Consider the following 57,671-nt stretch of genomic DNA (forward strand, 5'->3'; position numbering starts at 1 on the left):
TCGGGATGGAGGAGGTCGGCCGAGTCGAGCATGAGCGGCCCGTACGGTGTCGCCGTGTACTGCACGTACAAGTGGTTGGGAACGGCTTCGCGCAACGACTTGATCGACTCGTAGGTGCGGCTCTCGGCGGCGCTGCCCAAGGTGTTGAGCGACGCCTGGTCAGCCTCGTCGTCGACCACGATCGTCGGGACGTCGAGAGCGAGGGACTTCAAGGCGTCGGCGAGCGCCGCGATCCGGCCGGCGTGCTTCAGCACGGGGACGATGACGACCCGGCCCCGGTCGAGGTGCGTGGCGAGGCGTTTGGCACCGGCTGGGCCCGAGAGGTTGGGCTCGCTCACCCAGACGTAGTCCTGTCGGCGCCCGATCCCCAGCGCCTCTTCCACGCGGCCACGGTTCTGGTCCAGCAGCAGGTTGGTCGAGCCGAGGACCGCGATCGCGATGCGGTAGCCGGCGTCCGCGGCCGCCGCCAGCAGCGCGATGATCGAGGTCGTCTTCCCCGACTGGACGAGGCCCAGGGCGAGGCACGTGGAACCGGGTGTTCCCGCAGCCAGCGGGCCGGCCTCGAGGACCTCGCGCGCGGATTCCCAGATGCTCGTCCGCGTCGCGTCGTCGATCTTGCTGGCCAGCGCCTGGTCGACACGTACCGCCTCAGCACCTAGCTCGGCCACGCTCTGCCCCGTCTCCCTCATGTACAAGAACGTTGTCTGCTTGACGGCGCTCCAGGCGCCGTACCGGTTGCGGAGCGTCCCGCCCGACGGCGCGTCGCTGCCGTGGACCGCACGCCACGCTTCGTACCCGCTGAACGACCCGCTCGAGCCGGGGGCCCGCAGGTAGTCCGCCACCCAGTCCAAGAGCTCCGTGTCCGTCCACCGGGACTGGTAGTCGTCCCGGGGTGCTCTGACCGGTTCGACGCCGGCCGCCTCGCAGGCCGCAGAGAACGACCCGTAGACCTGCCCGATCCGCACGGCCGACGGGCCCTGGACCTCCCCGACTCTCAGCAGGTCGTCGTAGGCCGTCGAGCTCAAGGGCCACTCGAACGTCGCCGCATCGACGAGTGCCTGCATGGTCTGGTCATGGCTCCAACGTGGAGAGACCCAGGGTTGGGGACGGACCAGGAGCCGGCGGACGTCGTCAGGCAGGAGTCGCCGGACCTCGTCGACGGGCAGGGCGACCCGATCGGCGACCTCCTCCACCGTAGTGCCGGGGTGCGCGAGGACGTCTGCACGAAGGTCTCGCACTGCTCGAGCGTCGCGGCGCTGCGCCTCGGCCGCTCGCGCCTGGCGCGCCTCCGACGACGAGACGCCGCCACGCTTCGTCAAGATCTGGCGCACGGCTTCGCGCGTCAGGCCGAAACCGTCGCCGATCTCCTGGAGCGTGCTGCCCGACGCGCGCATGGCGACGATCTGCGCGTCGCGGTCGCCCGTCAAGTGCCTAGCCATGGTGCAACGCACCATAGCGGCGGGACGAATCTGCGGAGGCGCATTCACTGTCTGTGCTCGACACTTCACCCGCATGCAGGCGGCCAACCGCGAAGTCTCCCTCGAGGAGGCCAACAACCGCCTACTTGAGGTGCTGCGAACCATCTGGCGTCAGGCCCAACCACCGCCAGACAACGCTCCTCGGCTGTCGGAGCAGGCGGCGCGGTAGGCATGTTCGCCGCAGTCATGCTCCGCGGCGCCCGATACGACATGCCGCCGCTCGCTCGATGCCGAAGCGCGAGTCAATTTCGTTAACGGACTTTCCGACACCGACGACCTATCCGCGACGGCTCACTACTCGGCTAGCAGTTCCTTTGCGGCTTGCAGCACGTCGTCCCAAAGTGCCGGTGCGACCGTGCTGCGGAGATCCGCAACGACCTGCTCTGCTGCGAACCGGACCATCTGACCCCGCCGGTCCGTCGACAGGAGGTGCGACGACGCGGCTCCCGCGGGAAGGACCGCGGGCGCGACCATCTCGACGTCCTCGGGTTGCGCGCCAGCGGTTGCCGCCGCAGCGCCGGGGCCTCCCTCCTCGACCACCGTCGTAGCCCGGGCGGCCGGCAGCCCGAGCTCGGGCGGCAACGAACCTTCGACGTGCACGAGGTCCAGGGAGCGCGTGGCGCGGGTGAGAGCGATGTAGAGCATGCGCAGCCCCTCGGGGCCGGACTCGACGATGGTCCTCGGCTCGACGACGACCACCGAGTCGAACTCCAAGCCCTTCGCCACGACGGGTGAGACCAGGTTGATCCCGTTGCTCAGGCCGCCGCCGTCGGCGTCTGCCCACCGGATGTCGTGCGCTCTTAATGCCGACGTGAGCGCGTCACGGCACTGGTCCGGGCAGACGACCCCGACGAAGCGGCCACGACCGGCGTGGTCACGCACCAGCGCGGCGACGCGCTCGGCGAGGTCGCCGAGGTCCTGCGCCGGGTGCACGCCGACGGCGTCCGGGACGTCCCGCAGGACCTTGGGCGCGCCTAGCCCCGGCGCGATGAACGGCAGCAGGCGCGCAGCCACCTCCATCACCGAGGACGGGACGCGGTAGCCGAATTCGAGCTCGACCACCTCGCGCGGCAGAGGCGAGCTCAGGAGGTCGAGCACGTCGTCCCAGGACGCCCTCGCCCAGACGCCTGTGGACTGCGCCACGTCCCCGACCAGCGTCATCGCGCCATCTCTCGACCGGCGGCGAAGGGCGTCGAGCTGCATCGGCGACAGGTCCTGCGCCTCGTCGACCACGACGTGCGAGAAGGTCTTGGTCGTGCCACCGCCCATGGCATCGGCCAGGTGGTCGAGGAGCACGAGGTCCTCTTTCGTCCATGCGACGTCAGCCAGCTTTGTGCCTGGCGCGCGACGAAGCATCTCCACCTCCGCGGCGCCGAGCAGACCGTTCGCCGCCTGGCGCAACCGCTCCGTCGAGGCGTAGAGCTCACGAAGGAAGGCGTGGGTCGTCGTCTGGGGCCAGATCTTGTCGGTGAGGGCTTCGACCTCGACCTGGTCGAGGAGCTGCCCGGCGTCCCCTCGGCTGCCGACGCCGCGTGCCTTCAGCTCGGCAGCGGTGAGCACCGACAGCCTCTGCTGCAACGCGGTGCGGAAACGTGCTCGCCCTACGAGGTACGGGGCGGAGACGTGGGGACGCACCACCTCCTCGAGGAGCGCGCGCTCCACGACGAGCGGCCACCTCTGGTTGCGTACACGCAGCCGCTGCTGACCGGTCGGTACGCGCACGCGCTGCTCGAGCGCACGTGCGAGCACGTCCATCATGCGTGCGTCGCCTTTGAGCCTCGCGCTCTCGGACGCCTCTCTCCCGGACGCGCGCACGGACACGTCGAGCATGCCGATCACGTCGGTCTGCACCACATCGGCGTCACCGAGCTCGGGCAGCACCTGGCGGACGTAGCGCGTGAAGGTCCGCGTCGGTCCGACCACCAGCACGTCGTCGGGCCGCACCTCGCGGTGGTTGTGGAGCAGCCACGACACCCGGTGCAGCGCCACGGCCGTCTTGCCGGTACCGGGACCGCCCTGGACGACCGTGAGGGAGCGTGCCGGCCTCCGGATGACCTTGCTCTGCGTCGCCTGGAGCGTCTGGACGATCTGCTGCATCTCAGGCGTCCGAGAGCGGGACAGGGTGTCCTCGAGCAGCACGTCCGAGCGCGTCGCCTCCCACTCCGGGTCCTCGAGCTCGGCGACCTTCCTGGCGATCTCTGCCAGGACCAGGTCGTCGAACCGTCGGATGCGGGTGCCGTCGCACGTGAAGGTGCGTCGCCGCACGACCGTCCCCGGTTCGGTCGCCGTCGCCTCTCGGAGCTGCATGACGTAGGGCGTCTGCCAGGAGTAGACGAGCATGTCCTGCTGCTCGTCGAGAAGCGCATGGAGACCGGCGTACACGGCCTCGCCGCCCTGCACGTCGATGCGGACCAGCGCAGGTGCGTCGTCCGGGCTGCCGAGGGTCGTGTCTCTGCGCGCGTTGGCCGCCATGCTCGAGCGGGCTTTGGCGTCGCCGACCGCCGCAAATCCCGCCGCGCGGTCAGCCCGCTTGCGCTCGCGGACGTCGACCGCTCGGTCGAAGTACGACTGCTCGACCCGTCGCTCGGCCGCTGTGTCGGTCCCGACGCCCACGTGTTCTCCAACTCCGATGCCGGCCACGGCTACGCTGCGCCACCGACGCGCTCCCGAGGCTCCAGCGGCTCCTCCTCCGACCACCGCCGATGCTGCCTGTTCCCGGGGCGCGGCCACGAGGGCATGACGAGCAATTCACCCGCACGCCGGCAGGACGAGGGAGAGCCGTGCCTCACCAGATCTCATGGGTGCGCGAGGAGATCGTCCTCGCCACGGACCTGCTCCGGCAGAACGACTGGCTCGACATGCGCGCCTCCGACCCGCGCATCGCGACGCTGTCGCTCCTCCTACGTTCCGACTGGGTCCACCCGAGCACCGACCGCCCCGCCAGCTTTCGCAACACGAACAGCGTCTCGCGCAAGGTGTCGGACATCTTCACGCAGCTGCCGCACTACGCGGGCAGGTCGACCAAAGGCAACCGCCTCGACAAGGTGGTCCTCGACGAGTTCCTCGCGGCACCGCACGAGATGACTCGGTACGCCGCCCGGCTGCGCGCAGCGGCGGGACAACGCGTCGACGACGCCGCCCAGGCAGCGGCCGGTGCGCCGTCACCGCTCCGCGCACCTCAGCCCGCGCCGGTCGGTGCTGTCGGAGCGCGCACCGCCCGGACGCCCGTCTCGCTGCCCGACATCTCCGTTCCGACGCGCGAACGGGTCACGGCGTTCATGGCGTCACCCCGGTACGCGGAGCAGAGGCAGAGGTCCGGGCGGCGCCCCCTCCCCGACCAGGTCGTCCGATCCGCTCTCGAGGTGCTGGTCGAAGCGGGGGGACGCGCGTCGGGGCGGCAGCTGTCCGCCGCGGCGGGGTTCGGCGAGGTGTCCTTCGCCCCGACCTTCGCCGCGCTGCGACGTCTCCTCAACGTCGACGGCTCACAGGTCGTCGCGGTCGCGCCCGACGGTCTGACCGTCCGGCTGGACGTGCCGCTGCTCGTCGAGCCGATGCTGGGGGGGCCTGCAGGCCGCCTCTGACCTCAGCCGTGCAGGCGAGGAGGATCACCCGGAAACGACGACGACGGCGCCTCGCGTGACGACGTGCGCCTGCCACGAGCCAGCCGCCATCCGGCTCCACGACTCCACGTACAGGTGGTTCTCACGAGCGCGCAGCAGGAAGCCGCCGTACATCCCGCTGACGGGCATCCAGACGCCGTCGCTGCCGCTCTCGGCGAGCACCGCCACCGGGGGCAGCCGCATCGTCACCCCAGGGTCGAGCCCGCCGTCGCGCCGACGCCCGTCGACGAGCTCGCGCAACCTGGCCTCGATGCCACGGACATCCTCGCTCACGAAGGGGTCGAGCGCCGGCGGGCAGAGCACCTCGGCGAGCCGGTGGTGCCCGCGCTCCCGTGCGACGTCGGCCGGTGTCCTCCCGTCGGCCGCCGGCAGGCTCAGCCAGGCCCCGCGGCGACGGAGGTCATCGACGACCTCGACAGGCGCGCCGTGCCATGCGGCCTGGTGCAGCGGCGCGAACCAGCTGGTCCCACCGATGCGGTACCCGTTGACGTCGACGCCCTTCGCGTCGTCGAGCACCCGGGTCACCTCGGCCCACCGGGCGTCCCGCGCGGCATCGGCCAACGCGTCGTGCTCGGCGAGCAACCAGCCGCTGCACCGGTCACGCGAGGTCTCCGCCCGCCACTCCCGAACCATGCGCCCGGGTCTAGCACGACGACGATGCTCGAAGCGCGACACAGACCCACGGTTCACCCGCTCCCTGGTCGGCGACCTCGCCCGACGCCCTTCGCCGAGGTGGCAAGATCGTCGATGAGGCCGTCACCAGCACGTCCGCACCACCAGCTCGTCGGCACCACAGGGGGGACCGCCGTTGTCGCAGTGGTTCTCCCTCGCCGAGTCGCAGGAGCCGCACGAGCGGCGTGCGCTCAACAAGCTCCGGGAGATCATCACCGAGGACCCGCACGCGTGGGGCTGGTCCAACCTCAGCTTCCTGGACCGCCAGGGCCGCACCCACGAGCTGGACGCGGTGGTGGTGACCCGTGCCGGAGTCTTCGTGGTGGAGCTGAAGCACTTCGCCGGCCGGATCACCGGCACGCAGCAGAATTGGCGCGTGACGTCACCGCGCGGCACCACCCGCAGCGAGAAGAACCCGTTCTGGTTGACGGAGCTCAAGGGCAAGCGCCTGAAGTCGCTGCTGCAGGAGAACTCGAAGGTCGACCGCCGCCTGGTGCCCTTCGTCGACGCCCTGGTGGTGCTGCACGGTGAGCCCAGCGTGGTCGCCCTGCCCGACGACGCGGCGCACCACGTGGTGGCCCTCGACGGCTTCGACGTGACGTGGAAGGACCACGGGCTGCGGGCGTTCCTGCGGCGCACGGCCGACAACAAGCAGCAGCGCGACCAGCACCTGGACCCGCATCACATGCGCGCGGTGGCGGCCATGATCAAGGACGCCGGGTTCGTCCCGACCCCCAAGACGCGGACCGTGGGCCAGTACGTCCTGGACAAGGTGGACCCGCTGGGCAGCGGCCCGACGTGGCAGGACCTGCTGGCGCAGCACCCGATGGTCGCCGGCGAGAAGGTCCGGATTCGCCTGTTCGACGTCCCGCCGGGGGCCAGCGAGCAGCAGCGCCGGGAGATCAGCGACGCCGCGCGCCGCGAGTACCACCTGACGAGCACCATGCTCCACCCGGGGATCGTGCGCCCGCGCGACATCGTCCAGACGGAGTCCGGCGCGGCGCTCCTGTTCCAGCACGACCCCGCCGAGCTCCCGCTCGACGAGTGGCTGACCACCCACGCCGAGCAGCTCGACCTCGACGCCCGCCTCGCCGTCGTCCGTGAGGTCGGCGAGACGCTGGCGTGGGCGCACCAGCAGCGACTCACCCACCGGGCGCTGACGCCGGCGCAGGTCACGGTGCGCGGCGAGCCGGGGCGCGGGGCTCAAGTCGGCATCCGCGACTGGATGACGGGCGCCCGCGAGGCCGGCACGACGACGACCACGCAGACCTACTTGTCCGCGGGCGTCGACGACGTCGTCGGGCTCGTGGACCAGGCGCGGTACGTGTACCTGGCCCCCGAGCAGTGGCACCGCGGAGAGGAGGCCGACGTCCCGCCGATCCCGCTGGACGTGTACGGCTTCGGGGCCGTGGCGCACCTGGTGCTCACCGGGCGGCCGCCGGCGGCGACCATGGCCGAGGTCATGCGGCTTCGCGAGTCCGGCGCGATGGGCCTCGACCCGGCGGTCGCGGCGCCAACGCTCCCCGAGTCGTTCGCGTCCGCGGTGCTGCACGCCACCGCGTTCGACGAGGAGCTGCGCACCGCGACGGTCGCCGACGTCCTGGCCGAGCTCGAGAAGGCCTACGAGGACGCCACGGCCCCCTCTCCGACGTCGCGGCCGTCGATCGACCCGGCGGACGCCACCAAGGGCGACGTCCTGCACGTCGACGGGCAGGAGCGGTTCGAGGTGGTCCGCCGCCGCGGGACCGGCGGGACGGGCGTGGCGCTGGAGGTCGTGGACTACGTGCGCGGCCAGGAGGGCCTGGTCCTGAAGGTCGCGCGCGACGAGCGGGCCGAGGCCCGGCTGCGCGCCGAGGCCGAGCTCCTGGCCCGGGTGGGCAGCCGCCGGCGCCACGTGGTCGAGCTGCTCGACGGCCCGCTGGAGGTCAACGGCCGCATCGCCCTGCTCATGTCCGACGCGGGCGACCAGACGCTCGCCGCGTGGCTGGCAGCCGAGGGGCGCCTGTCTCTGGAGTACCTGGAGCGCTGGGGCACCCAGCTGCTGGACGCCGTGGCGCACCTGGACGGGCTCGGGGTGTTCCACCGCGACGTGAAGCCCGCAAACCTGGCGATCGCCCCCGACCCGGGGTCGCGCCGGCAGTCCCTCACGCTGTTCGACCTGTCGTTGGCCGCGGAGCCGCTGACCGATAAGGGGTCAGGCACCCGGGACTACATGGACCCGTTCCTGGCGGACCGGTCGCAGTTCGACGGCGCCGCCGAGCGCTGGTCGGTCGCGGTGACGCTGTTCCAGATGGCCACCAACGTGCTGCCGTGGTGGACCAAGGGCAACGACCACCCGCTGGACGCGAAGGACACCCTCGCCTTCGCGGAGGCCACGTTCGTCGACGAGCTCGTGGCCCCGCGTCTCGACGCCTTCTTCCGCCACGCGCTCGCCTCGCGCCCCGCGGACCGGCCGGGCTCGACCGGCGCCCTCGCCGAGGCGTGGCGGGCCGTCTTCGCCGACCTGGACGTGCAGGAGGACGAGGACCAGCTGGCGACGCTGGCCGCGGAGGCGGCCGCGGCGTCCCTGGACACCCCACTGGACCGGGCCGGTCTGACCGCCCGTGCGCTGTCGGGCCTGCGCTCGCTGCGTGCCGGCACGGTGCGAGATCTGCTGGCGCGCCCGACCATGGAGATCAACCAGCTCAAGGGCCTGGGCGAGCGGTACCGCAAGGAGATCCAGGCCCGCGTCCGCGAGTGGCGCAGCCTGCTCACGGACCCCGAGACCACGCTCGACGGCGACGGCGGGGGCACGCAGTTCGGCACTGGGTCGGTCGAGCACCTGGTGGGTCGGTTCCTCAAGACCGCCAAGGGCGCTGGGGACACCCCGGTGGCGCGGCTCCTGCTGGGCGCCGACGACCACGACGACGTCCTGTGGCCGACGCTGCCCGAGGTCGCCGCGCTCACGGGCACGGAGCGGGCCGACGTCACCGCCGAGCTCGCGGTGCGCGTGCAGGGCTGGCGCCGCACCAAGGTCCAGCGCGAGCTGCGCGACCAGCTGCTGGCGTCGATCGACGCGCTGGAGGGCGTGGCGACGCTCGACGAGGTCGTCGACGCCGTGCTGCGCGAGCACGGGTCGACGCTGCGCGACGCGCCGCGTCGCCGCCGGGCCGCTGGCCTGGTGCGCGCGCTGGTGGAGCTCGAGTCGTTCGACGACGCCCCGCGCGTAGTGCACCGGCGCAGCCGCACGGACGGCTCCGGCTCCTCGGTCCTGCTCGCCGCGGCCGGCGAGGACGACCGCTCTGAGGAGCTGCTGACGCTCGCCGCCGGGCTCGGCACCAAGGCCGACGTGCTCGCTTCGCAGGGAGCCCCGCTCCCCGACGCCCGCGGCCGCACCGAGCTCGACGCCGTGGCCGGCAGCGATGCGCTGTCCCCGGCGCGACGCCTGTCCCTGGCTGCCGCGGCGTCGGCCACGGCCGCGCTGTCCGCCTACGCCGAGATCACCCCGCGCGACCTGGACTGGCGGCTGGCCGTCGCGGCGGTGCTGTCCGGGCAGGGGTTGCGCACCATCGAGGTCGCCGGGATCCGGCGGCGCGTGCGCGGCCGGTTCCCGTGGCTGCCCGAGGACGCGGTGCCCTCCGGAGCCGAGCTCAGCCAGGCCGTGCAGCAGGTGGCGCCGGCGCTCGTGCGCCACGGCGACACCTTCGAGCTGAGCGAGACGAGCCACCCCAGCACGGCCAGCAGCACGCTGACCTCGATCACCGCGACGCGCACGTCCACGGTCCCGCAGGTCCTCGCGGTGCTGCAGCGCTCGGTGGAGACGCGGTCGGGCCTCCTGCTCGCCGTCACCCCGGAGCGGCACGAGCACGCCTCCCAGCAGCTGGCCGCGGCCGTGCCCGGCCTCGTGGTGCTCGACGTCGCCGATGCGCTGGTCCGCGAGGCGCGCCGCGTGGCCGACGAGGACGGGGCCGACTGGTCGTTCGTGCTGGGCGCCGACGCCGAGCCCGACGGCTCCCCGCTGCGCAGCCAGCTGCACGAGTTCCTCGAGGCGGCAGTCGACGCCGTCTGGGAGCAGGTGGTCAGCACCGACGCCCCGCTGCTCCTGGTCCACGCCGGCCCGCTGCTGCGGCACGGCTTCGAGGACCGCCTGGACCACCTGCTCGACCTGGCGACCGCTCGCCGCGCCGCCCGGTGGGTCTTGGCCCCCCGCCCGTCGTCGAGCGGCGTCCCGCTGCTGGACGGGCACCCCGTGCCGGTCGGCGCCGGCCGCTGGACGGATCTGCCCGCCGACCCCCTCCCCACGCTGACTGGAGCACCCTCGTGATGGACACCGCCGCACTGCTGAAGGACCTGCGGGGGCTGCTCAAGACCGTCGTCGCAGACCTCACCGAGCGAGCTGAGGACCCCTCGGTGCCTTGGTCGCACACGCTCAAGGACGAGTTCGAGTCGGCGATCTCGGCTGACCGCACCGCGGCGCCGTGGATCAGTTGGCGCGACGACCGCCTCGACCAGAGCGCCGTGGCCTGGCTCCTTGCTTGCATCTTCTTGCGCTACTGCGAGGACAACGGGCTTCTTGCGGGAGCCCGGACGCCATCAGGCATCCCGGGACCCTGGATCGCGGGTGCGACCGAGGGGCCTGCTGGTGACCTCGTCCGACGAGCTCAGGAGAACGAGGACGCGTACTTCGAGGACCACCGCGCCGACAACCACGGGGACTGGCTCCGCGACGCCTTCGGTGCGCTTCAGTCCACACCGGCTGGCGCTGCGCTCCTCGACCGACGCCACAACCCTGTCTGGTCGATCAGCCTCTCCGGGCACGTCGCCAAGGCGCTGATCGACTTCTTCCGAGAGCGTGAGGTCGACGGCACGCTGAAGCGGTCGTTCGCCACCGACCCCGGCGACACCCGATTCCTCGGTGACGTCTACCAAAACCTCTCCGAGCACGCAAGGGACACGTACGCCCTGCTCCAGACCCCCGACTTCGTCGAGGAGCTGATCCTCGACCGGACGCTCGACCCGGCACTCGACGAGTTCGGGATCGACGGCTTCCGGATGATCGACCCGACCTGCGGCTCCGGGCACTTCCTCCTCGGCGCCTTCGGTCGGATCGTCGGCCGCTGGGAGGCCGAGCGGCCCGACCTCGACGCGCGTGAGCGTGTGGCCCGAGCGCTGCGCAGCGTCAACGGCGTGGACCTGAACCCCTTCGCCTCGGCGATCGCGAAATTCCGTCTTACGATCGCGGCACTGCAGGCATGCGGCGAGCAGTCCCTCGTGGGCGCCCCTCGGTTCGAGATGCGAGTCGCGGTCGGCGACTCCCTCCTCGGTGCACAGGGCCGGCAGGGCGAGCTCAACCTCCTCAGCACGCACGACGCGTTCACGTACGAGACCGAGGACCTCGGCGACTACGCGAGCATCCTCGAGCAGGGGCAGTACCACGTCGTCGTGGGGAACCCTCCGTACATCACGGTGAAGGACAAGGCCCTCAACACGGCCTACCGCCTGGCCTACCCGACCTGTCACCGCCAGTACGCGCTCACGGTGCCCTTCATGGAGCTCTTCTTCCGCCTGGCGGTGCCCGCGGGACCGCTGAACGGGGCTGGTTACGTCGGTCAGATCACCTCGAACTCCTTCATGAAGCGCGAGTTCGGCGTCAAGGTGATCGAGGGCCTCCTCTCGGGGCGCGACCTGGGCACCCGGGTCGACCTCGTCGACGTCATCGACACCTCCGGCGCCTACATCCCGGGCCATGGGACACCGACGGTCATCCTGGTGGGCCGGCGCCGAACTCCGACGAACGAACCGGTCAACACGATCCTGGGAGTCCGCGGAGAACCCGGACAGCCTCAGGACCCCCGCCAAGGGCTGGTCTGGAGTGAGATCCGCGACCACCTCGACGATGGTTCTTTCAACGGCAGCTACGTGACGGTCCGCCCCACCGATCGTGCAACGCTGTCCAAGCATCCGTGGTCGCTGGCTGGTGGCATCTCTCAAGCGGTCGTCGAGCAAATCGAGGGCGCGGCTTTTCGAACCCTCGGTGATGCAATCGAGCGTAATATAGGTGGTGCGATCCGGGCGGGGGCGGACGAGGCCTACATGCGTCCGCGCCTCGTCGCGCGGGAGGCGCACGTCGCAGCGCGCTTTCGACCATTCGTGATCGGCGAAGACGTCCGAGACTACAGCTGGAGCGCATCCGACCTGATCGCCTTTCCGTACGACGACGACCTCCGCGCTGACGGCGCGCTCGACACGGTTCTCTGGCCGTGGCGAACGCCCCTGGCTCGACGTACGACCTTCAAAGGGTCGATGGCCGACGCCGGGCTGCGCTGGTCCGCGTACATGCAGTTCACGAAATGGGCGATCACAGCCCCGATGTCCATCACGTTTGCGGAAGTGGCGACGCACAACCACTTCGTGCTGGATCGGGGCGGGAAGGTTTTCAAGCAGACGGCACCGGTGATCAAGTTGCCAGAAGGGGCCAGCGAGGACGATCACCTCGCGCTCCTCGCGGTGCTAAATAGCAGCACCGCGTGCTTTTGGCTTAAGCAGGTCAGCCACAACAAGGGCAGCACCGTCGACACCAAGGGCGCGAGACAGACTCTCGCGCCGTGGGAGGACTTCTACCAATTCGGCGGTACGAAGCTTCAGAAATTTCCACTCCCGCAAACGTGCCAGTTGGAACGTGGTCGGACTCTCGACTCGCTCGCGCAGCGCCTCGCAGCGAATCACCCGTCCGCCGTCCTACGGGGGCACCTTCGTGACCTGCCCGCAACCCTCAGCGCCTCGAAAGCCTCGTCCGCCACGCTTCGTGCTGCGATGGCATTCCAACAAGAAGAACTTGACTGGGCCATCTACCGCGAGTTCGGGTTGGTCGACGAGCCGCTCACCTACGAGTCGTCAGACGTCGACGAGCTCGAGCTCGGACAGCGTGCCTTCGAGGTCGTGCTCGCGCGGTCCGGCGAGGACACCGCCTGGTTCGACCGTCATGGGTCGACGCCCACCACCGAGCTCCCCGCCTCGTGGCCCGCCGGCTACCGGGCGCTCGTCGAGCGGCGGCTGGAGGTCATCGCGTCGAATCCGCAGATCGCGCTGCTGGAGCGGCCCGAGTACAAGCGGCGGTGGGCCTCGGCGACGTGGGAGGAGCTCGAGCGCCGGGCCCTGACCGAGGCCCTCCTCGACAAGCTCGATGAGCCGTCCCTGTGGGGCTCAGGCCTGCAGCCGCAGGTCCGGACAGTCGCCGAGCTCGCCGACCTGCTGCGCGCCGACGCGTCGGTCGCCGCGATGGTGCGGCGACTCGTCGGGCGGGAGGACGCCGACGTCACGGCGACGCTGCAGCAGGTCGCGCTCGGCGAGGCCGTGCCGTACCTGGCGTCGCTGCGCTACAAGCCCACGGGTATCGAGAAGTACCGCGCCTGGCAGGAGGTCTGGGACCTGCAGCGCCTGGAGGACCGGATCGACGCCGGCGCGCCCGGCACCCGCCCCGAGGTCCCCGCGCCGCCCAAGTACAAGCCCGCGGACTTCTTGCGCAACGAGCACTGGCGCGCCCGCGGCAAGTTAGACGTGCCCAAGGAGCGCTTCGTGCTCTACCCGGGCGTCTCGCGCCAGGGCGACCCCACCGCCGTCCTCGGCTGGGCCGGGTGGGACCACGCGCAGCAGGGGCTCGCGCTGGCCTCGTTGGTCAGCGAGGTCCGCGCCAGCAGCGTCGTCGGCGACGTCGTGCCGCTGCTGGCCGGCATCACCGAGCTCGAGCCGTGGGTCGAGCAGTGGCACGCCGAGCTGCTCCCTGAGTACGGGTTCAGCCCGGCCGAGTCGCTGCGGCAGTTCCTGGACCAGCAGTTCGACGAGGAGCAGACCACGCGGGCCGACGTCACGGCCTGGACCCCGCCGGCCCCCACGCGGGGACGCAAGCGCAAGGAGACCTGATGAGCTCGGCCCAGCTGCTGCGGGACGTGATCGACGTCCCCGAGCGGATCAACTCCTCCGACTTCGTCATCCAGCTGCACTCGGGCGTCGAGCACGCCCAGAAGACGCTCGACGAGTACGTGGTCACCGAGTCGATCGCCGACGCGTTCGACCAGGCGCTGGGCCTGATCGGCAGCGCGCTGCGCGGGCGGTCCGCCACCGGCGCGTTCATCCACGGGTCGTTCGGCTCCGGCAAGTCGCATTTCATGGCGACCATGCACCTGCTGCTCGCCGGCAACCCCCATGCCCGGGCGCTCACCGGCCTGCAGCACGTCGTCGCGCGGCACGACGCCACGCTGGGCAAGAAGTTTCTGTCCGTCGACTACCACCTGCTCGAGAAGCAGTCGGTGGAGCACGCCCTCTTCTCCGGCTACCTCGACACCGTCACGGCGCTGCACCCCGACGCCGCGCCGCCCGTGCTGCACCGCTCGGACTCCCTGCTGGTGGACGCCGCGAAGCTCCGCGCCCAGATGGGCGACGAGTCGTTCTTCGCCGGGCTCGGCCCCTGGGCCGGTGGCGTGCAGGCCTCCGGCGGCGGGTTCGGCTCCCGCGTGCAGCGCTCGCCGGCCCAGCGGTTCGACGAGGCCCTGGTGGCGCTGCCCGGCGACACCAACCGTGACGGCCTGGTCAAGGCGCTCATGGCAACGTACTTCACCGGCTACGCCCGTAGCGGCGACTGGCTCGAGATCTCCACCGGTCTCGGCGCCATGACCGAGCACGCCCGCTCGCTCGGCTACGACGGCCTGGTCCTCTTCCTCGACGAGCTCGTGCTCTGGCTCAGCCAGCGCCTGAGCAACGCCGAGTTCGTCAACACCGAGGTCTCCAAGATCTCCAAGCTCGTGGAGACCGAGCAGGCCAACCTCGCGGTGCCGCTCATCTCCTTCATCGCCCGGCAGCGCGAGCTCAAGGACTTCCTCGGCGACCGCTACACCGGCGCGGAGAAGTCGAGCATCGCGGACAGCTTCGCGTTCTTCGAGGGCCGCTTCAACAAGATCGACCTCGCGGCCGCCGACCTCCCGGTGATCGTCCACAAGCGGCTCCTGGAGCCCAAGGACGACGCCGCTGCGGCAGCCCTGAGCCGCGCCCTGGACGCCGTGAAGGCCAACCGCCCGGCGTGGAACGCGCTCCTGAGCGGCGAGTCCCGCGCGGACGAGGCGTCGTTCCGCCTGGTATACCCGTTCTCCCCCGCGCTGATCGACGCGCTCGTCGCGCTGTCGACGCTGCTCCAGCGCGACCGCACGGCCCTGAAGATCCTGTCCGAGCTCCTATCCCGTGGGCGCGAGGAGCTCACCGTCGACGACGTCGTACCCATCGGCGACCTGTTCGACCTCGTGCTGCTCGAGAGCGCCCTGTCTCCGCAGGTCGCCCGCCGGTTCACCAACGCCAAGACGTTCTGGGAGCAGAAGCTGCGCCCGCTGCTGCTGCAGCAGGCCGGCATCCGACTCGACGAGGTCGCGGCCCAGCCTCGGCAGAGCGCCTACCGCGTGCGCGAGCGCCTGGCCAAGACCCTCCTGGTCGCCGAGATCGCGCCCGACGCGACGTCGTTGAAGAACCTCACCGCCAGCCGCATCTCCGCACTGAACTTCGGGTCGGTGCGCGCGATGATCGCCGGCCAGGAGGCCCTGCAGGTCCTCGGCTGGGTCAAGCAGTGGGCCAGCCACCTCCCGGAGATCACGCTCGGGTCGGGCGCCGACCCCGTCATCGGCCTGACGCTGTCCGAGGTCGACGTCGAGTCGGTGGTCCAGCGGGTCGAGTCCGTCGACACCCCCGACGAGCGCCGCGCCCTGCTCAAGTCGATGCTGTCCGGCGCCGTCGGTCTGCCCCAACCCGACGGCGCCGCGCTGCCCAAGCCGCACGAGCACGTGTGGCGCGGCAGCCGCCGCCAGGTCGACGTCCTGTTCGGCAACATCCGCGACGACCGCTCGCTGCGCGACGACCAGCTCCGTACCGAGAACGGCCGCTGGCGCCTGGTGGTCGACTACCCGTTCGACGACGACTCCAGCCGGCGGCCCGCCGACGACTTCGCCCGGCTCGAGGGCCTGCGCGCCGCGGGGCTCGCGTCGGACACCATCGCGTGGATCCCCTACTTCTTCACCGCCGAGCGCATGGACAGCGTCGGCCGCCTGGTCCAGCTCGAGCACCTGCTCACCGGGCAGCGGTTCGAGCAGAACGCCGAGCACCTGGCCCAGGCCGACCGCGCCACCGCGCGCCGCCAGCTCGAGGGGCAGCGCGAGACGCTGCGGGCCCAGGTCAACGACGCGCTGCGGCAGGCGTACGGGCTGACCAAGCCCGAGCCGTCCGACGTCGACCAGGACAGCGCCGGGCACACCATGTTCGCCTCGCTGCGGCCCGGGCTGGTCATCGACAAGCCGTCGGCCGCGACGCTCGCCGAGGGCTTGGCCAAGGTGCTGGACCAGGCGCTCACCCACCAGTACCCCGACCACCCGCGGTTCGAGCCGTCCGGCCTCGAGATCACCGCCGCCGACGTGAGCAAGACCCTGGCCGCGGTGCACGAGACCCTGCGCACCCCGACCCAGCGGCTCGACACCGTCGACAAGACCCGCGCCGCGCTCCTGCGCCGCGTGGTGCCTGCGCTGCGGCTCGGGGAGGCCCGAGACAACGTCCTCGCGGTGGGTGCCGAGTCCTTCGGCTGGTGGCGCGAGATGTCCAGCTGGGCCCAGGAGTCCGCCGACGCGCAGGGCGCGGTGCAGGTGGGGGTGCTGCGCACCCACCTGCGCGACCTCGGGCTGGCACGCCACGTCGAGGACCTGCTGCTGCTGACCTGGGCGGCGCTCGCCGACCGGCAGTTCCGCCGCCACGGCGCCGTGATCCCCGACCCGGGCATCGGGCAGCTCGGCGACGACGTCGTGCTGCTCCTGCCCGACCTGCCGACGCCCGAGGAGTGGGAGAAGGCCAAGTCCAACGCCGCGCACCTGCTCGGGCTGACCGGGGAGCACCGCCTGTCATCGGCCGCCGTCAAGCGCCTGGCCGAGCAGGTCCGCAACGCCGTCGAGGCCCGACACGACCCTGCCTTGCGGCTCGTCGCCCAGCTGCGGGAGCACGCCGGGCTGCTGGGGCTCGAGGAGCAGCCGCCGAGCCCGCGCCTGGAGACCGCGCTGCTCGCGTCGCAGGTCGTCGCCGACCTGCGCGGCGCCCCCGGGGACACCGCCCTGCTGCGCGCCCTCGCGGGCTCGCCGCTGCCGGCCGAGCCGCAGGCCCTCGCGGCCGGGCTCGCGTCCGCCGGTGCCGTCGCCGACGCGATCGCCGGGGCGCGGTGGAGCGAGATCCAGACCGTCGCCGGGACCGACCAGGGCGCGCCCCTGCTGCAGAGGCTCGGCGAGGCCGCACGCGCCGAGGAGCTGCACGCCAAGCTCGCGCCCGTGCTGTCCTCGGTGGGGAACGACGCGCACGCGCTCGTCCTGCGGTGGGCGCGGCAGCAGCCCACGCCTCCCGTGCCCGCGCCTGCTCCGGTGCCGGTGCCGGGGGCTGGTCCGACGGCACACCCCGTGCCGGTGCCCGAGCCCGCGACGCCGACGACACCGGCCGCGCCGACCGCACCGAGGCTGGACGTCGACGCCGTCGAGATCGTCCTGCCCGACGCCGGCAGCGCCCACCTGGCCGACGTGACCGCGCAGCTCCAGGCGTTCGCGCGCAAGCACCCCGGGCGACGGATCCGCGTCACGTGGAGCGTGGCGTGACCACCACGGCCGACCCACGCGTGCCCGTCGTTGACCTCGGCTACCTCCGGCAGCGCGCAAGGCGCCTGGTCGACGCCGGGGTCGCGCGCGTCGAGGTGCTGCGCGCCCGGCCCGTCTGGGACGGCCCGCAGGATTGGGAGGAGCAGGGCCGGACCGTCCGCGTCCGCGCGTGCGTCTCCCCGCTGGCCGTGCTGGAAGCCTACGAGCGGCTCGGCGACGACGAGTACCTGCTGGTGCTGACCGACCGCAGCGACCAGGAGCTCGGCGACACCGTCCTGCTGCGCGCCGCCGGCCGGCGCACGCACGTCGTCGACCCGTGGTCGGCGGTGCCCGACCTCTTCGGCGCCCGGCAGGTGGACCGCGCCGTCTACCAGCTCGGTCCGTGGCTCGCCGAGGCCCTCTTCGCCTACGCGCCACCGTCGGGCTGGCCCCGGACCACCGGCCCCACGCTCACGCTGCCGCACGCGCTGACACACCTGCTTCAGGCGGTCCTTGCGCTGCGCCCCGGCAGCCCGCTCGACGAGGTCAGCCTCCTGGGGCTGCTGGACGTCCACGAGCACCGCACCGCCTGGCAGCAGGCACCGGCCGACCTCAAGGCCAAGATCATCAGCGCGCTGCCGCAGGTCCCCGGCCTGGACCGCGCCGCGCCGCTGGCACTGCGGGCCGTCGCTCCGCCCACCGAGCGCCGGTTCGCGCTCGCGATCGGGCTGGCGCTCGACGCCCTGTGGCCCGATGACCCGCACGCCGGGTCGCAGGACCCCGAGCGCCCCGCCGCGCGCGTGCGCGCCCAGCACTTCCTGGGCGGGCGCGAGGCCGACGACGAGTCCGCCCGGGCGTACGCCGCCGTGGCACGCGTCGTCCACCGACGGCTGCCGGTCCACGGCCCGGAGTCCACGCGCGCGCTCGAGGTCGCCCAGCAGCTGCTCGAGGAGGAGTGCCTATGGCCCGCCGGCGCCGAGCGGTCCGACCTCCTGCGCGCCGGGCTGCGCCACCGCCTGCGGGCCCTGGGCGCCCAGGTCGACCTGGTGCTCGACGGCAGCGAGACCCGCGGCGGGGTGGAGGGCGCGCTGCAGCACCTCAAGGCCCACCGCCTGGCCGCCGGCGACGCCGAGGTCGCGTGCGCCGAGATGGCCGTCCGGCTGCTGCGATGGCTCGAGACCGCCACCACGTCGCACGTCAAGACCCTGAGCACCGCGGTCCGGGAGCAGGTCGCCGACGGCGGCTGGGTGGACCGCGCCCTGACCGCGGTGTGGGTCGGGTCCACCGACCAGCAGGTCGGCGCCGTCTACCAGCGCCTCATGGCCGAGGTCCGCGAGGGCCGGCGGGCCCGCGACCGCGCAGCGGCCGCCGTGCTGGCGAAGGCGACCGCCACCTCCCAGCCCCTGCACGGCGCCTGGTACGTCGAGGACCTGCGGTCCGACGTCGTCGAGCGGCTCCACGCGGCCGGCGCCCGCCCGCTGCTCCTGGTGCTCGACGGCATGAGCGCCGCGGTCGCGAGCGAGGTCGCCGAGTCGGTCGCCGGGCTCGGGCTCGGCTGGACCGAGCTGTTCGCGCCGGCGCCGGGGGGACTCCCCGTGCAGCGCGGCGCGGCCGTCGCCGCCCTGCCGACCATGACGACGTTCAGCCGCACGTCACTGCTCTGCGGCCGCCCGGTGGCCGGCGTGCAGACGGACGAGGCCAGCGCGTGGCGTCGCGACCTGGGGGGCGCGATCTTCCACAAGGGCGACCTCGTCCGCGAGGGCGGCGACCAGCTCCCGGCAGCGTTCCGCGAGGCCCTCGAGCGCGACGCCCCCGTCGCCGTCGTGCTCAACGCCGTGGACGACGCCCTGTCCAAGGCGGACCCGGCTACCACCTCGTGGACCGTCGACGCGGTGCAGCACCTGCGCGCGATCGTCGAGGCCGCCGCCGACGCGCGCCGCACGCTGGTGCTCACCTCCGACCACGGCCACGTGCTCGAGCGGAACTCCGAGGGTCGCTCGGTCGCTGGCGCGGACGCACGCTGGCGTCCCGCGGACGCCGCCCCGCTCGTCGAGGGCGAGGTCCTGGTCGAGGGGCCGCGCGTGCTCACCGACGGCCGCGCGGTGCTCAGCTGGGACGAGCGGCTGCGCTACGGCAAGCGGACGTCGGGCTACCACGGCGGCGCGAGCCTCGCCGAGCTCACCATCCCGGTGCTGGTGATGGCCCGCGGCGCCTCGCCGGAGGTCGCCGGCTGGCGGCCCGGCCCGCCGCAGACGCCGACGTGGTGGCTCGACCCGCTGCCGTCGCGCGAGGTCCCGAGCCTCGAGCCCGTCCGCGAGCAATGGCAGATCGGTGGCGCCGTCGTCGACCTGGCGCGCGCGGAGAGGCCGCGGCGCCGGGGGAAGGCGCCTGACGTGTCCGCCGACCAGGGCGACCTCGGGTTCGAGATCACCGTGCCGGTACCCGTTCCTGCGGCGGCCTCCACCACGACCGAGGCCGCCGCGCCACGCACGATCGTCGACGCCGCGCTGGCGTCACCGGTGATGGCGGCGCAGCGCCAGCGGGCCGGGCGCCGGGCGCTCGGCGAGGCCGAGCTGCGCGACCTGCTCGACGCCCTGCTGACCCGCGGCGGACGGGCCCACCGTGACACGCTCGCTGCCGTGCTCGGGCTCACAACCGGCGAGCTGCCCGGCCGGCTGGTCGCGGCACGCCGCCTGCTCAACGTGGACGGCTACGAGGTGCTCGGCGAGGACCTCGACGGCGTCACCGTGGTGCTCGACGCCACGGCACTACGCGAGCAGCTGGAGATCGGAGGGGCATGAGCACCATCAGCAACCGCCGCCGCCAGGATGTCGTGAACGCCCTGCGTCGCGGGACCGTGCCGCAGCAGGGCCTCGACGTGCTGGCCGTGGGGCTCGACCGCTTCCAGGAGGCGATCGACCTCGAGCTCGACACCGCCGCCAAGGGCGGCGCCGTCTTCAAGGCCGTCCGCGGCGAGTACGGCGCGGGCAAGACCTTCTTCACCCGCTGGGTCGTCGAACGTGCGAAGCGCCTCGGCTTCGCGGCGTCCGAGATCCAGGTCAGCGAGACCGAGACGCCGCTGCACAAGCTCGAGACCGTCTACCGGCGGCTCAGCGAGAACCTCAGCACCGGCGAGGTCGCGCAGGGCGCCATGCGCGACGTCGTCGACGGGTGGTTCCACGTCCTCACGGAGGACGCCGTCGCCGCCGGCACCACGCGCGACGACGCCGTCGGGCTCGAGGCGGCGACGGACCACCTCGTCGAGGCGCGGCTGCGCAAGGTCGCCGAGACCGCACCGACCTTCGCCATCGCGATGCGCGGCTACCGGCAAGCCCAGGCGGCTGGCGACGTGCCCCAGGCCGAGGGCCTGCTCGCCTGGCTCGGGGGGCAGCCCAACGTGGCCGCGTCGGTGCGTCGGCGAGCCGGGCTGCGCTCCGAGCTCGACCACTTCGGCGCCCTCGGCTTCCTGCAGGGCCTGCTGACAGTGCTGCGGGACTCGGACTACAAGGGCTTGGTGCTGGTGCTCGACGAGGTCGAGACGCTGCAGCGCGTTCGCTCCGACGTGCGCGAGAAGTCGCTGAACGCGCTGCGCCAGCTCATCGACGAGGTCGACTCCGGGCGCTTCCCCGGCCTGTACCTGGTGGTGACCGGGACGCCGGCGTTCTTCGACGGGCAGCAGGGCGTCCAGCGGCTCCCGCCCCTGGCTCAACGACTGGCCACCGACTTCACCACCGACGTCAGGTGGGACAACCCTCGGGCCGTGCAGATCCGGCTCCCCGGTTTCACCCAGGAGTCGCTGCGCGAGCTCGGCCTGCGGGTGCGCGACATCTACGCCGCCGGCTCCACAGCCCCCGAGCGGATCACGGCCGTGGTCGACGACGCCTACGTCGAGGAGCTGGCCGCTGCCGTCGCCGGCGAGCTCGGCGGCCGCGCCGGCGTCGCCCCGCGGGTCTACCTCAAGAAGCTCGTCGGCGACGTCCTGGACCGGGTCGACCAGTTCCCCGACTTCGACCCGCACCGGCACTACGCGCTGACCATCCGGGACGACGAGCTCACGGCGACCGAGGCGGAGGCGGCTCGGCGGGGCGAGCACCCACGTCGGGCTACGAGCGTGGACGACATCGAGCTCGACGTCTGACCGGCCGGACAAGATCGCCCGAGTCGGCGGCGAGAGGTACTAGCGTCTTCCAGGTGCAGCAACGTGCCCGTCGCGGCGAGGGGGATCGTGAGCGGGAGCGCCCGCTCATGGCAGCCATATCAGACTCCTTAGACCTCGAGCACTTCGACTGCGCCGCTGGGTCGACGGTCGAGCGTCCCTTCCTCGAGGCAATCGCAACGGCACTCGGGCTCGACGGCAGCAGGCAGTCGTACAGCTCGAAGGAACTGCTGCTGGCGGCGCTGCTCCGGCGTGTGGGCACCGAGGATCCCGAGCCCTTCCTCTCCTCGGGCGGGACGGTGACCGACAAGGCACTGGCGCAGATCCTCGAGGGCATCGTGCGCAGCGGCCTCGCGACGACTGACCTCGTCCGCGGCGCAGCGGCGGCGCGGATCGCACTCGCCCGCTTCGACAACGGATCTGGCGAGGAGGTCTTCGACGCGCTCGAGCTGTCCGACGAGCGCCGACGGGCACTCCGGCTCGTCACGGTCCGCGACGGCGCATCCCGTTTCCGCTCGGCGATGATGAACGCCTACGGCGGGCGTTGTGCCGTGAGCGGATGCGACGTCCCCGAGGCACTCGAGGCCGCCCACATCCGCCCGTACTCCGGCCCCAGGAGCAACGCCGTGCCCAACGGGATCCTGCTGCGCGCCGACCTGCACAGGCTCTGGGACACCGGGCTCCTGGCGGTCGCGGAGTCGGGCTACCAGGTGCTCCTCGCCGAGCATCTGGTAAGCACCGACTACTCGCTGTTCGGGGGCCAGCGCATCACGCTGCCGGCGAAGCCGGAGCAGGTCCCGTCGTCTGCTGCGCTCGAGCAGCAGAGGCTGTGGGCCGGGCTGTAGCCGTAGCCGACCTGTCGATCAGGTAGCTGCCCGCTGCCGCGGGCAGATGGAGCCGCGGCGCTTCGTTCCCGCCGCCACGCGGGGGCCTCCAACCCTGGCCGTCAGCGAGACGCACGGCATCGACAAGCCCAGGCAGCGTGCGTCGGACCTCCTCCGCGTGGTCGTCGACGAATCGGCACATCGAGTAGTGCACTGCACCCGCAGACACCCCGTTGCCCATCTGCTTGTAGGCGGCTGCGTCCGTCTTACCAGCAAAGGTGAAGCTGTCGTCGAAACCTTGGAGCCGGGCGACCTCGCGTGGGGTCAGACGGCGACGCCGCCGGCCGACGATGGAGGTCTGCGTGATCGCGACGAGGGCCGGGACGTAGGTGGGAAGCTTGGCTCTGATGCCCGACGGCCGCAGCTGCAACAGGCAGTCCCAAAGGCTCTCTGCGTCCTGTGCCTGCCACTCCAGCTTGCGTCGCGACTCCGGGAATTCGTCGAACCGTGCCATGACGGGAAGTTCTTTCCACTGCTCGACCAGGCTCTCGTTGTCCTTGTAGAACAGCATGTTCTTCCGGACAAAGTTCTGCTTCCACGGGGGCATAGCCACTAACACCGCCAGGCGATCGGGCGGCAGGTCGTCCTTGCGCACGAAGTACTCCGTCCAGATCGGGTGACCTGGCAGCGCGACACCCGCCCCTCGCATGATCTGCACGAAGGCGTCCCACGCATCGATCCATTCGGTCTCTGGACCGGTGACCGCATATCGCTGGAGGTCGGAGACTTCTTCGTCCTGCTGCAGGATCGGCCGGCCACCGAGCCACGGGATCGGGGTCGTCGCAAGGTCCCAGACAGGCGCGTCCTTGGCCATCTCGGCACGACGCAACGTGGGTCGGATGTCCTTGGCGAGCGCCCTGCGGTCGACGCCCTTGTAGATGGCCATGATGAAGACACGATCACGCACTTGAGGCGTTCCGCCGTGGTGCGCTGGGATCAGGTGCGGGCTCACGACCATGGGCTCACGAGACACCTCGTAGCCCAGCTCCTCGAGTGCGTCGATGATCGTCTGCCACGTCGTCAAGAGGTGCCGCGGCCCGGCGAGGTTGCGGACATTCTCCAGGAAGACGATCTTCGGTCGCCGCTCCTGCAGGATGCGGATGATGTTGAAGAACAGCGTGCCGCGCGTCTTGTCGAGCACACCCTGCTGAGACCCCGACTTGGAGAAGGCCTGGCACGGGAATCCCGCCGCGAGCACGTCGTGCGGCGGGACCCTCATCGTTCCGTCGCCGGCGTAGGTCGGATCCTCACGCTGAGGAGCGTCGTCGTTGATGTCGCCTCGTATGGCCGGGTTCGTCTCGCCGACCATAGGCTGCGCCGACGCGTCGTACGGGTTGACGTGCTCGCCCCAGTTGGCCCGGTAGACGTCGCGCGCGTCCTGGTCGATCTCGGAGACGTAGACGCACTGCCCACCAAGGGCACTGAGCGCCGCGTGAAATCCACCGATGCCGGCGAAGAGGTCGACGAATGTGAAAGCCGGCTGGGGAGCAGCCTCCGTCGCATCGACGCCGACGATCGTGCCGTCGGCCTCCCACCCGTCCATCCAACGCCTCCCACCGTCGAGCCAGGTCGCGCTCGCGGACCCACGCGTCTCACCTCGAGCCGTGCAGCTTACCCGTGCGGGCGCGGCGGGTCGAGCAGCCAGGTGCGCCTTGCCGACGGTGGGCAAGTAGAACACGTGTACAGGTGGTCCGGGCGGACGCTATGCGCGCGTCGGGCCGACCTGAGCGGCTGCCACCGATCGTGGTGCACGATCGTCCCGTGAGCGGAACCGGGGCCGACCGTCAGCTCGCGCCCGCGATCGAGTACCACGTGGTCAACTCGCTGGGGTGGAACCAGCTCCGGCCCTTGCAGCACCGCGCCGTCGCACCCCTCGCCGGGGGGATGGACAGCGTGCTCGTCGCGCCGACGGCGGGAGGCAAGACAGAAGCCGCGCTGTTCCCCCTCCTCACGCGCATGGCTGACGAGGGTTGGACCGGCACCTCCCTCCTCTACCTGACTCCGCTGAAGGCGCTGCTGAACAACCTCCTCCCCCGCCTGCAGGGCTACACCGCCTGGCTCGGGCGGACCGCCGCGGTGTGGCACGGCGATGTCGCTGACAGCGCCCGCAGGCGGGTCCTCGTCGAACGGCCCGACGTGCTGCTGACGACGCCCGAGTCGCTCGAGTCGATGCTCGTGTCCCGTCGCGTCGACCATCGCCGCGCCTTCGCCGACGTCCGCGCCGTCGTGGTGGACGAGCTCCATGCCTTCGCCGGAGCCGATCGCGGTTGGCACATGCTCGCGGTCCTCGAACGCGTGTCTCGGCTCGCAGGCCGCGCCGTCCAGCGGGTCGGGCTCTCGGCGACGGTGGGCAACCCCACCGAGATGCTCGCGTGGCTCCAGGGCTCTAACCGTGGAAGGCCGTCGCAGGTGGTCGAGGTGCTTCCGGACGAGGAGGCGGCGCAGCCGGACATCGTGCTCGACCACGTCGGGTCCGTCGAGAATGCAGCAACGGTCGTCGCGCAGCTGCACCGTGGGGAGAAGCGGCTCGCCTTCACGGAGTCGCGGCGCCAGGCCGAGGAGCTCGCCTTCGAGCTGCGCGAACGCGGCGTCACCACCTACGTCTCGCACTCGTCCTTGTCGGCAGATGAACGACGGACGAGCGAGCGGGCGTTCGCCGAGGGGACCGACTGCGTGGTCGTCGCGACGTCGACGCTCGAGCTCGGCATCGACATCGGTGACCTCGACCGGGTCGTCCAGGTGGACGCGCCCCGTACGGTCGCTTCCCTCCTGCAACGGCTCGGGCGCACCGGCCGGCGCGCCGGCACTGTGCGGAACCTGCTGGTCCTCGCCACCGAGGACGACGCGTTCCTCCGAGCTGCCGGCCTGCTCCACCTGCGAGCACAGGGCTACGTCGAGCCCGTCGTCCCACCACCCTCGCCGCACCACCTCGCCGCGCAGCAGCTGCTGGCGCTGACGCTGCAGGAGGGTCGGATCAGCCCCACTCGCTGGCGCGACTGGTGGGGCGAGCTGGGCGTGATGCAGGCCGGGGACGACGTGCTGACCTTCCTCTGCGAGTCGGGCTTCCTTCAGCAGGACTCGGGCCTGCTGCACCTGGGTGAGCGTGCCGAGAAAGAGTTCGGCCGCCGGTACTTCATGGACCTGCTCGCGTCCTTCACGGCCGCCTTCGAGCTCGCCGTGACCGACGGACGCCGAGAGATCGGCAGCCTGTCGCCGCTGTCGGTCCGAGGGCTGCGGCCCGGGCAGCCGCTGGTCGTGCTGCTCGGCGGTCGCGGGTGGCGCGTCGAGCACGTCGACTGGGAGCGTCACACCGTGACCGTGCGCGAGGAGAGGGACAAGGGCAAGGTCCGCTGGCAGTCCACACCAACACCCGAATCCTTCGCCCTCTGCCAGGCTCAGCGCGAGATCCTCCTCGGCACCGACCCGGACGTCACGCTGTCGCGCCGTGCTCGCGACCGCCTGGGCATCGTGCGGCAACGCCTGGCCACCACCGTCGACGGCGGCGGTCTGGTGCTGGAGGAGCGGCGCGACACGCAACGGCTGTGGACCTGGGCGGGGGCGCACGCCAACGTGACGCTGCTGGCGGCCCTGGGGATCGACGACGGCGCTTCAACCCGGAACGCGTACGTCGACCTGCCGCACCACGTCGGACCTGCAGCCATCCGTGCAGCGGCAGAAGCATCGACGGCCCTGCCGCTCGTGACCCCTGAGATGGTCGACGGCCTCAAGTTCTCCGCCGCCTTGCCGGCGAGAACAGCACGCGACGTGGTGGCGCGGCGGCTCGTGGACATCCCCGGCATGGTCGCGACCGCGACCGCGCCCCTCGTCCGACGTCGCCTTCAGGGTGGAGCCGACGACTCCGTGACCGGCTGACCGCGGGCGGAGCGCCGACCGTGCCGACGTTCCACGTCCCTGCGCACCCCGGTTCGAGCGACCCAGCCCTGTCTCGGCGGATGTCCACCCTCGCCCGCCGGGACAACCCTCGAGAGCTCGCCTTGCGGCGCGCGCTTCACGCACAAGGGTTCCGGTACCGGGTCACCGTACGAGTCCCGGGTCTGCCTCGCCGCACCATCGACGTCGCGTTCCCACGGGCAAGGGTCGCCGTCTTCGTCGACGGGTGCTTCTGGCACGGCTGCTCGGAGCACAGCCATGCACCACGCTCGAACAGCTCCTGGTGGGCCCAGAAGCTGGCCGCCAACCGGGCTCGCGACGCCGACACCACGCGCCACCTCCAGGAGCTGGGTTGGACCGTCCTCCGCATCTGGGAGCACGTGCCGTTGGACGACGCCGTTGCGACCGTCGTGGCTGCAGTCGCTGCAGCTCGAGAGAAGCAGGCTGGGACCGGTCGTCGTCGCGCTCGGGACACGAAAGTTCTAGATGGTTCTGGGTGACCGCCGCTTGCGTCGCTCGGGGCACCTATCGCCCGTACATGCATCGGGTCGCCCGCTGACCCGATCGAGTGGTTTCGGCGAAGGGCGCACCACACGGCTCTCGGACCGATCGATGTTCCGGGAACACGAACGTAGGGGAGGGCGGCGTGGCGGCTTCACGCAAGGCGACCGTGCTCGTGCACAGGGGCGCACTGCTCGTCGACGGGCCGTTGCGGGACCGACCTGTCCGTCGGATGCCCGACGGCACGGGCGGCGTCGTCTATGGAGGGCTCGTCTACCCACTCCGACCGGGCGATGTCATCAACCTGGACGACCCAGTTACCGACAAGCACTCGTGCCCGACGTTCGTGCTCATGGACCAGGTGCTGACCTACCGTCAGCCCGACGTCGCGCGTGGCCACCTCGCAGTGGAGCGGTGGGCGATCGAGTCGAACAAGTACGGCAACTACGTCGTCTTCGACGCCGACGAGGAGACCGCCGAGGCAGTCATCGAGCGCCTCGACGCTGCAGGGCTCGGCGTACGCCGGTGGGACAGGAGCCACCGCCCTGCCGCCGACGGGTACTTCTACGACTGGTTCGCCCGGCTCGGCGCGCACACCGATGCAGACGCCGTTCCCGCTCTCGTCGGCGCAGCGCTGGCAGCGCCCAACCCAGCGCACCCAGGGGGCGCGCACGAAGTGACACCCGAGGTGCTGGCCACTTTCCGTGCAGAACTAGCCGAGGTCGCCAAGCAGGTTGCCGAGCTGGAACGAGCTGTTGCCGCGGCGGAGGCGGAAGCCTATGCCTTGACTCTCGAGAACGATGAACTTGCCAGCAAGCTGCGTCGCGCACGGAAGGAGCGGACGAGCTACAAGCGCGAATATCTCACGCTGCTGGACGCGGTGACCGACCCGCAACACCCCACCGGCGCTGCGTCCCCCGATGACGGCGAGAACCGCACGCTCAAGGAGCTGTTGGCGGACGCGGAACAGGCCGAGGCCGCGAGCGCGGCAGAGAAGACGAGGCTGCGACGCGAGGTGGAGAGACTCCGACGAGAACTCGATGGTGCTACCGAGACGCTCGAGACCGCCCAATTGGAACGCGAGGCTGCGATGGTTGCGGCCACGAGTCGTTCGAGCACCCAGGCCGCCTCGATCGACAACCTTCTCAGCCGCATGTTCCGTCGCGTCACGCTTCATGACACCGCAGTGGACGTCCTCACCGACCCCCGCCGCTTCAACGACCTGTCAGCGGTGACGGCTGCCCTCGCACGCCTCGACAGACGCGAGAACATCGCCAAGAAGTGCCGCGGCTACTCCGACATCTGGGAGGTCGACGACCTGCCCACAGGGCTGAAGGGTTCGGCAGCACGTATGGGCCGCATCTACTACAAGCGCCACACCGACACAGACCGACTCCTCGTCTTCCTGCACCGGAAAGAGGATGACAAGGAGCAGGAGCAGTTCCTCAAGTACATCGACAGCCAGCCGTCCGAGCTCGCTCACTTCCACGATCGTTGAGCACCGGGCTGACTGGGTGCCGGAGTAGGCGACTGGGCCTGCTCAGTGCGGGCTTGGCGTGAACGTAGAGGGCCTGCAGGACGGATGCTTCTCGCGAGCGCGTCTTGGAACGTGCGCCCACAATGCATCAACGTCAGTGCAAGCAAGGGCGCATCGCTCCACAGTTGCGCCACTACGCGTGCACTGCTGTACTGACGCGATCACCTCTGGGTTGATTCCACTCAGCGCAGAGCCGCGGCGGCGGCGGCGAACTCGCCAACCGCAGCCTCAGTCAGCGACTCGGCCAGAAGTCGGTGAGCGACGGCCGTCGAGATCGTGAAGGCGTCGACGCCCGAGGCAGCCAGGTTGACCACCTGGGACGAGTCCTTGATCGATGCCACGAGCACGCGTGTCGAGGTGCCGCTCAGCAGACGTTGGATGCGAAGGATCTCCTCGTGGCCGTTGCGGCCGGCGGCGTGCATGCGGCCCAGGTACGGCGCGATCCACGCCGCGCCGGCGGCGTCGGCCAGGAGCGCCTGCGCCGCCGAGTAGACGGCCGTCGTCAGGACCGGGACGCCCTCGTCGGACAGGCGGCGGGTGGCGGTCAGGCCGGCCACCGTCGCGGGGATCTTCACCACCAGGCGGTCCGACAGCGCCCGCAGGGACCGGCCCTCCGCCACGAGGGCGTCGACCTCATCGGGGGCCGTCGTCTGGACGAACACCTCCCCTCGCGTGCGCTCCAGCAGCCACCCCACCAGGTCCGGCACCTCGGCCAGGCGGACGCCGGCGCGCTGGAGGATCAGCGGATTCGTGGTGACGCCGCCGAAGAGGCCCGTGGCGAGCAGGGGCTCCAGCGCCGAGCGGTCGGCGGAGTCGAGGTACAGGCGCATGGGGACGAGCCCTCCGGAGTGGCGAACAGCAGGGGTCAGGCGGCGGGGCGGTCGAGGCCGTCCCAGTCCGCCAGGGTCAGGTAGCGCTCGAGCACGTCCGAGCGGTCGCGCTGGGGGTCGGTGGTGATGAGGGTCGCCGGGCGCCAGGCGTCGCGGACCTTCGTCACGTCCACGCCGTGCAGCACCGCCGCGGCCTGGATGCAGGCGCCGCGAGCCGTGGCCTCGGACGCGTCGCGCACGGTCACCGGTCGGCCGAGCAGGTCGGCCAGCACCTGGCGGTAGGCCTGCGAGCGGGCGCCGCCGCCGAGCACCACCACGTCGCCCGCGGCCTCCGCGCCGTTGCGCTGGATCATGCGGTGGCCGCGCACCAGGCCGAGCAGCACGCCCTCGACGGCCGCGAGCGCCAGGTCGGCGCGGCTCGTCGCGCCCGTGAGGCCGCCGAGCAGGCCCATGGCGCCCGGACGGTCCGGGGTGCGCTCGCCGTCGAGGAAGGCGGCGAACACCGGCCGGTCCGGCCGCACCGGCGCGCTCAGGGCCAGCGATGCCAGCGTCGCGTGGTCGACGTCGAGCAGCCGCGCCACCCAGTCGGTCACCTTCGTGCTGTTCAGCGTGCACACCAGCGGCAGGTAGCCGCCGGCCGCGTCGGCGACGCCGTTCACGAAGCCGGCCTCGTCGTGCACCGGGTCGGCGGCCGTGGTGAGCACGACCCCGGAGGTGCCGAGCGAGTACGCCACCTCGCCCTCCGCCAGGCCGATGCCGAGCGCACCGGCGTGCTGGTCCCCCGCGCCGGCGCCGACGAGCGTCGACGGCGACAGCCCCAGTGCCGCCGCGTCGGCGGTCGCCGTCGGCCCCGCGGCCGACGACGGCCCCAGCACCTCCGGCAGCACCGCGTCCCAGTCCCGCGAATCGTCGACGAAGCGCTCCAGCAGGTCCGTCCGCCACCGGCCCTCGTGCGCCGCGTAGTAGCCGGTGCCCGACGCCTCGGAGCGGTCCGTCACCGCGCGCGCGGTCAGCCGGTACGTCAGGTGGTCGTGCGGCAGGAGCACGGTGCGCGTCGCCGCCAGCACCTCCGGCTCGTGCTCCGCCAGCCAGGCGAGCTTCGTGATGGTGAAGGCCGCGGTCGGTGCCGAGCCGACCGCCTGCGCCCACTCCCCCACCCCGAGCGCGGCGCGCATCCGCTCCGCCTGCGGCGCCGACGTCGTGTCGTTCCACAGCTTCACCGGCCGCAGCACCGAGCCGTCGGCGCCCTGGAGCACCGCCCCGTGGCACTGCGCCGCGACGGACAGCGCCGCCACGTCGGACGCCCGCACACCGGCCTCGCCGCACGCCGCCGCGAGGGCGACCCCCAGCGCCGTCCACCAGTCCTCCGCGCGCTGCTCGCTCACGGGCGGGCTCGTCGGCGGGTGCGGCGCGCGCCCGGAGCCGAGCAGCGCGCCGGTGTCGGCGTCGCGCAGCTCGACGGTGCAGGACTGGGTGGAGGAGTCGACCCCGGCGACGACGCTCACGCCGACGCCTCGCCCCCGAAGCCGCCCAGCTCCTCCGGCAGGTCCGTCAGGTGCCCGACGGCCCCGGCCGGGTGCGTGTGCAGCACCCGGTCCCAGCCGTAGCCGCGCAGCCGCATGAGGACGTACGCCAGCGCGTCGCCCCAGACGCCGGCCACCAGCGTGGACCCCATCGCGATGACGTTGCCGGGGTCCACGTCGTTCGCCGACGAGACGACGGCCACCACGTCGGCGATGCCCGCCATCGTCGAGGCCGGCGCCGCGGTGAGCGCGACGACGGACGCCCCGCGCTCCTTGACCCGCCGGCCGAGGTCGACCAGCTCGTCGGACTCGCCGCCGCGGGAGATGAGGACGAGGACGTCGCCGTCGGTCACGGCGCCCATCGTGCCGTGCAGCGCGTCCATCGCCGGCAGGAAAACCGACGGCGTCCCGCACACGGCCAGCAGGTGCGCCATGCGCCGCGCCACCGCCCCGGACGTGCCGGAGCCGGTGACGAACACCTTGCCCGTGCAGGCGTGCAGCAGGTCGACGACCTCGAGGAACGTCTCGTCGAGCTGGTCGGCCACCGCGCTCACGCCCGCGCCCTCGGCCCGCACCCGCTCGCGCGCGGCCTCCAGCAGGGCCGCCCGCCCGGCCGCGTCCGACCCGGTCGAGGTCGCGCCGGCGGCACCAGCCCCGGTCGCAGCCGTGCCGGCCGGGCCGGTGGTGTCCGTGCTCATGTCCGTCGTTCCTCTCGTCGTGCTCATGCCGCGGCCCAGGCCGCGCGCCGCAGGGCCGCGGGGGTGCGCTCCTCCGGCGGCAGCAGCCGGCCGTCGCTGGTCCCCTGGCTGAGGACGACCATGTCGTCCGCCACCTCGCAGACCTCGTCCTCCTCCGACGAGACGACGACCACCGTCATGCCGGCGTCGTGCGCCAGGGACCGGATGAGCCGGTGGATCTCCGCCTTCACGCCGAGGTCGACGCCCTTCGTCGGCTCATCGAGGAGCAGGACGCGCGGGTTCTGCGCCAGCGCCCGCGCGAGCAGCACCTTCTGCTGGTTGCCGCCGGACAGGTTCACCACGGCGCCGCGGCGGTCGCCCCGGACCCGCAGGCGCTCCATCAGCTCCTCGGACCGGGCCGCGAGCGCACGCCGGTCCAGCAGGCCGAGGCGGCGGTGCTGCCCCAGCACGGGCAGCACCACGTTCGTCCCGCAGTCCAGCCGCGGCACGATGCCGTCGCTCTTGCGCTCCTCCGTGAGGTACACGAGCCCCTCGCGCTGGGCGTGCGCCGGGTTGCGGGGCGTGTAGGGGCGGCCGTCGAGCAGCACCTGCCCGCCGTGCATCCGGTCGAGCCCGACGAGCGTGCGCAGGACCTCGGTCCGTCCGGCCCCGACGAGGCCGTAGATCCCGAGCACCCGTCCGGGCTCGGCGACGAGGTCCACGCCCGCCACCACCGGCCCGCGCAGCCCGCGCACCTCGAGGCGACGCCCGGGCCGCGTGCCGCCGGCGACGACGGCCGGGTGCGCGGGCTCCTCGTCGGGAACCGCGTGCAGGGCCGCGACCGGCGCGGAACCGCCGGAACCACCGGGGGCGCCGGGACCGCCGGACGACCCCTCCACCGCGGCGCTGCCGAGGACCGGCAGCGCCTCCTCGCCCGCGATGGCGACGACGATCTCGTCGCGGCTCAGCTGGTCCAGCGGGGCGTCGATGCGCACCTGCCCGTCGACGAGCGCGACCATGCGGTTCGCCACCCGGTAGAGCTCGTCGAGCTTGTGGTCCACCAGCACCACGCCGAGGCTCTTGTCCGCCGCGAGCTCGCGGACGGTGTCGAGGAACTCGTCGACCTGCCGCCCCTCGAGGCTCGTCGTCGGCTCGTCGAGCAGGACGTACCGGGCGTCGCGGTGGACCGCCACGGCGATCTCGAGGAGCTGGCGGGTGGCCACGGGGTACTCGCCGAGCTGCCGGTCCGGGTCGACCTTCAGCCCGAACTCCTCGACGAGCGCCGCCGCCTGGTCGCGCATCGCGCCGCGGCGCAGCATGCCGGTGCGCGTCACCTCGTCGCCGAGGAAGACGTTCTGCGTCACCGTGAGGTTCGGCAGCAGCGACAGCTCCTGGTAGACGGTGGCGATGCCGGCGGCGAGGGCGTCCCGGGGGGAGCCGATCGCCGCGGGCCGCCCGTCGACGGTGAGCGACCCGCGGTCGGCGCGCGTGGCGCCGGCGATGATGCGCAGGAGCGTGGACTTGCCCGCCCCGTTGTGGCCGACGAGCCCGACGACGTCGCCGGGGGCCACGTCGAGGGAGACCCCGTGCAGCACCTCCACGCCGGAGTAGGACTTCACGACGTCCCGGACCGCCAGGCCCGACCCGCGCGCGCCCGTGCCGGTGGCCGCGCTGGGCTCGTCGGCCGACACGGTCAGCCCACCTCGCCCGGCGCGGGGGTATCGCCCGTGGTGAAGAGCTTGAGCTCCTCGAGGATCTCCGGCTCCGGGGTGTCGCCGTCGACCCAGCCGCGGATCTGCTCGACGACGGAGCGGCCGTAGGCCTCGGGCTCCTGCGCGACGCAGCCGGCGTAGGTCTCCGTCAGCGGCTCCTCCGACGCGCAGAACCCGTAGACCTTCACGGGGCTGCCCGCGGGCAGGGCCTGCAGGGCGCCGTAGGTGGCCGGGCCCGTCGAGGCGAAGATGACGTCGATGCCGGGGTTGCCCGACAGCATCTCGGACGTGGCGCGCAGGGAGTCGTCGGGCTTGACGTTGCCGTCCACCTTCGCGACGACCTCCGCGTTCGGGTTGGCGGCGATGGCCTCCTCGAAGCCCTCGTCGCGCAGGCGCGTGGGCACCTCGTCGGGCTCCGTGACGAAGCCGATCTGGAGCGCCGCGTCGGCGCCGAGGTCGGCCAGCACCGCCTCGGCCATCTGGCGGCCGCCGGCGGCGTTGTCCGCGCCGAGGTACTGCACGACGGTCCCGTTCTGCGCCTCCAGCGCGTCGGGGTCGACTGTGACGTTGACCGTGAAGACCGGGACGCCGGCCTCGTTCGCCGCGGAGACGATGGCCGCCGCCGGCTCGGACTTCACGGCGTTGAGGGCCAGCGCGCACGGCTGCTTCTGCAGCATGGACTGGACCTGCGAGAGCTGGTTCGCGTCGTCGTCGTCGGCGATCTGCACCTCGACGTCGAAGCCGTTCTCCTCGCCCGCCGCCTCGAAGCCGGCCTTCATGGCGACGTAGTACGGGTTGGTGAGGTTCGGCAGGGCGACGGCGACGTAGGGAGTCTCCTCGTCGCAGGCCGCGGGACGGTCGGAGCCGGCCTCGCCCGTCGCGCCGGCGGTCGCGTCGCCGCCACCGCCGCCCGTGCCGGTGTCGACGGCGCCGGAGCAGGCGCCGAGGGCGAGGGTGAGGGCGGCGAGGCCGCCGAGCGTGGCCAGGGAGCGGTGGGAGGGACGGGTGCGCATCGTTGCTACCTCCGGGTGGTGGTGGTGGGGGACGAGCCCGCCGCGGCGGGTCCGCCGGGCGTGGGGGTGGGAGTGGCGGTGGGGCTTGCCTGCCGGGAGACGCCCGACGAGGGGCCGGTCGCGGAGGGGGCGGAGCCCGTGGGCGGGCCACCGGCCGGCGGGGCGCCCGTCGCGGAGCGGGACCGGGCGCGGCGCAGCAGGTCGCCGAACGAGACGTTGCGCCGGTAGGTGTCGAGGATGACGCCGCCGAGGATGATCACGCCGATGACGAGGGGCTGCCAGTAGCTCTCGACGCCGAGCACGTTCATGCCGTTGGACACCGTCGCGATGAGGACGGCGCCGAGCAGCGCGCCGGTGATGGAGCCGATGCCGCCGAAGAGGCTGACCCCGCCGACGACCGCGGCGGCGATGGAGTAGAAGAGCTCGTTGCCCGAGCCCGCGGAGGGGTAGCCGACCATGAGGCGGCTGGTGACGATGAGCCCGCCGAAGCCCGCGCAGACGCCGGACAGGGCGTAGACGAGGACGGTGACGCGGCCGATCGGGATGCCGGCCAGGCGCGCGGTCTCGCGGTTGCCGCCGACGGCGTAGATGTGGACGCCGGTGGGCGTGCGCCGCAGCAGCACCGCGAAGACCACGGCGGAGAGCGCGACGAGGACCACCGGCATCGGGATCCCGAAGAGGCCGCCGCGGCCGACGATCGCGAAGAGCGGGTCCGCCACGTTCACCGAGCTCGCGCCGGTGAGGATGAGCGGGATCGACGCCGCGACGCCGAAGGTCGCGAAGGTGACGATGAACGGCGGCAGCCCCAGGAAGTGGATGAGCGAGCCGTTCAGCGCGCCGACGAGGGCGCCGATGCCGAGCGCCGCCAGTGCCGCGAGCCACCAGGGGGCGCCGTCCCGCATGAGCAGGGCGGCGACCATGCCCGTGAGGGCGACGTTGGAGCCGGTCGAGAGGTCGATCCCGCCCGTCAGCAGGACGAACGCCTGCCCCAGGGCCAGGAAGGCGATGACCGTGCCGTTGAGCAGCAGCAGCTGGGCGTTGTCGACCGTGCGGAAGGTCGGGGACAGCAGGGACAGGACCGCGGCGACGAGCACCACGACCGCAGCGATCCCGAGCTCCTCGGGAAGACGTCGTCGTCGGGCCATGCAGCTGCCTCCTCGCAGTGTGCTCATCTGAGCGCTTCTGTGGCTGTTGGAGCAACATATGCGCGGTGCTGGTCCTCGCACAAGTCCTCGTGGTCTCGATTGAGCAACGCCAATCCGCTACGGTGCTCACATGAGCGACAATGAGGCGGCGACGACGCCCGACGACGAGCGCCGCCAGATGGCGCTGGCCGCCCGTCGCTTCTTTCTCGAGGACCGGAGCAAGATCGAGATCGCGGCCGAGCTCGGCGTCTCGCGCTTCAAGGTGGCGCGGCTGCTGGAGCAGGCGCGCGAGACCGGCGTCGTCACGATCACGGTCCACGACAGCGGCGTGATGGCCCCCGCCCTCGCGGCCCGGGTCGCGGAGCACCTCGGGCTGAGCCGGGTCGTCGTCGTCGAGTCCGGGCCGGCGCCGGAGGAGGTGCGGCGCGTCGTCGGGGAGGCCGCCGCGCACCTGCTCGGCCGGACCCTGCACGACGGCGAGGTCCTCGGCATGGCCTGGGGGCGCACGCTCGCCGCGATGAGCGCCGCGCTCCCGGCGCTGCCCCGCACGACGGTCGTGCAGCTCACCGGCGTGACGGGCCACAACATCGCGGACTCGCCCGTGGAGATCCTGCGCCAGGTGGCCCTGCGCTCCGGCGGGGCGGCCTACCCGATCTTCGCGCCGCTCGTGGTCGGCGACCCCCGCACCGCCGAGGCCCTGCGCGCCGAGCCCGGCGTGGCCCGGGCCTTCGAGCTCTACGACCGGCTCACCACGGCGGTGGTCTCCGTCGGGTCCTGGGACCCGCCGAACTCCCAGCTCTACGCCTCGCTCGACCCCGCCGAGCGGGACCGGCTCCGCGACGAGGGCGTGCGCGCCGAGGTCACCGCCGCGCTGCTCGCCGCCGACGGCACCCAGCTGGCGCCGGACGTCGTCGCCCGGTCCATCACCATCCCCGCCGAGCTGCTGCGCCGGACGCCGCGGATCGTCGCGGCGGCGGGCGGGGCGGACAAGGCGCACGCGGTGCTCGCCGCCGTGCGCGCGGGGCTGACGACGGAGCTCGTCACCGACCGCTCGCTGGCGGAGGAGCTGCTGCGGCTGCCGGCGGTCGTGCCTACGGGCGACCCGGGGTCTCCGTGACGTCGCCGGACGGCGGCGACGAGGGGCTGCGCGTCGCCGTCTCCCTGTGGTCGGTGCCGGAGGCCGAGCGGGCGGCGGAGCTCGCGCGGCTCGTCGCGGGCGGCGTGCGGCGGGTGCACTGGGACGTGTCCGACGGCGACCTCGCGGCGCCCGGGGGCTTCGACCCCGAGGGCGTGGCGCAGCTCGTCGCGTCGCTGCCGCCCGACGCCGAGGTGGCGCACGAGGTGCACCTCATGGTCCGGCGGCCCGTCGAGCACGTGCCGGCGTGGACGGACCTCTGCGACACCGTCGTCGTCCACGTCGAGGCGGAGGGGTGGCGGGAGGCGGTGGACGCGGTCCGCGGCGCGGGGCGCCGGGCGGCCGTCGCCGTCTCCCCCGGCACGCCGCTCGACGAGGTGCGGGCCCTCGGGCCGGACGTCGGCGTCCTCGTCATGTCCGTCGTCCCGGGCCAGGCCGGCTCGGGCTTCCTGCCGACGACCTACGACCGCCTCGACGCCCTCGCCGGACGCCCGCTGCTGGGCGTCGACGGCAGCGTCGACCTCGAGCGGGGCGCCCGCTGCCACGCGCACGGCGCGACCTGGCTCGTCAGCGGCACGTCCCTGTGCGGCTGCCCGGACCCCGCGCGGTGGCTGGAGCAGCTCGCGCGACCCGGGATGCCCTGAGCTCCTTCGCGGGGACGCGCGCGCTCAGCGCGGCTGCCAGGTCGAGCGCCACCGCGCGACCGCGAAGAGCCGGTCGACCTGCTCCTCGGACAGGACCACCGGGAGCCGGCGGAGGGCCTCTGCCGCCGCGGCCGCGCGCACGACGAGGACGTCCCCCGGCTCCTCACGCAGGGTCAGGGAGCCCGAGCCGAGCCGGAAGACCAGGACGGCCGTCACGCCGACCGGCACGTGCGCGGCTGCGGAGAGCAGGCGGGCTGCCCGGGCGGCCTCGTGACGGGAGTTGCGCAGGTAGGGCACGGGGTGGCCGTTGACGCGCACCTGCTTCGGCACCACCCACACCGATGCGCCCGGGTGGTGCTTGGAGTTCACCGTGAAGACGCCGGCGGGCCCGATGAGGACGTGGTCGATGTCCGCGTCACGCTCCCCCACCGGCAGCGAGTGCAGCACCCGCCAGCCGTGACCGGCGAGGCCGTCCAGCTCGGCACCGATCGACTCCTCGGCCGCGGCGCCGATGCGCCACGCACGTTCGTCCGTGCGCGCGTCGGTCACCCTGCCCCACCAGGTGCGGAGCCGGCCCACCTCGGCACGTCGGGCGGCCAGCTCCTCCACGGCCCGTGCCCGTGCCGCCTGTCCCGCCCGGTGCGCGGAGAGGTCCTCGTCGGTCCGTACCGCCGCCGGCATGACCTCGCGTGCGGTGTGAGACGGCTGGCCGCGGGGATCGGGCGGCGCGATCGACGGTGCTGTCGACACCGTCGCCGGCGCGGTGACGGCGGGCGCGATCACCGACGGTGCGCCGTTCTGCACCAGCTCCCACCAGCGACCCAGGATCCTCGCGGTGCTGGGGTCGGTGGGGACGAGCTCGCCGCTCACGTCGTCGCGGTACCCGATCTGCACCCCTGTGGCGACGTCGACGACGTAGGTCCGGGCCTTGCCGTACCGCCGCCACGACTGCGTCCTGAACTCCTGCACGCCGAGCGCATCGGCCGTTCAGGCACGACGCATCGGCGCGCGCAGCAGGCATCACTCGCTCAGCCGCCCCTCGTCGCCCGGACCAGGAGTCGGAGCGGTGGCCCTTGCCGTCGGCGTCGCACTCCGCCGTCGGCGTCGCATCTGCAGGTGCGTCCCTGACGGCGAAGTGCGACGCACTCGCCGAGGGGCTCGGCCCGCCGCGGCCCGAGCGCGTCCGCCGTGGGCCGCTCGTCGTGGAGGAGGGGTGCATCCGCGCCCGAGGGACGGTCAGGGCATGAGGTCCGCGGCGACGCGCTGGGCGACCTCGGCGCGCTCCTCCGGCGTGCCGCCCAGGTCCGACCCGGTGTGGCGGGCGGTGAGCACCGCCATGAGCGCCAGCCGCACGCGCAGCCGCTCCTCGACGCCGGCGCCCTCGGGCAGCGCCGCCTCCCACAGCCGGTGCTTGATGCGGTGGACGAGGTTCTCCGTGCCGGGCAGCCCCTGCAGGGCGACCTCGTTCTGCTGCACGCACCGCACGACGTCCGACATGCCGCCGGCGGTGGCCTCCCCGAGCCGGCGCAGCAGCTCCAGGCGGGTCTCCCGCGTGCGGGGCGCGGTGCGCACCCAGGAGATGAGGTCCTCGATCGTCGTGCCGACCTCGGCGACGAGGCTCTCGACGATCTCCTCCTTCGAGCGGAAGTGGTAGTAGACCGCCGCCTTCGTCACGCCCAGGTCCTCGGCGATCTCACGCAGCGACGTCTGGTCGTAGCCCTGCTCGGTGAAGCGGGCGAGGGCGCGGTCGCGGATGCGGTCACGGGTGTCCCCCCGCCGCCGGGCCCCGCTCGCCGTCTCCTCCGCCACGCCCATGGTCGATCTCCGAGTTCTACTTGACGGCCGGTAAGTACCGGATCTACGTTGCCGACATCAACTTACCGGCCGGCTAGGAGATTCCGCACCAGCCAGGCCCCACCCACTTCCGCCCGGTCCCGCACCTCGCGCGGTGCTCGGCGGGCACCTCCCCCCACCTCCTCGACGAGAGGCACGCCCGTGTCCCCCGAACTCCCCCTCGACGAGCACCGCCGTCCCGGCCCCCGCCGGCCGGCCACGCCGTCGCCCCTGCCCTCGTCCGCCGCGTCGCTCCCGACGACCGCCGCCGCACCCGACCCCCGCCGCTGGTGGGGCCTGGTGACCATCGGGCTCGCCCAGCTCATGGTCGTCCTCGACATGACCATCGTGAACATCGCCCTGCCGTCCGCGCAGGCCGACCTCGGGATCTCCGACGCCGACCGCCAGTGGGTCGTCACCGCCTACACGCTGGCCTTCGGCGGGCTGCTGCTCCTCGGCGGCCGCCTCGGCGACGTCATCGGCCGCAAGCGCGCGCTGATCATCGGGCTCATCGGCTTCGCCGCCGCCTCCGCGCTCGGCGGCATCGCGGCGAACAGCGCCATGCTGCTGTCCGCCCGCGCCCTGCAGGGCGTCTTCGCGGCGCTGCTCGCGCCGGCCGCCCTGTCGCTGCTCACCGTGACGTTCACCGAGCCCCGCGAGCGCGCCCGCGCCTTCGGCATCTACGGCGCGATCGCCGGTGGCGGCAGCGCCGTCGGGCTCGTCCTCGGCGGCGTGCTCACCGAGTACCTCGATTGGCGCTGGTGCCTCCTGGTGAACGCGCCCATCGCCATCGCGGCGGTCGTCGGCGCGACGCTCTTCCTCCAGGACCGCCGCGGCGCCGGCACCGTCCGCACCCGCCTCGACGTGCCCGGTGCCGTCCTGGCCAGTGGCGGCCTCCTCGCCGTCGTGTACGGGCTGAGCGAGGCCGAGCAGGCGGGCTGGACGTCCGGGCTCGTGCTCGGCTCGTTCGCGCTGGGCACCGCGCTGCTGGTGGCGTTCGTCCTCGTCGAGCGCCGCACGCCCCACGCGCTGCTGCCGCTGCGGATCCTGCGCGACCGCAACCGCGCCGGCGCCCTGCTCGCGATCGGCCTGTCGACGACGGGCATGTTCGGGGTCTTCCTCTTCCTCACCTACTTCATGCAGGTCGTGCAGGGCTGGTCGCCGGTGCTCACGGGCCTGGCGTTCCTGCCCATGACGGCGGGCATGATGACCGGCTCCGTCGGCATCTCCGCCCGGCTGCTCCCCCGCGTCGGCCCGCGCCGGCTCATGGTCCCGGGCCTGCTGCTCGGCGCCGCGGCGCTCACGTGGTTCACGCAGCTCGAGGTCGGCGCCTCCTACGTCACGCACGTCCTCCCCTCGCTCCTCGTGCTCGGGCTCGGCATGGGCATGACCTTCATGGCGGCGATGAGCACCGGCACGTCCGGTGTGAGCGGTCCCGACGCCGGCGTGGCCTCGGCCACCGTGAACACCGCCCAGCAGGTCGGCGGCTCGATCGGCATCGCGCTGCTCAACACCGTCGCCACGTCCGCCACGGCCTCGTGGATCGCCGCGAACGGCGCCGGCGACCCCGCCGCCGCCACGGTGCACGGCTTCACCACGGCCATCTGGGTGTCCGTCGGCGCCCTCGCGCTGGCGGCCCTCGTCGCCGGGACGCTCATCACCCTGCGCCCGACCGACCGCCGGCCCTCACCCGCCGAGCGCGCGGAGGCGGAGGAGCTCGTCGCCGGCGTCTGACCCGCACGAGCCCCTCGCCGCTACCCCCGCACCCGCCCCAGGGCGAGGTGTGGGGGTAGCGGCGGAAACGCACGACGACCGAGGTCCGGCTGAGGCCCGCGCGGTCGCCGCCCGCCGCAGCGCCTCGAGCTCGGCGGCCAGGAGGGCGACGTCGGCGGCCGAGGCCGGGAGGACCCCGCCCCTCCGGTCGCGCATGGGCACGACCTCGGCGGTCCGGCCGTCGGACAGCACGAGCCGGACACCGGGGAGCGACTGCCCCTGCCCCAGCGACACGGTCGCCACGTCGACGCGGTCGACCGCGGACCACGCCGCGCCGAGCACGAGCGGGTCCCGCCGTCGGGCCAGGAGATCGACACCACCGAGGCCGAAGGCCAGCACGCCGCACGCGCTCGCGCGCACCTCCGGCGAGGCGGTGGGTCCCGCGACGGCACCGAGGAACACGCCCTCCGCATCCCACCCGGGGCGGTGACGGCGGACGAGGGACCGCAGGGACGCGACCCGTCGGCGCGCGCCGAGCCACCACCCGAGCACCAGGAGACCTATCAGGATCCCGACGACGAGGACCACCTGCAGACCGACCACGCCGTGCCGCACTACTCGCGCGGCTGCCAACGGCACGACCACCACCCAGTACGGCCACCCGGGCACGAAGGACCGACGCCGGGGCCCTCCGACGAGGCCGACCTCGCCCGGCGTTCCCGTCCTCGTGCTGCTCGCACGCGTCGCCATGCCGACCACCCGCCCCACCACCCGTCGCCTCCCTGACGACGCGCGGACCGTAGCCGCGCTCGCGCACCGGCCGCCCTCGTCCGTCCACAGGGCCCGTGGCAGAGCGGTCGACCGCCCCGCCCTCGGCGCTGGGCGGGCTCGACTGCCCGACGAGAGCCGGTGAGGCACCGGTCCGCCGTTCCCGCCCTCCTGGGCAGGCCACGGCGCTACGGTCCTGGTCCTCATCGCACGCACCCGGAGGCACTGATGCCCGAGCCCGTCACCTGGACGACCGAGCTGTTCGAGGCGCGCCCCGGGGTCACCGGCATCCCCGTGCCGCCCGAGGTCCTCGCCGCGATCGGCGCCGGGAAGCGGCCCGCCCTCGTCGTGACGGTCGGCGCGCTGACCTACCGCACGACCGTCGGGACCATGGGCGGGCAGCAGCTCCTCGCGCTCAACAAGGAGCGCCGGGCGGAGGCGGCCGTCGACGTCGGCGTGCCGCTGGAGATCACCGCCGTGCTCGACGAGGCCCCGCGCGAGGTCGAGGTGCCCGCGGACCTGGCCGCCGCGCTCGACGCCGCCGGACGGCGCGCCGCCTTCGACGCGCTCGCCCCCAGCCGTCGCAAGGCCGCCGTCGACGGCGTCCTCGGTGCGAAGGCGGAGGCGACCCGCGCCCGGCGCGTCGCCGCGGTGGTCGACGGGCTGGCGGGCTGACCGAGCCGCCCCCAGCACCGGCCGCACGGGCAGCGCCCACCGCGCCGCACGGCAGCGAGCGGCTCCGCCGGTAGGGTCGGCCCCCGCGACGGGGGAGGTCGGCCATGACGGCTGCGCAGGGACGACGAGCGGGTGCTGCTCTGGTGGTGGCGCTCCTGGCCGCGGGCTGCACCGGCGGCGAGGTGACGCCCCCACCGTCCGACCCGCCGTCGGCCGCGGCCGGCGCCACCGCCTCCCCGGAGCCGACGAGCAGCGGCGCCGCCGACGCCGAGAACGCCCCCCGGGTCGTCGAGACGACGCTCCTCGGCGACCCGGTCAGCCTCGAGGTCGGCCCGCTCGTCGTGCAGGGGGACGTCGCCGTGCTGCGGCTCGCGACGGTGACGAGCAGCACGACCTTCCTCATGACGGCGATGGCGGAGTCCTTCGAGGGCGCGAGCCCGGGTCCTACCGGCGTGCGGCTGCTCGACCGCGGCGCGGGCACGGTCCTGGTGCCGGCGCGCACCGCCACCGGCGCCCCGGCCACGACGAGCAACACCAGCCCCGGCGGGCCGGCCACCGACGCCGCCGTCCGGGCCGTCGGAGAGGGCGCCTCCGTCGTCTACGGGATCTACGCGGTCCCGACCGGGGACACGGTCGACGTCGTGCTCACCGAGGGCGGCACGGTCGCCGGCATCCCGGTCGTCGACGTGGCCGACGCGTCGGAGTGGACCGTGCCGCTGGAGGAGATCTCCGAGCCGGTCGCCGACGCCCGGGCCCTGCCGCTGGAACGGTGGGTGGAGCTTCTCGACGGCGAGGTGCGGACACGGGACACCCCCGAGCAGGTCGCGCTGGACCTGGCGTCGGACGTGCTCTTCGCGAGCGACTCCGACGCCCTCGGGCCTGACGCCGAGGGCGCCCTCGCCGCGCTCGCCGCGCAGGTGACGGCCGCCGGTGACGGCGCCGGTGGCGCGCTGACGGTCGTCGGGCACACCGACGACGTCGCGGACGACCCCTACAACCTCGACCTGTCCCGGCGCCGTGCCGCCGCCGTCGCGTCGCGGCTGGGGCAGCTCGTGGACCTGTCGTCGTGGACCGTGACCGTCGACGGCCGCGGTGAGGCGGAGCCCCTCGTCCCGGGGACCGACCCCGCGTCGCGCGCGCTCAACCGCCGCGTGCAGGTGCTGCTCGCGCGGCCCGCCGCCGCCGCGGAGGACACCGCCGCGACGGTGGACACGGCGGCGCCGATCGTCGACGACGGCACGCCCCTCCCCCCGCCGGCAGGCCCGACCGCCACCGGCGACGAGGGGGTCGACATCGTCGACTCCGGCATCCCCGTGCAGGTGCGCCTGCCGGAGGTGCGGCGGCTCGGCGGGATGCTCGTCGGCGACCTGGAGGTCACGAACGAGGGCACGACGTACCTCACCGCGACCGCCTTCGGGCTGGGGGCCTCCGACGCCCGCGGCGCCAACGACACGACCCTGATCTGGGCGGCGACCAACGTGACCCTCCCTGTCGGCAGCACGCGCGTCTACCCGCTGGACTACGTCGGCCGTCCGGAGCCCCTGCGCCGCGAGCCCATGGCGGACCGCACGATCACCGGTGTCGGTCCGGGCGACACCCGGATCGTCAGCGTCGTGTGGCCCGACACGGGCCAGGACACGGTCGTCGTGGAGGTCGCGCCGCACCAGGTGGACTCGTACCTCGGCCTCGTCCCGCCGCCCCCGGCCCCGTTCCGCCTCACGGACGTCCCGGTCGTCGAGGGCTGACCCGCTGCGACACGTCGGCGGCGCGGTCGCGTCCTCCCCCGGCCGGCAGGGCACGCGCTCGTCGTGCGGGGCATCCGGGTCAGGCGCTCGTCGTGACCGCCGTCCGCGCGCCGCCCGTCACGCGCAGGAGCTCCAGGGCCTGGGCGGCCGAGCTCCCGGCGGGCGCCGAGTGCACGACGATCTTCGCGTCCGAGCCGGGGGCGGTGAGCACGTCGCAGTCGAGCAGGACCGGGCCGACGACCGGGTGGAGCACCGTCTTGAGCGCCGACTGGTGCTCGCCCGTCGCGCCGCTGTCCCACAGCCGCGCGAACCGCCGGCTGTCACGGTGCAGCTCGGCGACGAGGGCCCGCAGCCCGCGGTCGTCCGGGTAGCGGCCGGCCGCCACCCGCAGGTCCGCGACGAGCGCCGCCTCGAACGCCGCGATGTGCTCCCGGTCGGCCCCCGACCCCTGCTCGCCGACCGAGGAGGGCACCGCCGCGTGGCCCGTGCCGAGGAACCGGGTGCGGACGAGGTTGCGCTCCGTCCCCGGCAGGAGGCCGGGGTCGCCGAGCAGCGCCGACCACAGCGGGGTCCAGGTGATGAGGTCCCACGACGCGCTGAACACGGCGACCGGCAGCTCGGTCAGCCGGTGCACGAGGCGCACGATCCCGGGCGGGAGGTGGGTCGAGACCGTCGTCGGGCGCGGGGGCAGCAGGCCCGCCAGCACGTGCAGGTGGTCCCGCTCGTCGTCGGACAGCTGCAGCGCCCGCGCGAGCGCGCTCACCACCTGGGCGGACGGGTGCGTCGCCCGTCCCTGCTCGAGGCGCACCACGTAGTCGACGGACAGGCCCGCCAGGTGCGCGAGCTCCTCGCGGCGCAGCCCGCGGGCCCGCCGTCGGCCGGTCGCCACCCCGACGTCCGCGGGGTCGAGCCGGTCCCGCCACCGCCGCAGCGCCGTCCCGAGCGTCTCGGTCACCGTGTCCGTCACGGGCCCATCCTCGCGCTCCCCGCCGGTGCGGCGGCAGGCTCGACGGTGGTACCGCCGGTCCTACCGTCGCGAGGGGCACTGGCAGACCCTCGGCGTGGCCCGGAGGGTGGAGCCATGACCACGACACTGATCACCGGGGCCAACAAGGGCCTCGGGTACGAGTCCGCCCGCCGCCTCCTCGCCCTCGGCCACACCGTGCTCGTCGGCGCCCGCGACCCCGAGCGCGGCCGGGCCGCCGCCGACGCGCTCGGTGCGCGCTTCGTCCCCCTCGACGTCACGGACGACGCGTCCGTCGCGGCCGCCGTCGCCGACGTCGAGGCCCACGAGGGCACCCTGGACGTGCTCGTCAACAACGCGGGCGTCGCGGGCTCCTCGTCGCCGGTCGAGACCTTGACCGCCGCGGACGCGGAAGCCGTCTTCGCGACGAACGTGCTCGGCGTCGTCCGCACGACGCAGGCGTTCCTGCCCCTGCTGCGCCGCTCGGGCGCCCCCGTCGTCGTCAACGTCACCAGCGGCCTCGGCTCCTTCGCCGCGGTGCACGACGAGGCCCGCATCGAGTCCAAGGTCGTCGCACCGTTCTACACCGCGTCGAAGTCGGCCGTCACGATGCTCACCGTGCAGTACGCCAGGGCCCTCCCCGAGCTGCGGGTCAACGCCGTCGACCCCGGGTACACCGCCACCGACCTGAACGGCAACAGCGGGCCGCAGACGGTCACGGAGGGCACCGACGCCATCGTCGCGATGGCGACCATCGGCGCCGACGGACCGACCGGCACGCTGCAGGACCGCGAGGGCGTCCTGGCCTGGTGACGCGCGCACCGGGCGGCGAGGGGGTCGTCGCCCGGCCGTCCGTCACGGCGAGGAGGAGAGCTCCGCCGCGACGACCCGCACGAGGCGCTCCGCCGCGTCCCGCGTGAGGGACGGCATCTCGACGAGGACCGCCTCGACCGCGCGACGGTGCCGCACCTCGGTGCCGTCGAGGCCGACCGGTGCCGCGGCCCTCGCCGGACGCCGCGGGGCCGGCGGCGTGGGCAGGCCCGGCACGACGATGTAGCCGTCCTCGACCGTGCCGAGCACCACCATGCGGTCGCGCTCGGTGGCCCAGAGCCAGGCGAGGTGGGCGCAGACGATCGCGTCCACCTCGTCCTCGATGCGGTCGAGGTCGACGGGGCGGGTCGCCTGCACGGCCGCGTCCCGCAGGTGCTGCCAGCGGGCGTTCGACGCCAGCCCGAGCAGAGGCCCGGCGACGCGCTCGAGGTGGTCGAGCAGCACCCGCCAGGCGGCCGACCGCGACTCCAGGTCGCGTCCCGGCTTCGACTTGTACGGGATCACCCGCTCCAGCCCGAAGAGCACCACCATCGCCGGGTGCGGGTAGACCTCGATCGCCACCGAGGTGTGCGCGTCGGGACGCACGTCGGGGTCGACCGTCCATCCGTGCCGCTGGGCCAACCGCTCGCCCCGGGGCGGGTCGAAGTGCCGGTTGCTGCGGTTGGCGGGGTAGGCGCCGGCGGCGTAGCGCCCGAAGTGCTGCGTCACGAGCCGCTCCGCCGGGCGCATCCCCGTGAGGTTCGGCACGACGAGGGGCGCGTCGATCGCCGAGACGACGGGCGCGCCCGCCGTGTGCGTCCGCACGACGGCGTCGAGCTCCTCGTCGGTCACGACGCTGCTCGAGTGCACGAGGCAGCCGGCCTCGTCGAGCACCGCCACCCCTGTCCTGGCGGTGGGCCCCCAGGCGAGGTCGATCCCGACGAAGCGCGTCATCGGTCCTGTCTACCGGTCAGGTCCGACATCCGTCGGTCCCGCCGGGCCGGCGCGTCCACAGGAGGCAGGTCACCCGTCCCGGCGATGGTCCCGGCGACGGGGCGGCGTCCGCTCCGCGGCCGGCGCGTGGTCGTGTGCCGCACGCCGGCGGCGGACGACGCGTCAGGCCGAGAGGAAGCGGGCGTAGAACGCCCGGGGGTCCTCGGCCAGCGAGGCCTTCACCATCGCGCTCCAGTCGTCGTCGACGACCTCGAGGTCCCCGGCCTCGACGGCGTCGAGCACCCGGCGGACGACGACGGCCGGGTCGGTCTTCGGACCGTCGACCCCCCGGGCCATGTCCGTGTCGGCCAACCCCAGGTGGACCGAGGTGACCTGCGTGCCCTGCCCGGCGAGCTCCAGGCGCAGCGCGTTGCTCATGTTCCAGTTCGCGGCCTTGGAGACCGCGTACGACCCGGTGCCCGGGAAGGCGAACCAGGACAGCGCCGAGGCGACGTTGACGACCGCCCCGCCGCCGTTCGCCGCGAGGACGGGTGCGAAGGCACGAACCATCGCCAGTGTCCCCCAGAAGTTCACGTCCATGTCCGCCCGCACGCCCTCGAGGTCACCGAGCAGCGGCGTGCCGGTCGAGATGCCGGCGTTGTTGATCAGGAGGTCGACGTCGCCGGCGAGCGCGGCAGCTGCGGCGACGGCGTCGGGGTCGGTGATGTCGAGGGCGACCGGCCGGGCGCCCGGCAGGTCGATCGTGCCCGGCTCGCGGGCGGCGGCGTAGACGGTCGTGCCCCGCGCGAGGAGCTCGAGGGCGAAGTGGCGGCCGAGGCCGCGGTTGGCGCCGGTGACGAGTGCAGTGGTCATGTGCGGCACGCTAGGACCTACCGTTGACGTCAGGGTCAAGTCCATCGCGATCGGTCGGGAGGTCGGGTGCGCATCGGTGAGGTCGCCGCACGGGCGGGCGTCAGCGTGCGGGCGCTGCGCTACTACGAGGAGCAGGGGCTGCTGGTCGCCGACCGCAGCGCGAGCGGGCAGCGCCACTACCCGCCGGAGGCCGTCGACCGGGTGCTCTTCATCCAGGCCCTCTACGCCGCCGGTCTCGGCAGCAGGGCCGTCCTGGGGATCCTGCCGTGCATGGAGCACGGCATCCTCACCGACGAGATGCACGAGCGGCTGCTGGCCGAGCGGGATCGCGTGCAGGCACAGCTCGACGAGCTGACCGCGACGCGCGACAAGCTCGACGCCGTCATCCGCGCGGGGCAGGCGCACCGGCCCGGGCAGTCGGCCGGCACGGGCTCGGACGGACGCGCGGGAGCCGCCTGAGCCGCAGGACCGCCCACTGGTGGACGACGAGCCGCTCGTGCTGGGCGACTCCGCTCCACCCAGCGCTCGCCGACGAGCGGGCACCCCGAGCCCGCCCCGTTGGGCCGACCGGGTGACGATGCGGATCGCAGGTCACCCCAGCGGTCCACAGATCCGCCGGGACCGCACCACGACGATCGGACCGATGCCACCATTTCGCCCGTGACGACGAAGGCCCGCACCGCGGCACGCCTGGCGGCGGCGGGCGCCGTCGCCCTGCTCCTCGCCGCCTGCGGCGACGACCCCGCCCCCATCGCGCTCCCGACGGTCACGAGCAACCCGTCCATGGCAAGCCCTGTCGCGACCGCGACAACCGTCCCGGTCCCAACACCGGTTCCCTCCCCGGTCGCGAGGGTGACGGACCCCTCGCCAGACGGAGCCATTGCAGCCGCCGTCTATTTCAGCGAGCTCTACGGCTATGCCGTCTCTACGGGAGACCTTGCGGCGTGGCGGGACGTGAGCGATCCCGAGTGCTCGTACTGCAAAGTCGTAGCAGAAGACGTCGAGGCGGGGGGTGACTATCGCTTTGAGGGCGGACAAACCAGGGTGCTGGAGGCCTCGCTTGTGGGCGTCAACAGTGCCCAAGATCACCTTGTCCACTTGATCATCGAACAAGATGCCTGGACCTCCACCGGAGTAGACGGATCCTCGAAAAGCGGCGAGCGGACGTCGATCAATGCCGACGCCCTGCTGCACCACAACGGCTCCCAGTGGATTGTGCTCGAGTACGACGCTGTGAATTCTGCGGCATGATTGAGGTTGTCGCCTTTCTCGCTTTGGCGGTTCTACCTTTCACTCCCGAGGGAGCCATGGGCCGAAACGACGACAGGGCAACCGTTGACCTCTGGGATGCGCGTGATGTGTCCGCCGGAAAGACCGCATCACCGGTAACCACCGGCCAAGGGACAACGGATCCAAACGAATATCTGAGAACTCACGCTTGCATCCGCACGTCCAATTTGACGCACAGCCCCGCTGAAATCCCCTGCTTTGACGGTGAAGGGGTGCGCGCGCTGCCCGAGTGCGGTGATGGCGAACGCCCGCTCCTCCCGCTGTTCTCGCGGCCTCGTGAGTCCGTGGGCCGGTGGACATTCGTCGAGGGCGCGACTTGCGCAGCAGCGCCGGAGGCGGCGGCCGTGCCGACCGTCACCGAGGCGGAGTTCCGGCGGCTGCCGCTCCCCGCGCCCGGTGCGCGGGCGCAGCCGGCCGTCGGCGACCTGCTGGTGAACATGCCCGTCGTCCTGCTGGCCGAGCCGGCACCCACCACGCTGACCACAACCGTCCTCGGCACGCCCGTCGAGGTCGAGGCCACGCCGTCGAGCTGGACGTGGACCTTCTCCGACGGCTCGGCCCCGCTGACGACCACGAGCCCCGGCCGCCCCTGGCCGGCAGCCGACGTCACCCGCACGTTCACGTCCGCGGGCCCGGTCGAGATCGCGTGCACCGTGACGTGGACGGGGCGCTACCGCGTCGCCGGCGCGGCGACGTGGAACCCGGTCGAGGGCACCGCCACGACGACCTCCACGCTGCCGGCCCGCACGGTCGTCGAGCGGCGGGCGCACCTCGTCGGCTGAACGAGGGCCCGACCCGGCCCTCCTCCAGCCCTTCCCTGCGGCACCGCCGACCGGCCGCCGGAGGGCGACGGGTGACGACGTGGCGTAGACCGGGGGCATGCCCGCTCCCTCCGCGCTGCTCCTCGACGCCGACGGCACGCTCGTCGACTCCACGTATCTCCACGCCCTGGCGTGGTCGCAGGCGCTGGCCGAGGCCGGCACGCCGGTCGAGACCTGGCGGCTGCACCGGCTCGTCGGGATGGGCGGCCCGATGCTGCTGCGCCGGGTGCTCGGCGACCGGGCCGAGGACGTGGAGGAGCGCGTGACCGCGCGGCACTCCGAGCTCGCGCTCGCCCTCGCGGACGTGCACATGCGCGCGCTGCCCGGGGCGCGGGACCTGCTCGCCGCCGTGCGCGAGCGCGGGGTGCGGACCGTCCTGGCCACCACCGCCCCGGCGGACGAGCTGGAGAAGATCCGCGCGGCGCTCGACGCGGACGACCTCCTCGACGCGGTGACCTCGGGGGACGACGTCGAGGGCGCCAAGCCGCACCCGGACCTGGTGCAGGAGGCGCTCCGCCGGGTCGGCGTGGGCGCGGACCGCGCCCTCTACGTCGGGGACGCGACCTGGGACGTCGAGTCCTCGGGCCGCGCCGGGGTGCCGTGCCTCGGCGTCCTCACCGGCGGCATCAGCGAGGCCGAGCTCCGCGACGCCGGCGCCGTCGCGGTGTACTCGTCGGTCGCGGACCTGCTCGCGGGGCTGGACACCTCGCCCGTGGCGCGGCTCTGGGGCTGACCGGGTGGCCGCGCGAGGGCGCGGCAGGAGGGGCGGAGGGCGCCCTCCGGCGCCCTCCGGCGCTGTCCGGCGCGGTCCGGCGCGCGCGGGGCGGGTCCGCCGCGGACCGGTGGCGCGCGCGGGGTGCACCTCTCGAGCGGCGACCCGCGACGAGCCCGGCGGGCGGCCGCTCGCTCAGGCCAGCAGGTCCCGGACGTCGGCGGCCGACAGGCGGGCGTCCGCCAGGTCGCCGCCGCCGAGGACCGAGTCGAAGAGCTGCGACTTCGCGGCCTTGAGCGCCATGACCTTGTCCTCGATCGTGCCGGCCGCCACCAGCCGGTACACCATCACCTGCCGCGTCTGGCCGATGCGGTGCGCGCGGTCGACGGCCTGCGCCTCCACCGCCGGGTTCCACCACGGGTCGAGCACGACGACGTAGTCGGCCTCCGTGAGCGTCAGCCCGACGCCGCCGGCCTTGAGGCTGATGAGGAACACCGGCGCCTCGCCGGACCGGAAGGACTCGACCACCGCCGGGCGGGCGCGCGTGCCGCCGTCGAGGTAGGCGTAGGACGTGCCCGCCGCGTCCAGGCGGGCGCGCACCCGCCCGAGCACGCTCGTGAACTGGGAGAACACGAGCACGCGGTGCCCGTCGGCGACGATCTCGGCGAGCATCGCCTGGAGGTGGTCGAGCTTGGACGCCGGGACGTGCGCGTGCGCCTCGTCGACGAGCGAGGGGTCGAGCGCGAGCCGCCGCAGCAGGGTGAGCGACCGGAAGATGGCGAACCGGTTGCCCTCCCAGTCCTCCAGCAGCCCCAGCACCTTCTGCCGCTCGCGCGCCAGGTGCGTCTCGTAGACGGCGCGGTGCGCCGGGGCGAGGTCGACCTCGACCACGTGCTCCAGCCGCGGCGGCAGGTCGGCCGCCACCTCCTCCTTCGTGCGGCGCAGCACGAACGGCCGGATGCGCCGGCGCAGGTCCGCGAGCCGGGCCGTGTCGCCCTCGCGCTCGATGGGCCGGCGGTAGTGCTCCGTGAACCGCTGCAGGCCGGGCAGCAGCCCGGGCGCGACGAGCCCGAGCAGCGCCCACAGCTCGAGGACGGAGTTCTCCAGCGGCGTCCCGGTGATCGCGATCTTCACGGGCGCCGCCAGGGTCCGCGCCGCCGCGTAGCCGCGGGAGGTGTGGTTCTTCAGCGTCTGCGCCTCGTCGAGCACGAGGGCGGACCACGGCAGGGCGTGGTGCTCGTCGGCCTCCAGCCGGAACAGCGCGTAGGACGTCACGACGAGGTCCGCGCCGGCGGCGACCTCGGCGAGCGGCACGCCCCGGCGGGCGGCGGTCGCGTCGACCGTCCGCACGACGAGGTGCGGCGTGAAGCGCGCCGCCTCCTGGGCCCACGTCCCGACGACCGACGTCGGCGCGACGACGAGGACCGGGCCCGTGCGCCCGGCCGGCGGCCCGTCGGGCCCGCGGAACCAGGCGACGAGGCTCAGCACCTGGAGCGTCTTGCCCAGGCCCATGTCGTCGGCGAGCACGCCGCCGAGCCCGCCCGCGACGAGCCGCCGCAGCCACGCGAACCCGGACCGCTGGTACGGGCGCAGCGTGGCGAGCACCTCCGCCGGCGGCTCGGCGTCCTCCAGCTCGGGGGCCGCGAGCGCGGACAGGTGCTCGACCGCCGCGCGCCAGGCCCGGGCCTGCTCGACGACGACCCCCAGCGCCTCCAGCTCGTCCCAGGCGGAGGTGTCGTAGCGGCTCACCCGCACCTGGCCGGGGCGGCCGCGCGGGTCGGCGAGGGCGCGCGCCTCGGCGACGAGCGTGCGCAGCGCCTCCAGGGCGGGGGTGTCGATGCGCGCCCACAGCCCGTCGTCGAGCATGACGCGCCCGTCGCCGGCGGCCATCGCCGTGAGGACGCGCGCCAGCGGCAGGTCGCGCCCGTCGACCCGCAGCGTCACGGACAGGTCGAACCAGTCCCGGTCGCCCCCGAGGTTCGGCGCCTCCCCTCCGCCCGCACCCGCACGGCCTGGGTCGCCGTCGCCCTCGCCGCGACCCGCACCTTCGCCCTCGCCCTCCGGGGTCGCCTCCTCCGCCGGCTCGTCGCCCGTCTGCCCGACGAGGACCTCCACCGGGCCGGACGCCTCGCGGAACCGCGGGAGCTCGCCGGCCCCGTCCACCTCGACGCCGTGGACGCCCGCCAGCGCGGGCAGCACGTGCGCGACCAGGGCCGCCGCGCTCCAGGCCCCGAGCTCGGCGTCGGCACCGCCGGACCTGCCGACGCCGGAGCCCTCGCCCCCGGGCCCCTCGCCCTCGAGCGGCGCCAGCAGCGCCGCGGCGAGCCGCCCGCCCTCGTCGCCGGTCCCGTCCGGGAGCCCGACGAGCGCGGCGCGCACCGCCGCGGCGGCCGCCGCGAGCACCGGTGCCTCGTCCGCCGGCCGGCGCCACGGCTGGCCGACGGGGTCGACCGGACCGACGGGCACGGGCGGGAAGGCTTCGGCCGAGGGGACGTCGCCCCTGTCGCCCTCAGGGCCCCGTGCCCCCTCGTGGTCCGTCTCGTCCGCGGCGGGAGGCGTCCGGTACACCCACGTCCACCCCGTGCGCACGCCGAGCCCGTCCGCCGGGGCGACCCGGAGGCGCAGGACCGGCCGGGCCGGGGCGGGCACCGCCACCGTGCCGTCGTCGCTCGTCAGCTCGACGAGCGTGCGCAGGGTCGCCGCGTAGCCGGACCAGAACCGCGCGCGGGTGTCCGCGGGGATGCGCAGCGCGCCGGGCATGGTGAGCATCGCCTGGCCGCGGGCGTCGAGGGGCTGCGCCAGCCGAGCCAGCACCGTGCGGCCGTCCGGCGCCTCCCAGTGCAGGCCCCCGGCGGACCGGCCGCCGAGGAGGCCGGCGCGGGCGCTCTCGGCCAACGGGTCGCCCAGACCGGCCGGCACGTCGAGCACGGCGGGGCGCAGGGCGAGGTCGCCGCCCCTGTCGCTCAGGTCGACCGCCGCCCGCAGCGGGGCCGGCAGCACCACGACCTCGCGGAACGGCTTGCCGGACTCGAGCAGGGGGACGCCGGCGCGGCGGAGCTCGTCGAGCGCGGCCCACAGCAGCCCGGTCGGCGCCCGGTCCAGCGACACCCACTGCGCGGCGCCGCCCCCCGCGAAGCCGCCCCACAGCCCGCTGCCCTCGGTGTCGACGACGCGGTGCAGCGCCGCCAGCGCCTCGCGCTGCCCGGGCGGCGCCGACGCCACCCCGTAGGCGTGCAGCACCTCGCGCCAGGTGGCGCCGGTCCGCACCCAGCGGCCGGTCCCCGAGCGCAGCACGGGCCGGGCGGCCAGGCGACGGCTGCGCGGCGGGTCCAGGTGCTGCCCGCCGGGGTCGTCCTGCGTCTCCACGACGAGGCCGAGCGCCGACGTCGGGACGGGCGCGCGGTAGACCGGGCGCGCGGACCGCTGCGGGCGGCCGTCGGGACGCAGGACGCCGTCGAGCACGAGGGCCCAGGTGCGGGGCACCTCGTCCCGTGCGTCGTCCTCCCCGGGCGGCGCGGCCGGGACGGGGTCCGGGGCGGCCAGCCCCTCCGCGCCGACCGGGTCCGCGGGCGCGGACGCGGCGACCGGCACCGCCCGCGCGACGAGCACCGCGACGACGTGCTTGCACCAGGACCCCACCGGGCAGCTGCACAGCGCGGTGAGGACGGACCCGTCGTCGCCGAACCGCACGCGCACGGAGTACGACGCGACGCCCGACCCGCGCACGTGCGCCGACAGGCTCCGCGCCCCGGGGTCCCAGGTCCGCCCCTGCACCCGGCCCTGGGAGGCGTACGCGACGCCGCGGGACAGCGACGGCCCCCCGGCGCGCCGGGCGAGGACGTCGAGCGGGACAGGCGGCGGTGCGGACCCCGCGTCGCCGTCGGGCTCGGTCTCCAGCACGCGGCCACCCTACGCAGCGGCGCCCGCACGACCGCCGTCGGCGCGGACAGCCACTCAGACGCGCAGGGCCAGGTCGGCCACCGTCGCGGCTCCGCTCCCGTCGACCCGGCGCAGCGCGGCGTCGAGCCCGTCGGGGGCGTCGCGCAGGGCCGCGAGCGCGGTCCGCACCTCGGGGTCGGCGACGAGGGCCGCGGCGAGGACCCACGCCCCCGTGCCCTGGCCCGTGTCGGGGCCGGCGGCCGCCGCGAGCGCGTCCAGCGGGCGGGCGGCCAGGCCGACGGGGTCGACGAGGAGTGCCGCCGCCACCGGGACCGTGGGGCCGGCGTCGGGTGCCTCCGCCGCCGCGAGGAGCGCCTGCCGGGCGCGCTCGGCCTCCGGCTCGTCGCGCCCGCGCAGGTGCGCCGCGAGGTGCAGCACGAGGTCGGCCGCGGCCCCGCCGGACGCGGCGCCGGCCAGCGCGGTCGTCACGAGCTCGACGAGCACGCCCGCCGGCGGCCGCGCGCCAACCGCGACCAGGTGCGCCGGCCCGGGCGTGCCACCGGCCAGCGCCCGCAGCGCCAGGTCCCACCAGCCCTCGCTGCCGACGGGGTGCGCGTGGCAGGCCGCGGCGGCCTCGCCGGCCGTGAGCTCGTGCGCGTCGAGCCCGAGCGCCGCCGGCGGCAGCACGCCCAGGACCTGCGCCCGGCCGACCTGGGCGGCGAGCACCTCCGCGACGACCTGGGCCAGCGCGTCGCCGCCGGCGTTCGCGGCGCGGCGCACCTCGTCGACCACCGCGTGCGAGTGCACCGTGCCGGCAAGCTCCAGCGCCGCCCGCAGCTGACCCAGCGTCCACTCCGGCGTGCTCGTGCGGGCGGCGTGGACGGTGAGCGCGAGCTGGGCGCGCAGCCGCTCGCCCGGCGCCGCCGTGGGTTCGCGGACGAGCGCGGTCAGCCGGGCGACGACGAGCTCGACCAGGGGCTTCGGCACACCGCCCGGCCCCGGCCCGGCGGCGCGCACGGCGAGCACGTGGTGCGCGTCGGGGCGCATCGCGACGTCCTCGGCGTTCTCGGGCACGGACAGCCAGCGCAGGACCGGGGCCGGCACGGGGTCGGCGTGCGTGAGGAGGTAGACCACGGCGCCGGGGTCGGCCCGGTCGAGCAGGGCGGACGCCAGGGACGAGCGGGACGAGCGCCGCAGCGCGGTGTGCAGCGGCAGCGCCCGGTCGTAGGGGACGCGCGTGACGTCGAGGCCGTCGACGTGCTCGTCGACCGTCTCGGCGTCCGCGGACGGGTGGGTCTGCCAGACGGCGGTCGCGACCGGCCCGGGCAGCAGCGGGCCGAGCGCCCTCCACGTCTCGGGGTCCGTCGCGTCGTCGGACAGCAGCAGCGCGACGAGCAGCGCGGAGGGCTCCATGGCGGACATTGTGCGTCCCCGACCTGCGGCGGGCACGGGGGAGCGCTTGCCCGGCGCCGCCCGACCGACCGGGCTCGTCACCCCTGCGGCGTCACCCGCAGCAGCCGGTCCCGGCCGTCGCCGTCGTCCGTCGTGAGGTACAGCGCGCCGTCGACGCCGAGCTGCGGCGTGCGCACCCGCCCGAGGACGTCCTCCAGCTCGGGCACCCGGAACTGCTCGAGGAGCGCGCCCTCGGCGTCGAGCCGCAGCGCCAGCACGCCCGTGCCCTTCTGCACCCCGAGCAGCAGCAGCCCGTCGTAGGCGCCCCAGTGCCCGCCCTCGAGGAACGTGATCCCGCTGACCGCGATGGTGGGGCCGCCCGAGTCCCACACCGCCTCGACCGCGCCGGGGATCGCGGGGTCCGTCATGGGGACGCTCTCGTCGTACACCCCGCTGCCGACCGGGTCCCACCCGTAGTTGCCGCCGTCGACCGCGAGGTTCACCTCGTCGTCCACGCTGGAGCCCTGCTCGGCGGTGAACACCTGGTCCGTGCTGGGGCGCACGGCGATGCCCTGGACGTTGCGGTGCCCGGTCTGCACGACGAGGGGCGAGGCCGCGGGGTCGTCGAGGGACGGGTTGGTGGGCCAGGCCCCGCCCGTGCGCGGGTCGACCCGCAGCAGCTTGCCGGCGGTGGTCGACGGGTCCTGCGGGTTCGTCCCCACGGCGTTGTCCCCGGTCCCGACGAGCAGCGCGCCGGCCGGGTCGAACCGTAGCCGGCACCCGCCGTGCCGCCCCGACGCCTCGTTCACGGGGATGTCGGCGACGAGCGGGTCCGCCACCCGCTCCGCCGCCGACCAGTCCGCCGCGACCGTCCAGGCGACCACCTCGATGCCGGGCCCGTCGGCGGGACCGGCGTCCGCGACGCCCTGGCACGTGTAGAGGCGGCGGTTCTCGTCGAAGGCGGGGTCGAGGACGAGGCCCATGAGGCCGGTCTCGCCGCGCGCCCACAGGTCGTCGAGGTCGGCCGCGACCGGGACGACCGTGCCGTCGGGGCGCACCGCCGTGAAGCCGCCGGCCCGCTCGTCGACGAGGAGCGTGCCGTCCGGCGCCTGCGCCACGTCCCAGGGGTGGTCCAGCCCGTCGAGCACCGTCTCGACCCGCAGGGCCGGGACCGTCCCGGACGACGTGGTCGCCGACGGCGTCACCGTGCCGAGCGTGGCCCCGTCCGTCCGGACCGCGCCGTCCCCGCCCGGCGACGAGGTGCAGCCAGCGAGGAGCACGGCGGCCGCGACGAGCGGGACGGCGAGGGCGGGGCGGCGGCGCACACCTCATGGTCCCCCGCGTCCCTGTCCCCCGGGCGTGGCCGCACCGGCTCCGCTCTCAGATGCGGTCGGCGACGCCCCGCGCGGTCGGCGGCGCCCGCCCCGGGACCCTCGACGCCCTCGTTAGGCTCGCCCGCGTGCCCGGGCCCGACGAGACGCAGCTCGAGATCGCCGCCCTCGGGGCCGCGCTCAAGGTCGAGCGGCGGCGGCAGGGGCTCTCGGTCAAGGAGCTCAGCGCGCGCTCGGGCGTGAGCTTCGGCCTCATCAGCGAGCTCGAGCGCGGCAAGGGCAACCCGAGCTTCTCGTCGCTGCACCGGCTTGCGCGCGCGCTGGAGGTGGCCCTGCCCCAGCTGCTCTCGCGGCTCGGCGGCGACGGCATGGTCGTCCGGGCCGACGAGCGCCACCACCTCCCGGAGACGCCCGGCGCCGACGCCCCACCCGTGCGCGAGCTGCTCAGCCCCCGCATGCAGTCGAACCTGCAGGTCATCCGCTCGACGCTGCCCGTCGGCTTCACGAACGAGGGCCGCCCCTTCCGCCACCTGGGCACGGAGTCGGTGCTCGTCGAGCGCGGCCGCCTGCGGGTCGTCCACGGCGAGCGCGAGGTCGAGCTCGGCCCCGGCGACGCCATGACCTACGGCTGCTCCACCCCGCACTGGTGGGCCAACGCCCACGACGACGTCACGGTCGTCCTCGGGTCCGTGACACCGCTGGAGACCTGAGGGTCCGCCGTCGCCGGGCCCTCCGGGGGTCGCGCTCGTCGCGCCGCCCACCGCTCCGCTCGTCACGCCGGCGCGGCCACCGCACCCGGGAGCCGCAGGAGGCGGTCGAGCTCGTCGAGCGGGTCGAGGCCGTCGTCGACGCGCAGGTCGACGGCGAGCTGCGGCGGCCACGCGGCCGTCTCCTCCGTC

Annotated in this window: 41 protein-coding genes (2 of these 41 cut by a window edge); 21 read left to right on the top strand and 20 right to left on the bottom strand. The window is 73.8% G+C overall.

All coding sequences use genetic code 11. The features are described 5' to 3' along the window. Together EJA20_RS01010 and EJA20_RS01015 are read right to left on the bottom strand one after the other, a co-directional pair. Nucleotides 1-1,427 carry the 5' portion of a Z1 domain-containing protein gene (locus EJA20_RS01010; protein WP_164983782.1) on the bottom strand. 1,399 nt of this gene lie to the left of the window's left edge, so only the first 1,427 of its 2,826 coding nucleotides appear in the window; it begins with the start codon at nt 1,425-1,427; the stop codon falls past the left edge of the window. A gap of 345 nt (nt 1,428-1,772) precedes the next feature. Beyond that, nucleotides 1,773-4,091, bottom strand: coding sequence for a HelD family protein (locus EJA20_RS01015; protein ID WP_129336319.1), 2,319 nt, complete (start codon nt 4,089-4,091; stop codon nt 1,773-1,775). Between the two features lie 167 nt (nt 4,092-4,258). Here EJA20_RS01015 and EJA20_RS01020 point away from each other — a divergent pair, with 167 nt between their 5' ends. Next, nucleotides 4,259-5,059: a hypothetical protein gene (locus tag EJA20_RS01020; RefSeq protein WP_129336320.1), complete on the top strand. Its 801-nt coding sequence runs from the start codon at nt 4,259-4,261 to the stop codon at nt 5,057-5,059. 24 nt (nt 5,060-5,083) lie between these two features. Here the strand turns inward: EJA20_RS01020 and EJA20_RS01025 are convergent, their stop codons facing one another. Further along, nucleotides 5,084-5,731 carry an ankyrin repeat domain-containing protein gene (locus EJA20_RS01025; RefSeq protein WP_129336321.1) on the bottom strand — a complete coding sequence of 216 codons (648 nt, stop codon included), beginning with the start codon at nt 5,729-5,731 and terminating at the stop codon, nt 5,084-5,086. Nucleotides 5,732-5,906: 175 nt separating this feature from the next. Here EJA20_RS01025 and pglW point away from each other — a divergent pair, with 175 nt between their 5' ends. Genes pglW through EJA20_RS01050 form a run of 6 tightly spaced genes read left to right on the top strand, consistent with a single transcriptional unit; the run spans nt 5,907 to nt 22,386 of the window. Further along, a complete protein-coding gene (pglW, locus tag EJA20_RS01030) occupies nt 5,907-10,073 on the top strand; it encodes a BREX system serine/threonine kinase PglW (protein WP_129336322.1) in 4,167 nt (1,388 codons plus the stop codon). Then, nucleotides 10,073-13,669: a BREX-2 system adenine-specific DNA-methyltransferase PglX gene (pglX, locus tag EJA20_RS01035; protein ID WP_129336389.1), complete on the top strand. Its 3,597-nt coding sequence runs from the start codon at nt 10,073-10,075 to the stop codon at nt 13,667-13,669. Before pglW ends, pglX begins: the two co-directional genes overlap by 1 nt. Beyond that, nucleotides 13,669-17,406 carry a BREX-2 system ATPase PglY family protein gene (locus EJA20_RS18530; protein ID WP_164983783.1) on the top strand — a complete coding sequence of 1,246 codons (3,738 nt, stop codon included), beginning with the start codon at nt 13,669-13,671 and terminating at the stop codon, nt 17,404-17,406. Before pglX ends, EJA20_RS18530 begins: the two co-directional genes overlap by 1 nt. Then, nucleotides 17,403-20,186 (top strand): BREX-2 system phosphatase PglZ, encoded by a 2,784-nt coding sequence (gene pglZ / locus EJA20_RS01040; RefSeq protein ID WP_164983784.1) that lies wholly within the window; start codon nt 17,403-17,405, stop codon nt 20,184-20,186. Before EJA20_RS18530 ends, pglZ begins: the two co-directional genes overlap by 4 nt. After that, entirely contained in the window at nt 20,183-21,523 is a 1,341-nt protein-coding gene (gene brxD, locus EJA20_RS01045; RefSeq protein ID WP_129336324.1) for a BREX system ATP-binding protein BrxD, read from the top strand. The genes pglZ and brxD overlap by 4 nt, the downstream gene beginning before the upstream one ends. Before the next feature lie 53 nt (nt 21,524-21,576). Next, nucleotides 21,577-22,386: an HNH endonuclease gene (locus EJA20_RS01050; protein ID WP_129336325.1), complete on the top strand. Its 810-nt coding sequence runs from the start codon at nt 21,577-21,579 to the stop codon at nt 22,384-22,386. Here EJA20_RS01050 and dcm read toward each other — a convergent pair. Next, the gene (gene dcm / locus EJA20_RS01055; RefSeq protein WP_129336326.1) at nt 22,310-23,968 is read right to left on the bottom strand and encodes a DNA (cytosine-5-)-methyltransferase; all 1,659 of its coding nucleotides are present in this window, start codon (nt 23,966-23,968) and stop codon (nt 22,310-22,312) included. The two genes, EJA20_RS01050 and dcm, sit on opposite strands and share 77 nt — an antisense overlap. Nucleotides 23,969-24,186: 218 nt before the next feature. On the opposite strand from dcm, the gene EJA20_RS01060 reads away from it, so the two are divergent. The 3 genes from EJA20_RS01060 (at nt 24,187) to EJA20_RS01070 (ending at nt 28,315) form a co-directional block, all read left to right on the top strand. After that, nucleotides 24,187-26,298, top strand: a complete 2,112-nt coding sequence (locus EJA20_RS01060; protein ID WP_205687296.1) for a DEAD/DEAH box helicase — start codon at nt 24,187-24,189, stop codon at nt 26,296-26,298. An 80-nt stretch (nt 26,299-26,378) separates the two neighbouring features. Next, nucleotides 26,379-26,816, top strand: a complete 438-nt coding sequence (locus EJA20_RS01065; protein ID WP_129336328.1) for a very short patch repair endonuclease — start codon at nt 26,379-26,381, stop codon at nt 26,814-26,816. A 146-nt stretch (nt 26,817-26,962) separates the two neighbouring features. Beyond that, entirely contained in the window at nt 26,963-28,315 is a 1,353-nt protein-coding gene (locus tag EJA20_RS01070) for a hypothetical protein (RefSeq protein ID WP_129336329.1), read from the top strand. Between the two features lie 221 nt (nt 28,316-28,536). On the opposite strand, the gene EJA20_RS01075 is transcribed toward EJA20_RS01070, so the two are convergent. Genes EJA20_RS01075 through EJA20_RS01100 form a run of 6 tightly spaced genes read right to left on the bottom strand, consistent with a single transcriptional unit; the run spans nt 28,537 to nt 35,281 of the window. Further along, nucleotides 28,537-29,184: a transaldolase family protein gene (locus EJA20_RS01075; protein WP_129336330.1), complete on the bottom strand. Its 648-nt coding sequence runs from the start codon at nt 29,182-29,184 to the stop codon at nt 28,537-28,539. Between the two features lie 35 nt (nt 29,185-29,219). Beyond that, on the bottom strand, nt 29,220-30,689 hold the full coding sequence (gene xylB, locus EJA20_RS01080; RefSeq protein ID WP_129336331.1) for a xylulokinase: 1,470 nt from the start codon (nt 30,687-30,689) through the stop codon (nt 29,220-29,222). Continuing rightward, the gene (locus tag EJA20_RS01085) at nt 30,686-31,405 is read right to left on the bottom strand and encodes a KpsF/GutQ family sugar-phosphate isomerase (protein WP_129336332.1); all 720 of its coding nucleotides are present in this window, start codon (nt 31,403-31,405) and stop codon (nt 30,686-30,688) included. The genes xylB and EJA20_RS01085 overlap by 4 nt, the downstream gene beginning before the upstream one ends. Nucleotides 31,406-31,428: 23 nt before the next feature. Then, a complete protein-coding gene (locus tag EJA20_RS01090; RefSeq protein ID WP_164983785.1) occupies nt 31,429-33,075 on the bottom strand; it encodes a sugar ABC transporter ATP-binding protein in 1,647 nt (548 codons plus the stop codon). Between the two features lie 2 nt (nt 33,076-33,077). Continuing rightward, on the bottom strand, nt 33,078-34,109 hold the full coding sequence (locus tag EJA20_RS01095) for a substrate-binding domain-containing protein (protein ID WP_129336334.1): 1,032 nt from the start codon (nt 34,107-34,109) through the stop codon (nt 33,078-33,080). A gap of 5 nt (nt 34,110-34,114) precedes the next feature. Next, nucleotides 34,115-35,281 (bottom strand): ABC transporter permease, encoded by a 1,167-nt coding sequence (locus tag EJA20_RS01100; protein ID WP_205687297.1) that lies wholly within the window; start codon nt 35,279-35,281, stop codon nt 34,115-34,117. 103 nt (nt 35,282-35,384) lie between these two features. Here EJA20_RS01100 and EJA20_RS01105 point away from each other — a divergent pair, with 103 nt between their 5' ends. Both EJA20_RS01105 and EJA20_RS01110 read left to right on the top strand, forming a co-directional pair. Further along, nucleotides 35,385-36,371, top strand: a complete 987-nt coding sequence (locus EJA20_RS01105) for a sugar-binding transcriptional regulator (RefSeq protein WP_129336335.1) — start codon at nt 35,385-35,387, stop codon at nt 36,369-36,371. Continuing rightward, nucleotides 36,368-37,033 (top strand): beta/alpha barrel domain-containing protein, encoded by a 666-nt coding sequence (locus EJA20_RS01110; RefSeq protein ID WP_129336336.1) that lies wholly within the window; start codon nt 36,368-36,370, stop codon nt 37,031-37,033. The genes EJA20_RS01105 and EJA20_RS01110 overlap by 4 nt, the downstream gene beginning before the upstream one ends. Nucleotides 37,034-37,057: 24 nt before the next feature. On the opposite strand, the gene EJA20_RS01115 is transcribed toward EJA20_RS01110, so the two are convergent. Both EJA20_RS01115 and EJA20_RS19235 read right to left on the bottom strand, forming a co-directional pair. Next, nucleotides 37,058-38,002, bottom strand: a complete 945-nt coding sequence (locus EJA20_RS01115) for a nuclease-related domain-containing protein (RefSeq protein WP_205687298.1) — start codon at nt 38,000-38,002, stop codon at nt 37,058-37,060. A gap of 267 nt (nt 38,003-38,269) precedes the next feature. After that, nucleotides 38,270-38,848 (bottom strand): TetR/AcrR family transcriptional regulator, encoded by a 579-nt coding sequence (locus EJA20_RS19235; RefSeq protein WP_129336337.1) that lies wholly within the window; start codon nt 38,846-38,848, stop codon nt 38,270-38,272. Nucleotides 38,849-39,028: 180 nt separating this feature from the next. Between EJA20_RS19235 and EJA20_RS01125 the strand changes: the two genes are divergently transcribed. Then, entirely contained in the window at nt 39,029-40,600 is a 1,572-nt protein-coding gene (locus EJA20_RS01125) for an MFS transporter (RefSeq protein ID WP_205687299.1), read from the top strand. Here EJA20_RS01125 and EJA20_RS01130 read toward each other — a convergent pair. Then, a complete protein-coding gene (locus tag EJA20_RS01130) occupies nt 40,553-41,248 on the bottom strand; it encodes a hypothetical protein (RefSeq protein ID WP_129336338.1) in 696 nt (231 codons plus the stop codon). The two genes, EJA20_RS01125 and EJA20_RS01130, sit on opposite strands and share 48 nt — an antisense overlap. A 327-nt stretch (nt 41,249-41,575) precedes the next feature. Between EJA20_RS01130 and EJA20_RS01135 the strand changes: the two genes are divergently transcribed. Then, on the top strand, nt 41,576-42,022 hold the full coding sequence (locus tag EJA20_RS01135) for a YdeI/OmpD-associated family protein (RefSeq protein ID WP_129336339.1): 447 nt from the start codon (nt 41,576-41,578) through the stop codon (nt 42,020-42,022). Between the two features lie 104 nt (nt 42,023-42,126). Beyond that, nucleotides 42,127-43,767: an OmpA family protein gene (locus EJA20_RS01140; protein ID WP_129336340.1), complete on the top strand. Its 1,641-nt coding sequence runs from the start codon at nt 42,127-42,129 to the stop codon at nt 43,765-43,767. A gap of 79 nt (nt 43,768-43,846) precedes the next feature. Here the strand turns inward: EJA20_RS01140 and EJA20_RS01145 are convergent, their stop codons facing one another. After that, nucleotides 43,847-44,734 (bottom strand): helix-turn-helix transcriptional regulator, encoded by an 888-nt coding sequence (locus EJA20_RS01145; RefSeq protein ID WP_240674854.1) that lies wholly within the window; start codon nt 44,732-44,734, stop codon nt 43,847-43,849. 114 nt (nt 44,735-44,848) lie between these two features. Between EJA20_RS01145 and EJA20_RS01150 the strand changes: the two genes are divergently transcribed. Further along, entirely contained in the window at nt 44,849-45,544 is a 696-nt protein-coding gene (locus tag EJA20_RS01150) for an SDR family NAD(P)-dependent oxidoreductase (protein ID WP_129336341.1), read from the top strand. 42 nt (nt 45,545-45,586) lie between these two features. Here the strand turns inward: EJA20_RS01150 and EJA20_RS01155 are convergent, their stop codons facing one another. Both EJA20_RS01155 and EJA20_RS01160 read right to left on the bottom strand, forming a co-directional pair. Then, the gene (locus tag EJA20_RS01155) at nt 45,587-46,495 is read right to left on the bottom strand and encodes a DUF429 domain-containing protein (RefSeq protein ID WP_129336342.1); all 909 of its coding nucleotides are present in this window, start codon (nt 46,493-46,495) and stop codon (nt 45,587-45,589) included. Between the two features lie 162 nt (nt 46,496-46,657). Beyond that, nucleotides 46,658-47,347, bottom strand: coding sequence for an SDR family oxidoreductase (locus EJA20_RS01160; protein WP_205687300.1), 690 nt, complete (start codon nt 47,345-47,347; stop codon nt 46,658-46,660). Between the two features lie 66 nt (nt 47,348-47,413). On the opposite strand from EJA20_RS01160, the gene EJA20_RS01165 reads away from it, so the two are divergent. The 4 genes from EJA20_RS01165 to EJA20_RS01180 all read left to right on the top strand — a co-directional run bounded on the left by EJA20_RS01165 (nt 47,414) and on the right by EJA20_RS01180 (nt 50,191). After that, entirely contained in the window at nt 47,414-47,806 is a 393-nt protein-coding gene (locus EJA20_RS01165) for a MerR family transcriptional regulator (RefSeq protein ID WP_129336344.1), read from the top strand. Nucleotides 47,807-48,007: 201 nt separating this feature from the next. After that, entirely contained in the window at nt 48,008-48,598 is a 591-nt protein-coding gene (locus EJA20_RS01170) for a DUF6318 family protein (RefSeq protein WP_129336345.1), read from the top strand. A 383-nt stretch (nt 48,599-48,981) separates the two neighbouring features. Continuing rightward, the gene (locus EJA20_RS01175; protein WP_129336346.1) at nt 48,982-49,419 is read left to right on the top strand and encodes a hypothetical protein; all 438 of its coding nucleotides are present in this window, start codon (nt 48,982-48,984) and stop codon (nt 49,417-49,419) included. Between the two features lie 97 nt (nt 49,420-49,516). After that, nucleotides 49,517-50,191 carry an HAD family hydrolase gene (locus tag EJA20_RS01180; RefSeq protein WP_129336347.1) on the top strand — a complete coding sequence of 225 codons (675 nt, stop codon included), beginning with the start codon at nt 49,517-49,519 and terminating at the stop codon, nt 50,189-50,191. A gap of 174 nt (nt 50,192-50,365) precedes the next feature. Here EJA20_RS01180 and EJA20_RS19665 read toward each other — a convergent pair whose 3' ends face one another. The 3 genes from EJA20_RS19665 to EJA20_RS01195 form a co-directional block, all read right to left on the bottom strand. Beyond that, nucleotides 50,366-54,070 carry an SNF2-related protein gene (locus EJA20_RS19665; RefSeq protein ID WP_129336348.1) on the bottom strand — a complete coding sequence of 1,235 codons (3,705 nt, stop codon included), beginning with the start codon at nt 54,068-54,070 and terminating at the stop codon, nt 50,366-50,368. A 54-nt stretch (nt 54,071-54,124) separates the two neighbouring features. Further along, complete coding sequence (locus EJA20_RS01190) at nt 54,125-55,462, bottom strand: hypothetical protein (RefSeq protein ID WP_129336349.1); 1,338 nt, start codon at nt 55,460-55,462, stop codon at nt 54,125-54,127. A 77-nt stretch (nt 55,463-55,539) separates the two neighbouring features. Further along, a complete protein-coding gene (locus EJA20_RS01195; RefSeq protein WP_129336350.1) occupies nt 55,540-56,766 on the bottom strand; it encodes a PQQ-dependent sugar dehydrogenase in 1,227 nt (408 codons plus the stop codon). Nucleotides 56,767-56,900: 134 nt separating this feature from the next. Here EJA20_RS01195 and EJA20_RS01200 point away from each other — a divergent pair, with 134 nt between their 5' ends. Beyond that, nucleotides 56,901-57,482 carry a helix-turn-helix domain-containing protein gene (locus EJA20_RS01200; RefSeq protein WP_240674856.1) on the top strand — a complete coding sequence of 194 codons (582 nt, stop codon included), beginning with the start codon at nt 56,901-56,903 and terminating at the stop codon, nt 57,480-57,482. 62 nt (nt 57,483-57,544) lie between these two features. Here EJA20_RS01200 and EJA20_RS01205 read toward each other — a convergent pair whose 3' ends face one another. Then, nucleotides 57,545-57,671: the 3' end of a DUF1028 domain-containing protein gene (locus tag EJA20_RS01205; RefSeq protein ID WP_240674858.1), read on the bottom strand. The gene runs 623 nt beyond the window's last position; only the last 127 of its 750 coding nucleotides appear in the window; the start codon falls outside the window, past its right edge; it ends in the stop codon at nt 57,545-57,547.

The organism is Cellulomonas endophytica (genome assembly GCF_004123805.1).
Lineage (GTDB): Bacteria > Actinomycetota > Actinomycetes > Actinomycetales > Cellulomonadaceae > Cellulomonas > Cellulomonas endophytica.

Bases quoted from the DNA above. Each gene is read 5' to 3' on its own strand.
- EJA20_RS01065 (WP_129336328.1), top strand. From the start codon at position 26,379: ATGTCCACCCTCGCCCGCCGGGACAACCCTCGAGAGCTCGCCTTGCGG.
- EJA20_RS01150 (WP_129336341.1), top strand. From the start codon at position 44,849: ATGACCACGACACTGATCACCGGGGCCAACAAGGGCCTCGGGTACGAG.
- EJA20_RS01105 (WP_129336335.1), top strand. From the start codon at position 35,385: ATGAGCGACAATGAGGCGGCGACGACGCCCGACGACGAGCGCCGCCAG.
- EJA20_RS01095 (WP_129336334.1), bottom strand. From the start codon at position 34,109: ATGCGCACCCGTCCCTCCCACCGCTCCCTGGCCACGCTCGGCGGCCTC.
- brxD (WP_129336324.1), top strand. From the start codon at position 20,183: ATGAGCACCATCAGCAACCGCCGCCGCCAGGATGTCGTGAACGCCCTG.
- EJA20_RS01100 (WP_205687297.1), bottom strand. From the start codon at position 35,281: ATGAGCACACTGCGAGGAGGCAGCTGCATGGCCCGACGACGACGTCTT.
- EJA20_RS01160 (WP_205687300.1), bottom strand. From the start codon at position 47,347: ATGACCACTGCACTCGTCACCGGCGCCAACCGCGGCCTCGGCCGCCAC.
- EJA20_RS01025 (WP_129336321.1), bottom strand. From the start codon at position 5,731: ATGGTTCGGGAGTGGCGGGCGGAGACCTCGCGTGACCGGTGCAGCGGC.
- EJA20_RS18530 (WP_164983783.1), top strand. From the start codon at position 13,669: ATGAGCTCGGCCCAGCTGCTGCGGGACGTGATCGACGTCCCCGAGCGG.
- pglX (WP_129336389.1), top strand. From the start codon at position 10,073: ATGGACACCGCCGCACTGCTGAAGGACCTGCGGGGGCTGCTCAAGACC.
- EJA20_RS01140 (WP_129336340.1), top strand. From the start codon at position 42,127: ATGACGGCTGCGCAGGGACGACGAGCGGGTGCTGCTCTGGTGGTGGCG.
- EJA20_RS01135 (WP_129336339.1), top strand. From the start codon at position 41,576: ATGCCCGAGCCCGTCACCTGGACGACCGAGCTGTTCGAGGCGCGCCCC.
- EJA20_RS01085 (WP_129336332.1), bottom strand. From the start codon at position 31,405: ATGAGCACGGACACCACCGGCCCGGCCGGCACGGCTGCGACCGGGGCT.
- EJA20_RS01190 (WP_129336349.1), bottom strand. From the start codon at position 55,462: ATGGAGCCCTCCGCGCTGCTCGTCGCGCTGCTGCTGTCCGACGACGCG.
- EJA20_RS01075 (WP_129336330.1), bottom strand. From the start codon at position 29,184: ATGCGCCTGTACCTCGACTCCGCCGACCGCTCGGCGCTGGAGCCCCTG.
- EJA20_RS01155 (WP_129336342.1), bottom strand. From the start codon at position 46,495: ATGACGCGCTTCGTCGGGATCGACCTCGCCTGGGGGCCCACCGCCAGG.
- dcm (WP_129336326.1), bottom strand. From the start codon at position 23,968: ATGGACGGGTGGGAGGCCGACGGCACGATCGTCGGCGTCGATGCGACG.
- EJA20_RS01180 (WP_129336347.1), top strand. From the start codon at position 49,517: ATGCCCGCTCCCTCCGCGCTGCTCCTCGACGCCGACGGCACGCTCGTC.
- EJA20_RS19235 (WP_129336337.1), bottom strand. From the start codon at position 38,848: ATGGGCGTGGCGGAGGAGACGGCGAGCGGGGCCCGGCGGCGGGGGGAC.